General features: G+C 73.9%; 55 protein-coding genes (2 of these 55 running past the window's edge). 25 read left to right on the top strand and 30 right to left on the bottom strand.

Features of this window, described 5'->3' with window-relative positions; genetic code table 11:
• Positions 1 to 135 carry the 5' end (the start) of a DegT/DnrJ/EryC1/StrS family aminotransferase gene (locus AB0R04_RS24625; RefSeq protein ID WP_363374712.1) on the bottom strand. It extends 990 nt beyond the left edge of the window, so only the first 135 of its 1125 coding nucleotides appear in the window; it begins with the start codon at positions 133 to 135; the stop codon falls past the left edge of the window.
• 416 nt (positions 136 to 551) lie between these two features.
• On the opposite strand from AB0R04_RS24625, the gene AB0R04_RS24630 reads away from it, so the two are divergent.
• The 4 genes from AB0R04_RS24630 (at position 552) to AB0R04_RS24645 (ending at position 5820) form a co-directional block, all read left to right on the top strand.
• Entirely contained in the window at positions 552 to 2741 is a 2190-nt protein-coding gene (locus tag AB0R04_RS24630) for an MMPL family transporter (protein WP_363374715.1), read from the top strand.
• 223 nt (positions 2742 to 2964) lie between these two features.
• Positions 2965 to 4290, top strand: coding sequence for a histidine kinase (locus AB0R04_RS24635; protein ID WP_363374717.1), 1326 nt, complete (start codon positions 2965 to 2967; stop codon positions 4288 to 4290).
• Positions 4287 to 4961: a response regulator transcription factor gene (locus tag AB0R04_RS24640; protein ID WP_363374720.1), complete on the top strand. Its 675-nt coding sequence runs from the start codon at positions 4287 to 4289 to the stop codon at positions 4959 to 4961. The genes AB0R04_RS24635 and AB0R04_RS24640 overlap by 4 nt, the downstream gene beginning before the upstream one ends.
• 208 nt (positions 4962 to 5169) lie before the next feature.
• On the top strand, positions 5170 to 5820 hold the full coding sequence (locus AB0R04_RS24645; RefSeq protein ID WP_363374723.1) for a hypothetical protein: 651 nt from the start codon (positions 5170 to 5172) through the stop codon (positions 5818 to 5820).
• A gap of 104 nt (positions 5821 to 5924) precedes the next feature.
• Here AB0R04_RS24645 and AB0R04_RS24650 read toward each other — a convergent pair whose 3' ends face one another.
• Together AB0R04_RS24650 and AB0R04_RS24655 are read right to left on the bottom strand one after the other, a co-directional pair.
• Positions 5925 to 6650 (bottom strand): DUF4097 family beta strand repeat-containing protein, encoded by a 726-nt coding sequence (locus tag AB0R04_RS24650; RefSeq protein WP_363374726.1) that lies wholly within the window; start codon positions 6648 to 6650, stop codon positions 5925 to 5927.
• Positions 6651 to 7199: 549 nt separating this feature from the next.
• The gene (locus AB0R04_RS24655; RefSeq protein ID WP_363374729.1) at positions 7200 to 8030 is read right to left on the bottom strand and encodes an SAM-dependent methyltransferase; all 831 of its coding nucleotides are present in this window, start codon (positions 8028 to 8030) and stop codon (positions 7200 to 7202) included.
• Positions 8031 to 8265: 235 nt separating this feature from the next.
• Here AB0R04_RS24655 and AB0R04_RS24660 point away from each other — a divergent pair, with 235 nt between their 5' ends.
• The 6 genes from AB0R04_RS24660 to AB0R04_RS24685 all read left to right on the top strand — a co-directional run bounded on the left by AB0R04_RS24660 (position 8266) and on the right by AB0R04_RS24685 (position 13858).
• Positions 8266 to 8622, top strand: a complete 357-nt coding sequence (locus AB0R04_RS24660; RefSeq protein WP_208869133.1) for a PRC-barrel domain-containing protein — start codon at positions 8266 to 8268, stop codon at positions 8620 to 8622.
• A 145-nt stretch (positions 8623 to 8767) separates the two neighbouring features.
• Positions 8768 to 9034, top strand: coding sequence for a metal-sensitive transcriptional regulator (locus tag AB0R04_RS24665; RefSeq protein ID WP_063350689.1), 267 nt, complete (start codon positions 8768 to 8770; stop codon positions 9032 to 9034).
• Between the two features lie 359 nt (positions 9035 to 9393).
• The gene (locus AB0R04_RS24670; RefSeq protein ID WP_363374732.1) at positions 9394 to 10827 is read left to right on the top strand and encodes an endonuclease/exonuclease/phosphatase family protein; all 1434 of its coding nucleotides are present in this window, start codon (positions 9394 to 9396) and stop codon (positions 10825 to 10827) included.
• Between the two features lie 14 nt (positions 10828 to 10841).
• Positions 10842 to 12833: a phosphocholine-specific phospholipase C gene (locus AB0R04_RS24675; RefSeq protein WP_363374735.1), complete on the top strand. Its 1992-nt coding sequence runs from the start codon at positions 10842 to 10844 to the stop codon at positions 12831 to 12833.
• A gap of 97 nt (positions 12834 to 12930) precedes the next feature.
• Positions 12931 to 13404, top strand: a complete 474-nt coding sequence (locus tag AB0R04_RS24680; protein ID WP_363374737.1) for a VOC family protein — start codon at positions 12931 to 12933, stop codon at positions 13402 to 13404.
• A gap of 4 nt (positions 13405 to 13408) precedes the next feature.
• The gene (locus AB0R04_RS24685) at positions 13409 to 13858 is read left to right on the top strand and encodes an SRPBCC family protein (protein WP_363374740.1); all 450 of its coding nucleotides are present in this window, start codon (positions 13409 to 13411) and stop codon (positions 13856 to 13858) included.
• A gap of 49 nt (positions 13859 to 13907) precedes the next feature.
• Here AB0R04_RS24685 and AB0R04_RS24690 read toward each other — a convergent pair whose 3' ends face one another.
• The 3 genes from AB0R04_RS24690 to AB0R04_RS24700 all read right to left on the bottom strand — a co-directional run bounded on the left by AB0R04_RS24690 (position 13908) and on the right by AB0R04_RS24700 (position 17829).
• On the bottom strand, positions 13908 to 15143 hold the full coding sequence (locus AB0R04_RS24690) for an aromatic acid exporter family protein (RefSeq protein WP_363374742.1): 1236 nt from the start codon (positions 15141 to 15143) through the stop codon (positions 13908 to 13910).
• Between the two features lie 106 nt (positions 15144 to 15249).
• On the bottom strand, positions 15250 to 15990 hold the full coding sequence (locus AB0R04_RS24695; protein WP_063350695.1) for a polyprenol monophosphomannose synthase: 741 nt from the start codon (positions 15988 to 15990) through the stop codon (positions 15250 to 15252).
• Positions 15991 to 16251: 261 nt separating this feature from the next.
• Positions 16252 to 17829 carry a N,N-dimethylformamidase beta subunit family domain-containing protein gene (locus tag AB0R04_RS24700; RefSeq protein ID WP_363374745.1) on the bottom strand — a complete coding sequence of 526 codons (1578 nt, stop codon included), beginning with the start codon at positions 17827 to 17829 and terminating at the stop codon, positions 16252 to 16254.
• Positions 17830 to 18186: 357 nt separating this feature from the next.
• Between AB0R04_RS24700 and AB0R04_RS24705 the strand changes: the two genes are divergently transcribed.
• Positions 18187 to 20088 (top strand): amino acid transporter, encoded by a 1902-nt coding sequence (locus AB0R04_RS24705; RefSeq protein WP_363374746.1) that lies wholly within the window; start codon positions 18187 to 18189, stop codon positions 20086 to 20088.
• A 59-nt stretch (positions 20089 to 20147) separates the two neighbouring features.
• Here AB0R04_RS24705 and AB0R04_RS24710 read toward each other — a convergent pair whose 3' ends face one another.
• The 3 genes from AB0R04_RS24710 to AB0R04_RS24720 all read right to left on the bottom strand — a co-directional run bounded on the left by AB0R04_RS24710 (position 20148) and on the right by AB0R04_RS24720 (position 22196).
• Positions 20148 to 20417, bottom strand: a complete 270-nt coding sequence (locus tag AB0R04_RS24710) for a GlsB/YeaQ/YmgE family stress response membrane protein (protein ID WP_363374749.1) — start codon at positions 20415 to 20417, stop codon at positions 20148 to 20150.
• Positions 20418 to 20588: 171 nt separating this feature from the next.
• Positions 20589 to 21389 carry a HEAT repeat domain-containing protein gene (locus AB0R04_RS24715; RefSeq protein WP_363374751.1) on the bottom strand — a complete coding sequence of 267 codons (801 nt, stop codon included), beginning with the start codon at positions 21387 to 21389 and terminating at the stop codon, positions 20589 to 20591.
• Positions 21390 to 21485: 96 nt separating this feature from the next.
• Positions 21486 to 22196: a TetR/AcrR family transcriptional regulator C-terminal domain-containing protein gene (locus tag AB0R04_RS24720; protein WP_363374753.1), complete on the bottom strand. Its 711-nt coding sequence runs from the start codon at positions 22194 to 22196 to the stop codon at positions 21486 to 21488.
• A 115-nt stretch (positions 22197 to 22311) separates the two neighbouring features.
• Between AB0R04_RS24720 and AB0R04_RS24725 the strand changes: the two genes are divergently transcribed.
• Positions 22312 to 23583, top strand: coding sequence for an FAD-dependent monooxygenase (locus AB0R04_RS24725; protein ID WP_363374755.1), 1272 nt, complete (start codon positions 22312 to 22314; stop codon positions 23581 to 23583).
• On the opposite strand, the gene AB0R04_RS24730 is transcribed toward AB0R04_RS24725, so the two are convergent.
• Positions 23567 to 25417, bottom strand: a complete 1851-nt coding sequence (locus AB0R04_RS24730) for a hypothetical protein (protein ID WP_363374756.1) — start codon at positions 25415 to 25417, stop codon at positions 23567 to 23569. The two genes, AB0R04_RS24725 and AB0R04_RS24730, sit on opposite strands and share 17 nt — an antisense overlap.
• 342 nt (positions 25418 to 25759) lie before the next feature.
• Here AB0R04_RS24730 and AB0R04_RS24735 point away from each other — a divergent pair, with 342 nt between their 5' ends.
• Both AB0R04_RS24735 and AB0R04_RS24740 read left to right on the top strand, forming a co-directional pair.
• Complete coding sequence (locus tag AB0R04_RS24735) at positions 25760 to 26389, top strand: CBS domain-containing protein (protein WP_363374759.1); 630 nt, start codon at positions 25760 to 25762, stop codon at positions 26387 to 26389.
• A 142-nt stretch (positions 26390 to 26531) separates the two neighbouring features.
• Positions 26532 to 27182, top strand: coding sequence for a beta-glucanase (locus tag AB0R04_RS24740; RefSeq protein ID WP_363374761.1), 651 nt, complete (start codon positions 26532 to 26534; stop codon positions 27180 to 27182).
• Between the two features lie 10 nt (positions 27183 to 27192).
• On the opposite strand, the gene AB0R04_RS24745 is transcribed toward AB0R04_RS24740, so the two are convergent.
• Positions 27193 to 27564, bottom strand: a complete 372-nt coding sequence (locus AB0R04_RS24745) for a hypothetical protein (protein WP_363374764.1) — start codon at positions 27562 to 27564, stop codon at positions 27193 to 27195.
• Positions 27565 to 27720: 156 nt separating this feature from the next.
• Between AB0R04_RS24745 and AB0R04_RS24750 the strand changes: the two genes are divergently transcribed.
• On the top strand, positions 27721 to 28068 hold the full coding sequence (locus AB0R04_RS24750) for a hypothetical protein (protein WP_363374767.1): 348 nt from the start codon (positions 27721 to 27723) through the stop codon (positions 28066 to 28068).
• Positions 28069 to 28196: 128 nt separating this feature from the next.
• Here AB0R04_RS24750 and AB0R04_RS24755 read toward each other — a convergent pair whose 3' ends face one another.
• Complete coding sequence (locus tag AB0R04_RS24755; protein WP_063350702.1) at positions 28197 to 28607, bottom strand: organic hydroperoxide resistance protein; 411 nt, start codon at positions 28605 to 28607, stop codon at positions 28197 to 28199.
• A gap of 117 nt (positions 28608 to 28724) precedes the next feature.
• On the opposite strand from AB0R04_RS24755, the gene AB0R04_RS24760 reads away from it, so the two are divergent.
• From AB0R04_RS24760 to AB0R04_RS24770, 3 genes are all read left to right on the top strand, one after another.
• Positions 28725 to 29198, top strand: coding sequence for a MarR family transcriptional regulator (locus tag AB0R04_RS24760; RefSeq protein ID WP_363374770.1), 474 nt, complete (start codon positions 28725 to 28727; stop codon positions 29196 to 29198).
• A gap of 256 nt (positions 29199 to 29454) precedes the next feature.
• Complete coding sequence (locus AB0R04_RS24765; protein ID WP_063350704.1) at positions 29455 to 30027, top strand: sigma-70 family RNA polymerase sigma factor; 573 nt, start codon at positions 29455 to 29457, stop codon at positions 30025 to 30027.
• The gene (locus tag AB0R04_RS24770; RefSeq protein ID WP_363374772.1) at positions 30024 to 30713 is read left to right on the top strand and encodes a hypothetical protein; all 690 of its coding nucleotides are present in this window, start codon (positions 30024 to 30026) and stop codon (positions 30711 to 30713) included. Before AB0R04_RS24765 ends, AB0R04_RS24770 begins: the two co-directional genes overlap by 4 nt.
• 67 nt (positions 30714 to 30780) lie before the next feature.
• Here the strand turns inward: AB0R04_RS24770 and AB0R04_RS24775 are convergent, their stop codons facing one another.
• The 5 genes from AB0R04_RS24775 to AB0R04_RS24795 form a co-directional block, all read right to left on the bottom strand.
• Positions 30781 to 31449 (bottom strand): GAP family protein, encoded by a 669-nt coding sequence (locus AB0R04_RS24775; RefSeq protein WP_363374775.1) that lies wholly within the window; start codon positions 31447 to 31449, stop codon positions 30781 to 30783.
• Positions 31450 to 31744: 295 nt separating this feature from the next.
• Positions 31745 to 33169, bottom strand: coding sequence for an argininosuccinate synthase (argG, locus tag AB0R04_RS24780; protein ID WP_063350707.1), 1425 nt, complete (start codon positions 33167 to 33169; stop codon positions 31745 to 31747).
• Positions 33170 to 33406: 237 nt separating this feature from the next.
• Positions 33407 to 33937 carry a hypothetical protein gene (locus AB0R04_RS24785; RefSeq protein ID WP_363374777.1) on the bottom strand — a complete coding sequence of 177 codons (531 nt, stop codon included), beginning with the start codon at positions 33935 to 33937 and terminating at the stop codon, positions 33407 to 33409.
• An 86-nt stretch (positions 33938 to 34023) separates the two neighbouring features.
• Complete coding sequence (locus tag AB0R04_RS24790) at positions 34024 to 34713, bottom strand: rhomboid-like protein (protein WP_363374779.1); 690 nt, start codon at positions 34711 to 34713, stop codon at positions 34024 to 34026.
• Positions 34714 to 34784: 71 nt separating this feature from the next.
• Positions 34785 to 35108 carry a hypothetical protein gene (locus tag AB0R04_RS24795; protein WP_363374782.1) on the bottom strand — a complete coding sequence of 108 codons (324 nt, stop codon included), beginning with the start codon at positions 35106 to 35108 and terminating at the stop codon, positions 34785 to 34787.
• Here AB0R04_RS24795 and AB0R04_RS24800 point away from each other — a divergent pair.
• Entirely contained in the window at positions 35092 to 35799 is a 708-nt protein-coding gene (locus tag AB0R04_RS24800) for a rhomboid-like protein (RefSeq protein WP_363374784.1), read from the top strand. The genes AB0R04_RS24795 and AB0R04_RS24800 overlap by 17 nt on opposite strands.
• Positions 35800 to 35850: 51 nt before the next feature.
• Here AB0R04_RS24800 and AB0R04_RS24805 read toward each other — a convergent pair whose 3' ends face one another.
• Positions 35851 to 36741: a YhjD/YihY/BrkB family envelope integrity protein gene (locus AB0R04_RS24805; RefSeq protein WP_363374787.1), complete on the bottom strand. Its 891-nt coding sequence runs from the start codon at positions 36739 to 36741 to the stop codon at positions 35851 to 35853.
• 179 nt (positions 36742 to 36920) lie between these two features.
• The gene (locus AB0R04_RS24810; RefSeq protein WP_063350711.1) at positions 36921 to 37250 is read right to left on the bottom strand and encodes a hypothetical protein; all 330 of its coding nucleotides are present in this window, start codon (positions 37248 to 37250) and stop codon (positions 36921 to 36923) included.
• Between the two features lie 261 nt (positions 37251 to 37511).
• On the opposite strand from AB0R04_RS24810, the gene AB0R04_RS24815 reads away from it, so the two are divergent.
• On the top strand, positions 37512 to 39119 hold the full coding sequence (locus AB0R04_RS24815; RefSeq protein WP_363374790.1) for a YDG/SRA domain-containing protein: 1608 nt from the start codon (positions 37512 to 37514) through the stop codon (positions 39117 to 39119).
• Positions 39120 to 39215: 96 nt separating this feature from the next.
• Here AB0R04_RS24815 and AB0R04_RS24820 read toward each other — a convergent pair whose 3' ends face one another.
• The 7 genes from AB0R04_RS24820 to AB0R04_RS24850 form a co-directional block, all read right to left on the bottom strand.
• Entirely contained in the window at positions 39216 to 39596 is a 381-nt protein-coding gene (locus AB0R04_RS24820; RefSeq protein ID WP_063350712.1) for a VOC family protein, read from the bottom strand.
• Between the two features lie 230 nt (positions 39597 to 39826).
• The gene (locus AB0R04_RS24825; RefSeq protein WP_363374791.1) at positions 39827 to 40807 is read right to left on the bottom strand and encodes an STM4011 family radical SAM protein; all 981 of its coding nucleotides are present in this window, start codon (positions 40805 to 40807) and stop codon (positions 39827 to 39829) included.
• Complete coding sequence (locus AB0R04_RS24830; protein WP_363374794.1) at positions 40804 to 42135, bottom strand: STM4012 family radical SAM protein; 1332 nt, start codon at positions 42133 to 42135, stop codon at positions 40804 to 40806. The genes AB0R04_RS24825 and AB0R04_RS24830 overlap by 4 nt, the downstream gene beginning before the upstream one ends.
• Positions 42132 to 43028 (bottom strand): STM4013/SEN3800 family hydrolase, encoded by an 897-nt coding sequence (locus AB0R04_RS24835; protein ID WP_363374835.1) that lies wholly within the window; start codon positions 43026 to 43028, stop codon positions 42132 to 42134. Before AB0R04_RS24835 ends, AB0R04_RS24830 begins: the two co-directional genes overlap by 4 nt.
• Before the next feature lie 47 nt (positions 43029 to 43075).
• Positions 43076 to 44215 carry an STM4014 family protein gene (locus AB0R04_RS24840; protein ID WP_363374795.1) on the bottom strand — a complete coding sequence of 380 codons (1140 nt, stop codon included), beginning with the start codon at positions 44213 to 44215 and terminating at the stop codon, positions 43076 to 43078.
• A gap of 15 nt (positions 44216 to 44230) precedes the next feature.
• Positions 44231 to 45172 (bottom strand): STM4015 family protein, encoded by a 942-nt coding sequence (locus AB0R04_RS24845; RefSeq protein ID WP_363374797.1) that lies wholly within the window; start codon positions 45170 to 45172, stop codon positions 44231 to 44233.
• A gap of 77 nt (positions 45173 to 45249) precedes the next feature.
• Positions 45250 to 46206, bottom strand: a complete 957-nt coding sequence (locus AB0R04_RS24850) for an STM4015 family protein (protein ID WP_363374800.1) — start codon at positions 46204 to 46206, stop codon at positions 45250 to 45252.
• A 201-nt stretch (positions 46207 to 46407) separates the two neighbouring features.
• On the opposite strand from AB0R04_RS24850, the gene AB0R04_RS24855 reads away from it, so the two are divergent.
• The gene (locus AB0R04_RS24855; RefSeq protein ID WP_063350717.1) at positions 46408 to 46734 is read left to right on the top strand and encodes a hypothetical protein; all 327 of its coding nucleotides are present in this window, start codon (positions 46408 to 46410) and stop codon (positions 46732 to 46734) included.
• A 199-nt stretch (positions 46735 to 46933) separates the two neighbouring features.
• Positions 46934 to 48052 (top strand): DUF6745 domain-containing protein, encoded by a 1119-nt coding sequence (locus tag AB0R04_RS24860; RefSeq protein ID WP_363374802.1) that lies wholly within the window; start codon positions 46934 to 46936, stop codon positions 48050 to 48052.
• A gap of 86 nt (positions 48053 to 48138) precedes the next feature.
• Here AB0R04_RS24860 and AB0R04_RS24865 read toward each other — a convergent pair whose 3' ends face one another.
• A complete protein-coding gene (locus tag AB0R04_RS24865; protein ID WP_363374804.1) occupies positions 48139 to 48591 on the bottom strand; it encodes a hypothetical protein in 453 nt (150 codons plus the stop codon).
• A 53-nt stretch (positions 48592 to 48644) separates the two neighbouring features.
• On the bottom strand, positions 48645 to 49028 hold the full coding sequence (locus AB0R04_RS24870; protein ID WP_363374807.1) for a hypothetical protein: 384 nt from the start codon (positions 49026 to 49028) through the stop codon (positions 48645 to 48647).
• A gap of 15 nt (positions 49029 to 49043) precedes the next feature.
• Here AB0R04_RS24870 and AB0R04_RS24875 point away from each other — a divergent pair, with 15 nt between their 5' ends.
• Entirely contained in the window at positions 49044 to 49880 is an 837-nt protein-coding gene (locus AB0R04_RS24875; protein ID WP_363374810.1) for a methyltransferase domain-containing protein, read from the top strand.
• A gap of 97 nt (positions 49881 to 49977) precedes the next feature.
• On the opposite strand, the gene AB0R04_RS24880 is transcribed toward AB0R04_RS24875, so the two are convergent.
• Positions 49978 to 51579 carry an ABC-F family ATP-binding cassette domain-containing protein gene (locus tag AB0R04_RS24880; RefSeq protein WP_363374812.1) on the bottom strand — a complete coding sequence of 534 codons (1602 nt, stop codon included), beginning with the start codon at positions 51577 to 51579 and terminating at the stop codon, positions 49978 to 49980.
• A 256-nt stretch (positions 51580 to 51835) separates the two neighbouring features.
• Between AB0R04_RS24880 and AB0R04_RS24885 the strand changes: the two genes are divergently transcribed.
• Positions 51836 to 52735, top strand: coding sequence for an alpha-L-glutamate ligase (locus AB0R04_RS24885; protein ID WP_363374814.1), 900 nt, complete (start codon positions 51836 to 51838; stop codon positions 52733 to 52735).
• 97 nt (positions 52736 to 52832) lie between these two features.
• Here AB0R04_RS24885 and AB0R04_RS24890 read toward each other — a convergent pair whose 3' ends face one another.
• The gene (locus AB0R04_RS24890; RefSeq protein WP_363374817.1) at positions 52833 to 54170 is read right to left on the bottom strand and encodes an FAD-dependent monooxygenase; all 1338 of its coding nucleotides are present in this window, start codon (positions 54168 to 54170) and stop codon (positions 52833 to 52835) included.
• Positions 54171 to 54628: 458 nt separating this feature from the next.
• Between AB0R04_RS24890 and AB0R04_RS24895 the strand changes: the two genes are divergently transcribed.
• Positions 54629 to 55009, top strand: the 5' end (the start) of a protein-coding gene (locus tag AB0R04_RS24895) for a magnesium and cobalt transport protein CorA (protein WP_363374820.1). The gene runs 789 nt beyond the window's last position; the window shows 381 of its 1170 coding nt (coding positions 1-381); the start codon lies at positions 54629 to 54631; its stop codon lies off the right edge, out of view.

Below are 55009 nucleotides of genomic sequence, written 5' to 3' on the forward strand. Positions count from 1 at the left end.
GGCGAAGGCCTGCTCGAAGCGCTCGGTCCACGGGCCCAGGGTGAGGGCGCCGGTGGTGAGCATCTCCATCACCGCCTCGGCGACGGCCGCGCGGTCGGATTCGTCGAACACGATGCGGGCGGCTGGAACGCCCATGGGCACCTCCGGCGGCGGGCTGGGGTCAGCACCGATCGGGTCAGATGGGCCCGAACCACAGGAAAAGGGTCGGGCCTGGCACATCACGCTACTTCGCCCGCCGGGCCGCGGCCCGTCGTCGCCGCCCGCCCGGGTGACGGCGCCCGGCCCCGTCGCCGCGCTGCCGCTGCCCCCGTCGCCACCCCGTCGCCGCCGCCGGGAGTGCGCCCGACTGCTCCCGCCACAGCTGATGCGCTTCCGCCGTCCGGGGGAGGGGCCGTACTGCGTCCGCAGTACGCAAACGGCCTGCGCAGGGACGACGACGGAGGAGGGGTCGGCGATCAAGGATGGGTCATGCTGCGGGCGGTCCGCGCCGAAAGGCGCCGGGGCGGCCGCGGTGCGCACGCTGACCGAGATCCGAAGGAGTCCACTCTTCCGTGGCCACGTTCCTGTACCGCCTGGGCCGCTTGGCCTTCGTCCGACGCCGGCTGGTGACCCTGCTCTGGGTCGCCGTGCTGGCGGTCTGCGGAGTCCTGGCGGCCAAGGCGCCCGCCGCACCCGACGACGGCTTCGCGATGCCCGGTACGGAGGCGCAGAAGGCCTTCGACCTGATGAACGAGCGCTTCCCCGGCGGCCACGCCGACGGCGCCTCGGCCCGCCTGGTGTTCGTCGCCCCGTCCGGGCAGAAGATCACCGCCGAGCCCAACCAGCAGGCGGTGGAGCGGACGGTCGCCGAGCTCGCCCACGCCGACGAGGTCACCGGCGCGGTCAGCCCGTTCAAGGCCAACACCGTCTCCAAGGACGGCACCACCGCGTACGCGACCGTCAGCTACTCCGTCAAGGCGGGCGAGCTGTCCAAGGGCGCCACCGACGCCCTCGAACAGGCCGCCCAGCACGGGCGGGACGCCGGGCTCAAGGTCGAGGTCGGCGGCAACGCGCTGATGGCCAAGCCCGAGGCCGGCGGCAGCAGCGAGATGATCGGCATGGCGCTGTCCGCGGTCGTCCTGGTGATCACCTTCGGCTCACTCGTGGCCGCCGGCCTGCCGCTGCTCACCGCCGTGATCGGGGTCGGCCTCGGCATGGCCCTGATCACCGGGCTGGGCAGCACGCTCGGCCTGTCCTCCACCACCAGCACGCTCGCGATGATGCTGGGCCTCGCGGTCGGCATCGACTACGCCGTGTTCATCGTCTCCCGCTTCCGGGCCGAGCTCGCCGAGGGCCACACCCCGCAGGAGGCGGCCGGCCGGGCCGTCGGCACCGCCGGCTCCGCCGTGGTGTTCGCCGGACTCACCGTGGTGATCGCCCTGGCCGGGCTCTCGGTGGTCGGCATCCCGATGCTCGCCAAGATGGGCATGGCCGCGGCCGGCACGGTGGTCATCGCCGTCCTGGTCGCGCTCACCCTGGTCCCCGCGCTGCTCGGCTTCATCGGCCGCCGGGTGCTGCCCCGCAAGGCCCGCAAGGGCGCCGTCCAGCCGAAGAAGGAGAACGGCGGCTCCCGCTGGGCCAAGTTCGTGCTGCGGCGCCCGCTCGCGGTGCTGCTCGGCGGCGTGATCGGCCTCGGGGTGCTCGCCGCCCCGGCGCTCGACCTGCGGCTCGGCCTGCCCGGGGACGAGTCCAAGCCGACCTCCACCACCCAGCGCCGCGCCTACGACCTGCTGTCCGAGGGCTTCGGCCCCGGCTTCAACGGGCCGCTGACCGTCATGGTGGACGTCAAGGGCACGCCCGATCCGAAGGCCGCCGCGAGCGAGGTCGCCAAGACGGTCTCCGGGCTGCCCGGCGTGGTCTCCGTCACCCCGCCGATGTTCAACAAGGCGGGGGACACCGCCCTGCTGAGCGCCGTCCCGTCCACCGGTCCGAGCGCTGCGGAGACCAAGGACCTGGTCCAGGCGATCCGCGGCCACGCCGCCGGCCTCAAGACGACCACCGGGGCGACGGTCCTGGTCAGCGGCACGACGGCGATGAACATCGACGTCTCGCAGAAGCTCACCGACGCGCTGGTGCCCTACCTCGCGGTGGTCGTCGGCCTCGCCGTCGTCCTGCTGCTGGTGGTGTTCCGCTCGGTGCTCGTCCCGCTGAAGGCGGCGCTCGGCTTCCTGCTCTCGGTGGCCGCCGCGCTCGGCGCGGTCGTCGCGGTCTTCCAGTGGGGCTGGCTGGCCAACCTGATCGGCGTCGAACAGACCGGCCCGGTGATGAGCATGATGCCGATCTTCATGGTCGGCGTGGTCTTCGGCCTCGCCATGGACTACGAGGTGTTCCTGGTCACCCGGATCCGCGAGGGCTTCGTCCACGGCGAGCAGCCCGACGAGGCCATCGTCACCGGCTTCCGGCACAACGCCCGGGTGGTCACCGCCGCCGCGTTCATCATGATCGCCGTCTTCGCGGGCTTCATCGGCATGGGCGAACCGATGATCAAGATGATGGGCCTGGGCCTCGCCGCGGCCGTCGCCTTCGACGCCTTCGTGGTCCGGATGGCCATCGTCCCGGCCGTCCTGGCCCTGCTCGGCCGCCGCGCCTGGTGGCTGCCGCGCTGGCTGGACCGGCTGATACCGGACATCGACGTCGAGGGCAGCAAGCTGCAGACCGCCGCCCCCGAACCGGCCCCGGTCCGGGAGTCCGTCGGCGTCTAGGACCGACCCCCCTGCGGACCAGCCGGGGCCCGTCCCGATCCACGGGGCGGGCCCCGGCCCGGACAATGGTTCGATCCCTACCGTTACCGTTGCTGTCGGGGTCCGCCACGCACACGGCGGCCCCCGACCCGGCCCACCCCGCCCGGCAGGGCGCGGTTCGGCACGAACTGGCAGAACCCGGCGAGGGTGCCGCCAGGGCACCCCCGACCCGGAGAGCACCACGATGAGCGACACCTGGCAGCGGCTGCGCCGCGACCACCCCCGCCTGTTCGACGCCTTCGGCGGCGCCGTGCTGATCGCGATGACCGGCCTCGGCGTCACCGTCGACCAGACCGGCCACGTCATCTCCTTCAGGCCGCTCAGCGCCACCATCGCGCTGCTCTCCGCCGTCACCGTGTTCGCCCACCGACGGCACCCGCGGACCGTGGTCGTCATCACGCTGATCTGCACGATGGCTCTCATCCTCACCACCCCCCGCCTCACCCCCGGGCTGGCCACCCCGCTGCTGCTCGCCCTCTACTTCCTCGCCGTCCGCACCGACCGCGCCACCGCCCTGCGCGCCTCGATCGCCTCCGCCGTCCTGCTCACCGGCACCTCGCTGATCGGCGACGGCGGCGGCCCGATCGGCCAACGGCTCGGCGTCCTCGCCTGGGCCCTGCTGCCCGGCGCCCTCGGCGACTCCATCCGCAACCGCCGCGCCCACCTCGCCGCCATCGAGGAACGCGCCGAACGCGCCGAACGCACCCGCGAGGAGGAGGCCCGCCGCCGGGTCGCCGACGAGCGGATCCGGATTGCCCGCGACCTGCACGACGTCGTCGCCCACCACATCGCCCTCGCCAACGCCCAGGCCGGCATCGCCGTCTACCTCATGGACCGCCACCCCACCCAGGCCCGCGAGGTGCTCAGCCACATCACCGACGCCACCGGCTCCGCGCTCCAGGAACTGCGCGCCACCGTCGGCCTGCTGCGCCGCGCCGAGGAGCCCGCCCCGCTCGAACCGGCCCCCGGCCTCGACCGGCTCCCCGAGCTGATCAACGCCTTCGAACGCACCGGCCTGCCGGTGCGGCTCACCGTCGAGGGCGAAGCCCGCGCGCTCTCGCCCGGCGTGGACCTCACCGCCTACCGGATCGTCCAGGAGTCCCTGACCAACGTCGCCAAGCACGCCCAGGGCGCCGGCGCCGAGATCACCCTCGCCTACAGCGGCAGCCGGGTCGCCGTCAGCGTCGCCAACGGCCGCCCGCCGACCAGTGCACGCCCCCGGCAGGCCCTGCTGCCCCACCCGGCCCCCGGCGAGGGCGGCTTCGGACTGATCGGCATGCGCGAACGGGCCGGCGCGGTCGGCGGCCGCCTCACCGCCGACAGCCGGCCCGACGGCGGCTTCCTGGTCACCGCCGAACTTCCGCTGCGCACCGGCGCCCGGGACGACAGCGCCGGTCGCGGTGGCTGTGCCGGTCGCGGTGACAGCGCCGCACGGGCGGACCGTGCCGGCCGGGAAGACCGCGCCGTTCGAGTAGACCGTGCCGTTCGAGTAGACAAGGACCACGCATGACCATCCGGGTACTGCTCGCGGACGACCAGGCGCTGCTGCGCGGTGCGTTCCGGGTGCTGATCGACGCCGAGGACGACATGGAGGTGGTCGGCGAGGCCGCCGACGGCCACCAGGCCGTCGAACTCGCCCGCGCCACCCGCCCCGACATCGTCCTGATGGACATCCGCATGCCCGGCGCCGACGGCCTCGGTGCGACGGCCGCCATCTGCGGCGACGAGGAGCTGGCCGGCACCCGGGTGCTGATCCTCACCACCTTCGAGATCGACGAGTACGTGGCCCAGGCACTGCGGGCCGGCGCCGGCGGCTTCCTCGGCAAGGGCGCGGACCCGGCGGAACTGCTCGCGGCCGTCCGCACCGTCGCCGCCGGGGACGCCCTGCTCTCGCCCGCCGCCACCCGGGCCGTCATCGACCAGCTCCTCGCCCAGCCCGATCCGGCGGCCGGCGGCACCTCCGAGCGGCTGTCCGTGCTCACCGCGCGCGAGCGCGAGGTGATGTCGATGGCCGCCACCGGGCTCACCAACGAGGAGATCGCCGAGCGGATGTTCGTCAGCCCGTTCACCGTCCGCACCCACGTCCACCGCGCGATGGCCAAGCTGGACGCCCGGGACCGGGCCCAACTCGTCGCGATCGCCTACCAGTCCGGCCTGGTCCCGCCGGGCCGTCCGGCCTGACCGGCGAAGGCCCGCCCGTCGGCTCATCCGTCGGCCTGCCCGTCGGCCCGTCCGTCCAACTCGCCTGGTTTGCGCCGGTAGCAGGGCTGAGCGACCGTCAAACTCCGGCCATATGTCGGTGATCTGAATTCCAGCCTGCCCGAAAACGACCTCCGAACTGGTGTATCAGCGAGTAGTCTGCCGATGACTCAGGATGAGGAGGGTGTTCGTGGAAACGAAGGACACGGCAGGCGAGGTGCGGATTCTCCAGCCGTTGCCCGGGCGCACGGCGGACGGATCGCAGGAGTTCGACCTGCGGTTGACGCGTTTGCTCCGCCTGCTCGGGGCTGAGGCCGCGCACGGGGCGGACTTCCCGAGCGCGGCCCGGTGGGAGGTCCACAAGGCGCTTTCCGGGCGTACAGACCTGCCCGAGGAGTACTTCGAGGCACTGCTGGAAGCGGCGATCTACGACCCCAACCCGAGCTTCAACCGGCGCTTCGTCGAGCCGGCCCTGCTCGCTTTCGGCCAGCGCCGGGTCCGGCTGACCCTGCTCGGCTACCTGCACACCGGTACCGACACCGAGCGCGCCGGCGCCGCCCGGGCCTGGTACTGGACGTCCCTGTCGGTCGGGGACGGCCGCAGCACGGCCGCCGCCGACGAGGGGTCGACCGTGCGGGACGCCTGGTACGAGGCCGCGCTGCGGGAGTTCGTCGCCAACGAGGACCTGGACGTGCGGCGCTGCATCCTCCCCGGGCTGCCCCTCGTGCCGCGTGCCTACCCGTCGCGGCTGCACGCCCTGGTGGAGGCCGCGGTGGCCATCGCGAGGGCGCACCCCGACGAGTACATCCGGCACCGCGCCGAGGTCCAGGTCGGTCTCTGACCGCCCCCGGCCCCGCCAGGCCCACCGGCGGGGCCGGGCGACCGCGCGCCGGTTCGAACTAGCCCGTCACGGCGCCCCGTTGGCGGCCCTGTCGACCGGGTCGGTCAGCCCGTCTTGACGGTGATCTCGCCGATGTTCGTCCCGAGGTCCAGCTTGTACTGGCCGTTCGGGTCGTTCTGGACGCCGATGTGCTTCTCGCCCAGGTCGGTCGAGGCGGTGACGTGGTAGGAGGCGGTCGGCACGGTCACGTTGATCTCGCCGTTGGAGGTCTTCGCCGTGATGTTCTGGGCCTTGCCGGGGGTGAGCTTGATCCCGCCGTTGTCGGTCTTGGCGCTGACCCGGTCGCCCTTGAGCGAAGTGCCCTTGATCTCGCCGTTGTCGGTGCGCACGTCGACCGGCCCGGCCACGTCGTCGAGCGTGATGTCGCCGGAACTGGTGTGCACCGAGACGTCGCCGACCTGGGTGAGCTTGATCCCGCCCGCCGACGTCCCCCCGGTGATCGGCAGCCCCGGCGGCAGCTCGACGGTGTAGTCCACCGAGCAGTTGCGTCCGCAGCCGCCGAGCACCAGCACGCCGCCGTCCACCCGGGTGCTCGCGCCCGGCTTGCCGCTCCGGTACGTGATGTTGCGGTGGACGGCGGCCTGGGTGGCGCCGGCCTTGCCGCGCACGGTCACCTCCCCGGCGTCGGTGTCCAGCCGGATGCCGGTGATCTTGTCCGTGACGGTGGCGTCGTCGGTGAAGTTGGTCCCGATCGGGTTGCAGGCGCTGAGCACCCCGGCGGAGAGCCCGGCGACCACGAGAGCCCCCGCGAAACGGTGGTACCTGCCCATGTTCGTCCCCCCATGTGTCCTGCGCTGCTTGTTGCGCGATAGCCCCTGATGACCGCCCCCGTCCGGAGCCGTCCCGACGACAGTAACCGCACGTGGTGGCCCCGGTCGGTGGTATTAACCCCCCTAAAGCGACTCCAGCCAGCCCCCCGGCGCCGCTCCACCCACCCCCACCCACCCCCACCCGTGCCCACCTGGGCCCACCGGTGCCCACCCGTGCCCCTGTCGTCGCCCCGGGGAGAAATCTGTAGACCGGCCTACATATTTTCCGGGGGCGGCCGCGAATCCGTTCTCCGCATAGGAAGTCGGACCCGCCGACTTCCTATGCGGAAACGAGCCTGGCGTCCTCCCGAGCAGGAGAGAATCTGTAGACCGGTCGGTATATTTTCTCCCCATTGGGCGCCTCCGGCTCGCCGTCCGCGCAGGAAGTCGGCGGGTCCGACTTCCTGTGCGCAGGGCGGAATCGTCGGATCAGCGGTTGTTCAGGGAGGGCCGGGGTTCCGGGCGGGGGAGAATCTGTAGACCGGTCGGTATATTCCCCCCGGGCCGCCGTCAGGGCTTGCGACCCACCGCGCCGTAGATGCTGACGCGGTCGGCGCCGGGGGCGGGGGCGGTGTCGGGGCGCCAGAGGGGGACGGTGGTGATGCCGGGGTCGAGGAGGTCGAGGCCGTCGAAGAAGGTGCGGACCTCGTCGCGGGTGCGGCCGACGAGGGGGGCGGTGGCCTTGTCGTAGATGCCGGTGACGCGGTCGCGGACCTCGGCGGGGATGAAGTCGGCAGTGCCGTGCGAGAGGACGAGGTGGCTGCCGGAGGGGAGCGCGTCCATCAGCGTGTCGACCGCCTGGTACGGCTTGTCCTCGTCGCGCAGGAAGTGCAGGACGGCGGCCAGGACGAGGCCGACGGGTCGGGAGAGGTCGAGGAGCCCTGCGGCCTCGACGGCGGCGAGTACGGCGGACGGCTCGCGCAGGTCGGCCTGGAGGACGGCGGTCCGCCCCGGGCCCGTGCCGGACATCAGGGCGCGGGCGTGGCTGAGCACGATCGGGTCGTTGTCGACGTAGGCGACCTGCGTCCCGGGATTGGCGGCCTGGGCGATCTCGTGGGTGTTGCCGGCGGTGGGGATGCCGGTGCCGATGTCGAGGAACTGGTCGATGCCGAGGTCGGCGACGCAGCGCACCGCGCGGGTGAGGAAGCCCCGGTTGGCCCGCGCGGTGGAGCGGAACTCCGGATTGGCGGCGAGCGCCTTCTCGGCGGCGGCCCGGTCGGCGGGGAAGTTGTCCTTCCCGCCGAGGTAGTAGTCGTACATCCGGGCCGGGTGCGGGATGTCGGGCCGCAGGTCGGCCGGGGTTCCGGCCTCGCCGGGCTCCCACGGGTCGTCGTGTCCCACGGCCGCTGCCTCCGTCTGTTGACGATCGGATGATCTGCTTGCAACTCCGTCGGCGGACAGCCTAAAGCCCAGGTCACGGCCCTGGTGGCGGTTGGTCGGGTCACCCCTGTATGTCCGTTTTCGTCGCCCATCGCGCGCCCCCGGTCGTCCCGGCGCAGGATGGGAGGTCCCGGCGGCGAACCGTCGCCGGACGACGGAAGCGGAAAGGCCGGGGAACGGGAGGTCCGACGTCGTGGTGATCGCTATGGCAGACATCCGCGAATGGCGCGGCCACGTCGTGGTCGACGAGAAGAGCCACCGCATCGGCTCGCTGGAGTCCGTCTACGTGGAGACGGCCACTGACCAGCCGTTCTTCGCCACCGTCACGGTCGGCCTGGTGACCAAGCGCCGCCTGGTGTTCGTCCCGCTCGACGGGGCGGTCGTCGGGCCGGACTACGTCCGGGTGGCGTTCCCGAAGAACCAGGTCAAGCAGGCTCCGTCGATCGGCACCGACGACGTCCTGCCCGCCGAGGAGGAACCGGCCGTGTTCGCGCACTACGGGCTCCCGTACGAGACCGGCGCCGGAGGCGAGCGCCGCCTCGCCCGCCGCTGAACACCGCCGCTGAGCAAAGCCGCTGAACACCGCCGCTGAACCGCCGAAGGCCCCAGCGCCCCTCGCCCGCATCGCCCCGCCCGGGAATGGATACCCCGCCGGGTACAGTTGTCAGTCGACAGTCGATGCGAAAGGCGGCCCGGACATGCAGGTGGACGAGGAGTCGGTCGGCGCGGTCCTGAACCGGCTGCGCCGTGCCCAGGGCCAGTTGGCCGGGGTGATCGCGATGATCGAGGCGGGCCGTGACTGCAAGGACGTGGTCACCCAACTCGCGGCGGTCTCGCGCGCCCTGGACCGGGCCGGGTTCAAGATTGTGGCCAGCGGCATGCGCCAGTGCATGGCCGTCTCCGACGAGGACACCCCGCCGATGAGCGAGGCCGAGCTGGAGAAGCTGTTCCTCGCCCTGGCATAAGTCAGGAAGCCGAGGAGCGCAGAAGCCAAGAGGCGCAGAGGCGCAGCAGCGCAGGAGGGCCGCGACGGATCCCGTCGCGGCCCTCCCGGCGTTTCAGGCCCTCCCGGCGCTTCCGGCCCTCTCAGCGCTTCCGGCGTTTCCGCCGAGGATTCCCGCCGTCCGCCACGGAGTTCCCGAACCGCCCGATGGGCCGTCACGCGCCGTTCACGTCCCGGTCGCTGACTTTCGGATGAATGAGGGCCGCCCACAGTTGTACAGCCAACTGCCGGGCCCTCCCTCCCCAGCCTCCGTGACCAGCCGCGCGCGGACCCGGCGCCGACCCCCGGCGGACCGGGCCCCGGGCGGCGGACAGGACAACCGTGGCCGCAGGCAGCGCCCTGACCCTCACCTCCTCCGCCAACCCCACCGAAGGCGACCGGCTCACCTTCCACTGGACGACCGACGCCCCCGACGCCAAGAACTGGGTCGGCGTGTACGACGGCGGCCGCCAGCCCGGCAACGGCAGCTCCCTCGTCTGGAAGTACGTCCCGGGCACCTCCGGGGACCTCCAGCTCGACACCTCCGCGCTGACCGGCGGCCCGTACACCGCCTACCTGCTCGCCAAGGACGGCTACGGCGTCCTCGCCCAGACGGCCCCGTTCAGCTTCCGCGCCAAGCCGGCCGTCGTCCGCCCGCACAGCGCCGTGGACGCCCTCACCACCGCGCCCTTCGCCCCCGGCTCGGCGGTCTCCGTCAAGCTCGGCGGCCTCTGGTCCCGCCCGGCCGGCAACCCGGCGGGGAGCGCCGCCTTCCGCAAGGTCAGCGGGCCGTCCTGGCTGAACGTCACCGCCGACGGCACGCTCACCGGCACCGCGCCCGCGGCGGGCAAGAGCCCCGAGGTGGCCGTCGTCGGCGTCAAGGACAGCGCGGGTGCCGTCGACACCGTCACCGTCCTCATCCCCGTGGTCGACCCCGCCGCGCCGCCGCGCCTCAAGGCCGCCAGCTGGAACCTGCACGACGCCGGCGCCGGGTACACCGACGCCCTGGAGAAGCAGCTGCGCGTCGTCCTCACCCAGGGCCTGGACGTGCTCGCCCTCCAGGAGACCGCCGGTGAGCGGGCGAAGACCCTGGCCGACGCGCTCGGCTGGTACGCCTACCAGAGCCCCGGCAGCGTCGGCATCCTGAGCCGCTACCCGCTCGCCGACGTCACCCCGCCGACCGCCGACCTGCCCGCCGCCGGGGCCACCGTGCAGCTCCCCGGCGGCCGGGCCGTCCGGTTCTGGGCCGCGCACCTCGACGAGGCCGGCTACGGCCCGTACGCGCTCCAGGACGGTCGGACGGCCGCCCAGACGGAGGCGGCCGAGACCGCCTCGCTCCGCCTGAAGCAGGCCAAGGCCCTGGCCGCCGTGGTGCGCGCGGACATCGCCCGGCGGACCCCGGTGGTGCTCGCCGGCGCCCTCTCCTCGCCGTCCCACCTGGACTGGACGGCCGCCACCGCCGCCGCGCACGGCGGCGTCGGGGTGCTCAACTGGCCCGTCGGCGTGGCCCTTCAGGGCGCGGGGCTGACCGACACCTTCCGCGAGGAGCACCGCGACCCGGTCAAGTTCCCGGGCGCGACCTGGTCGCCCACCCGCAAGCAGCGCGGCGCCAAGCCCGAGCCGCAGGACCGCATCGACTACGTCCAGTACGCCGGCCCGCTGAAGCTGGTCGAGGCGCACACCCTGGTCGCCGACTGGCCGCAGCCCGAGCCGAACACCGCCGCCAACGAGTGGCCCTCCGACACCGCCGCCGCCGTCGCCACTTTCCAGCTCTGAGAGGCCAGTTCGTGATGTCCGAGCTCTCCCGCCGCACCTTCGTCGGCGCCACCGCGGCCGTCGGCGCCACCGCCCTGACCGGATTGGGCGCCGCCCCCGCCGAGGCCGCCCCCGCCGCCGCCCCTGCCGCCTCCGAGCGGCTGACGGGCACCATCAAGGACGTCAAGCACGTCGTCGTGCTGATGCAGGAGAACCGCAGCTTCGACCACTACTTCGGCACGCTCAGCGGCGTCCGCGGCTTCGGCGACAAGCAGGCGCTCCAATTCCCGGACGGCGCCGACGTGTTCCGCCAGCCGGACAGCCGCCGCAGCGACGGCGGCGCCATGCTGCCGTACCGGATGGACACCTCGAAGTACAACGCGCAGAACGCCGGCGGCCTGCCCCACGACTGGGCGACCGGCCACCAGGCGATCAACAACGGCGCGATGAACAAGTGGATCGCCGCCAAGGGCGAGCGCACCATGGGCTACTTCACCCGGGACGACATCCCCTACCAGTACGCCCTGGCCGACGCGTTCACCCTCTGCGACGCCTACTTCACCTCCCTCGCCGGCCCGACCGACCCCAACCGGCTCTACCTCTGGACGGGCACCTCCGGCCCCGGCCGCGACGGCACCACCGGGCCCTGGATCGACAACACCCCGGTCACCGACAACCCCGTCGCCGACTGGACCACCTACGCCGAGCGCCTGGAGCAGGCCGGCGTCAGCTGGCGGGTCTACCACAACCCCAGCAAGGACGACCGCACCGGCGACTACGACGACAACGCCCTCTCCTACTTCAAGCAGTTCCACAACTTCCCGCCCACCGACCCGCGTTACATCAACGCGATGACCAAGTTCGACCCGGCCGCCTTCGACCGCCACTGCAAGGACGGCACCCTGCCGACCATCTCCTGGCTGGTCGCCCCCTACCTCTTCTCCGAGCACCCGGAGGCCGGCCCGGCGTACGGGGCGCACTGGGTCAACCAGGCCCTCCAGTCGCTGATGTCCAACCCGGCGGTGTGGGAGCACACCGTCTTCCTGGTCATGTACGACGAGAACGACGGCTACTTCGACCACATGGTCCCGCCCACCCCCGAGCCCGGCACTCCCGAGGAGTTCACCCAGGGCCGCGCCATCGGCCTCGGCAACCGCGTCCCGCTGTGGGTCGTCTCGCCCTGGTCGCGCGGCGGTTGGGTCAACTCCCAGGTCTTCGACCACACTTCCGTGCTGCGCTTCATGGAGCTGGTCACGGGCGTCGCCGAGCCGAACATCTCGGCCTGGCGCCGGTCCGTCTGCGGCGACCTCACCAGCTGCTTCGACTTCGCCGCGCCGAACCGGTCCGTCCCGTCGCTGCCCGACACCACCGCCCTGATGGCCAGGGCCGACGCGGGCACCAAGCTGCCCGGCGTCGCCCTCCCGGCGGTCGGAGCCCAGTCGATGCCCGTCCAGGAGCGCGGCGAGCGCCCGCACCGCCCGCTGCCCTACCAGCCGTGGGCCGACGTGGAGGTGGACCGCAAGACCGGCAAGGTCACCTGCACGATGAGCAACGACGGTTCGGTGGCCTTCCCGTACACCGTCTACCCGAACATCGCGCTGCCCTTCGCGGGCACCCCGTACACCGTCGCCCCCGGCGCCACCGCCCGGTACGTCTGGGACGCCGCCACCACCAACGGCCGCTACGACTTCACCGTCCACGGCCCGGACGGCTTCGTCCGCCGCTTCGCCGGCACCGTGGTCCGGGACGGGCAGGACGGCCAGAACGACATCGGCGTGCCGATCGTCACCGCCGACCTGCACGGCAGCGTGCGGCTCACCTTGCAGGTGGCCAACGACGGCATGACCGACGTCTCCTTCACCGCCGCCCCCAACGACTTCGCCGACACCGCGCAGACCGTCCGGGTCAAGCCCGGGCAGCAGGTGAACCTGTCCTGGCCGCTGGACAAGCAGGGCCGCTACGACGTCGTCGTCACCGCCCACACCGGTCTGCGCTTCGTCCAGCGCTACGCGGGCTGGGTGCACTGACCCGGTAGCGGGCGGGCCGCGGGCCGGGGGCGCCGAACCGGTGACCCCCGGCCGTGGCTCGGCCGTCCGGGCGGGGCCCGGGGCTACCGTCGGGCGCATGCAGAAGATCACCACCTTCCTCTGGTTCGACGGCCAGGCCGAAGCGGCCGCCACCTTCTACACCTCGCTCTTCCCCAACTCCCGCATCACGCAGGTCACCCGCTACCCCGAGACCGGCCCCGGCGGAGCCGGCTCGGTCATGACCGTCGCCTTCGAACTCGCCGGGCGGGAGTACGCGGCCCTCAACGGCGGCCCCGAGTTCCACTTCACCGAGGCCATGTCGCTGCAGGTGGAATGCGAGGATCAGCAGGAGGTCGACGAGCTCTGGGCCAAGCTCACCGCCGACGGCGGCCAGGCGGGCCCGTGCGGCTGGCTCAAGGACCGCTTCGGCCTCTCCTGGCAGATCACCCCGCGCGTCCTGCTCGACCTGATCGCCGACGAGGACCGGGCCAAGGCCGGCCGGGTGATGGCGACGATGATGCGGATGCAGAAGATCGAGGTCCAGCCGCTGCTCGACGCGGCCAGGGGCTGACGCGATGGCCGCGCCCGCCCTCCGCAGCACCCTCTACCTGCGTGCCACCCCCGAGCGGGTCTGGCACGCCCTCACCAACGCCGACGAGTCCGGCCTCTACTGGGGCCACCGCAACGTCTCGACCTGGCTGCCCGGCGCGCCCTGGGAGCACCAGCGGGCCGACGGCTCCGGGACGGCCGACGTGATCGGCGTCGTCGAGGCCGTCGACCGCCCGCACCGGCTGGTCACCACCTGGGCGGGGCCCGGGGAACGACGCCCGGGCGGTCCCTCCCGGGTCACCTTCGAGCTCCGGGGCTGGCACGACCTCACCCGGCTCACCGTCACCCACGACCAGCTGGCCGACGAGGCCGAGCGGGCGGACGTCGAGCAGGGCTGGTCGGCGGTGCTGTCCAACCTGAAGACCTACCTGGAGACCGGCCACCCGCTCCCGCAGGAACCCTGGTCGATGCCCTGAGCCCCCTGAGCCCCCTGAGCCCCCGACCCCCCCGGAGTCCGACGCAGGGTCAGCGCCCGGCCCGCACCGCCGGGCGCGCCCGCTCGCCCCGGACGAACCGGCGCAGCCCGGCGAACCGCGAGAACCGCTCCCGGCTCGCCACCGAGGCCCGGTCCAGCTCCTCCATCAGCCGCCGGCTGCGGTGCTCCAGGTCCAGTTCGTCCAGGATCCGGTCCACCTCGGCCAGTATCGAACCGTGCAGCTGCCACGCCTCGGGGTGCTCCCGCACCTTCTGCAGCAGCACCTGGGCGACGTTCTCCCGGCAGGTCCAGGCCGCGGCCAGCTCGGCGGTCAGCCGCCGCTCCGCCTCCTCGGCGCTGCGGCTCACCTGGGTGGTGACCAGCACCGCGAAGCTGACCATGGCCCCGCCGACGTGCGCCAGCAGTTCCTCCAGGCCCACCGCGACGTCCGGCGGGAACAGCCGCTCGCCGGGCGCGCGCCGCTTGGCCAGGTCGGTCAGCGAGCGCGCCAGTACCCGGATCACCACCACGCAGATCTCCAGGGTGTCCAGCCCGGTGCGCAGCACCAGCCGGGACAGCAGCCCGTCGTTGATCCGCGGATTGAGCCGCAGGCTGTCCTCCGCCTGGCGCAGTGCCACGTCCACGTCGGCGATGGCGTGGTCGAGCCGGCGGGCCTCGTGCAGCTGCTCGGCGGCCCGGGCGACCGGGGTCGGACGGCCCAACTGCTCGGCGATGTCCAGCAGCAGCTGGCGGGCCCGCCGGGCGAGGTCCTCGATCGACTCCCCGGCGGTGTCCACCCAGACCGGCGGGGCGAACAGCAGGTTGAACAGCAGGCCGACGGCGGCGCCGATCAGCGTCTCCAGCACCCGGTCCCAGGCCTGCGAGGCGAGCCCGCTGACGCCGAGGATCAGCATGGCGCTGATCGCGACCTCCTGGACGAACTCCTCGACCCGGACGAACCGGCCGACGACCAGCGAGGCCAGGATGATCAGCCCGAGGCTCCACCAGGAGAGCCCCACCACGGCGCTGAAACCGGTCGCGATCAACACGCCGACGACCACCGAGTTGACCCGGCGGATGCTGGTCTTGAGCGTCGAGTAGACGGTGACCTGCACCACCAGCAGCGCGGTGAGCGGGGCGGTCAGCGGGGCCGGCTCGCTGCTGAGCCGGGTGGCCACCGCGAAGGCGAGGGTGGCGGCCACGGTGGCCCGCACGGTCTGGACGACGAAGGGTTCTCGGGCACCGCGGCGGATCAGGGCCGTGAGGGACTCCGGGAGAAGGGCCATGTCGCCCTTCTTTCCCTGTGGCAGCCCTTCACACCGCCGAGCCGCCCGACCGGCACCCGTATGCCCGGGCCCGGGTCACGGGACAGAACATCCGGCGGGCTACGCCCTATCGCGGGTCCTGGCGGTTCAGCCGCAGCTTCCAGGGCGCCAGCGCCGACTCGACCTGCACCCCGATGCTCATCTTCGACGCGCCCTCGATCCGCTCCTCGAAGCGGATCGGCACCTCGCGGATCGTCAGGCCGCGCTGGACGACCCGGTAGTTCATCTCGACCTGGAACGAGTACCCGCTGCTCTGCACGGTCGGCAGGTCGATCGCCCGCAGGGTGCTCGCCCGCCAGGCCTTGAAACCGGCGGTGGCGTCCCGGACGCCCAGGCCGAGGATGGTGTTGACGTAGAGGTTGGCCCAGGCGGACAGGGCCTTGCGGTGCCAGGGCCACTCCGCGGCGGTCGAACCGCCGGGCACGTAGCGGGAGCCGAGCACCACGGCGGTGTCGTCGGCCAGCAGGGCCTGGACCATCGCGGGTATCGCCGAGGCCGGGTGCGAGAGGTCGGCGTCCATCTGGACCACGACGTCGGCGTCCTCGTCCAGGGCCCGGGCCATGCCGGCCAGGTAGGCGCGGCCGAGGCCGTCCTTCTCGGTGCGGTGCAGCACGCCGACGGTGCCGCCGGACTCCGCGGCGAGCTTGTCGGCGATCTCGCCGGTGCCGTCCGGCGAGTTGTCGTCGACCACCAGCAGGTGCAGGCCCGGTACCGGGAGGTCCGCGAGAAGACCCGCGAGGACCGGAAGGTTCTCCCGCTCGTTGTACGTGGGGACGACGACAACGACCTTCGGGGAGGCCTCGACCATGTTCTGTTTCCCTCGTGCCCTTTCCGGCCGGCACCCGTGCCACGCCGGACGGTTGTCCTTGACGACCTGCGGTGGATGAGACCGTGCGAGTGTATCGGTGCGGCGGACGGTTCCTCGCCCCGGGTGACGGGCTGGGCACGGCCGGCCACGGCCCGGAAATCCGTTCGACCGCGATGCGTGCCCGGGGCGCCGCGTCACCGCCCCGATCCGTCGTCCCGGGAAATTTCTTCGACGGTCCCTCGCCCGGTGGGCCCCGGGTGCCTACGCCCCGCCGTAGACGGTCGCGAGGTTGTCCCGGGCCGGGTGGGTCAGGCCGGCCGGGCCGGCGGCGAAGGTGCGCAGGACGTTCTCGGTGACCCGGCGGACCAGGTCCCCGGCCCGGGCGTCGATCCCGTGGTCGGCGCTGCCGCCCCCGGGCCCGTGCGCGTCCAGGGCCTCCACCCAGCGCATCGTCCCGGAGGCGAACACCCCGGCGCCGCCCGGCATGGTGTAGTACGCGGTGTCGGAGTGCGAGCGGCGGCCCTCGCAGACCACGGGGGAGTGCGCGATCACCTCGATCGGACGCGGGGTGGGGAAGGCGGTGTCCACCCGGTCGTACTCGACGCCGACCAGGTGCGGGAACGACGCCCCGGCGGCGACGCCGGTGCCCTCGAACGCCCAGTGCTCCGGCGAGCCGACCACGTACGGGGCGTCCACCGGGTAGCCGTCGTAGATCACGCCGAGCATCGAACTCTCCGGGTCGGCGCCCGGGCCGGCCCGGAAGTCGGTGGTCGCCGGGGCGCCGGCCTGGTGTCCCGGGTCCTGCGCCCACGCGTCCTTGTAGCAGACCACCGTCCGGTCCGGGCCCAGCTCCGAGGGTTCGAAGCGGACCCGGCGGAAGCAGCAATTGGCGCCCAGGACCGCCAGGTTGGTGCCGGCGTCCCGGGCCGTGACCACCTGGGTGCGCTGCTCGGGGGACCAGTACTCGTCGTGGCCGAGCGAGAGGACGGCGCTCGCGCCGTGCAGCAGCCCGGGCTCGCGGGCCACGTCGATCCCGGTGGTGTAGGCGAGCGGCAGCCCGAGCCGCTCGGCGAGCGCGACCAGTGGCGCCTCGTACACCAGGAACAGCCCGGCGCCGTGGTCGTAGTTGTAGGGCCGGTCGAAGACCACCCGCAGCGAGCGGGTGGCCAGACCGCCGGTGGGGCCGTTGTAGAGGCTGTACCCGCCCCACTCGTTGTACGCCTGCCAGGTGGCGGGGGCGCTCATCACCACCGTCCGCCCGGCGGTGGCGGCGGAGCGGACGGTGAGCGGGACGTAGCGCTGGCCGGAGCCGTCCTCGGCGTCCAGGCGCAGCAGGTAGGCGCCCTCGGGCCAGCCGGTGGTGTCCACGGCGAGGGTGCGCTGCCAGCCGGTCAGCACGGTCCTGGTCGCGGGGTCCACGTGCGGGGCGGGCTGCCGGCCGCCCGGGACGTGCTCGCGGCGCCAGACCAGGCGGGCGCGGGCGCCGTCGTACCAGCCGGTGCGGTAGGCGGAGACGGTGAAGGCGGCGGCCGGGGTGGAGACGTGCAGGCCGAACTGCTCACCGGGCAGCACGCTGACCCGGTCGGCGAAGCCCTCGATGGCGTCGGCGGGGCCGGGGTCGGTGATCTCCCAGTCGGGCGCGCCGGGCAGGGACTGCTCCGGCGGGACGTCCACGTGCTGGGCGTCGGTGGTCGGGGCGGGGTCGTCGAGGGAGGGGCGCGGGGCAGGTCCGTCGGACGAGGAGTGCGGGGCGGGGTCCGGGCGGCGGGTGCCGCAGGAGGCGGTGGCCGCCGCCAGCAGGCCCAGGCCCAGAATCCCCCGCCGACTCGGTTCCGCCACCGCTGCCTCCCTGGTGTCCGTCCTCGGTAAACCTGCACACATCGGTCGATTGCGCGGACATCCTCGCCCGTTCCGGGCAGCAGGTGCGGCCCGCCGCGCCGGGACGACCAGCACGGCGGGGCGCCGCCCGCCACCGCTGAGGGCCGTCCGGGGCACCGCTGGCGTGTCCGGACGCGCTGCTCCCCGGCGGCACCGATCCGGTCCCCTAGCCTGACCAGGCCCGCCGTCCGGCGGCCTTTGGGGGGCCGGAGCCGAGCGCGGCCGGCCGACTCGTGGACAGGGGTGCACGTGGTGTCGTCGGATTCGGCCGATCCGGGGGTGACGCCCGCGACCCGCGGCGCGAGGTTCCGGGCATGGATGCTGGAAGGCCTGTCGGACATGGCCAAGCAGCACCCCGGCCCGCACGCCGAGGCGCCGCACGTCAAGGGCCAGCGCTGGTGGCGGGTGATGTGCCTGACCGGCCTGGACTACTTCTCCACGCTCGGCTACCAGCCCGGCATCGCCGCCCTCGCCGCCGGCCTGCTCTCGCCGCTGGCGACCATCGTGCTGGTGATCGTCACCCTGCTCGGCGCCCTGCCCGTCTACCGGCGGGTCGCCCAGGAGAGCCCGCACGGCCAGGGCTCGATCGCGATGCTGGAGCGGCTGCTGTCGTTCTGGCAGGGCAAGCTCTTCGTGCTCACGCTGCTCGGCTTCGCGGCCACCGACTTCATGATCACCATCACCCTGTCGGCCGCCGACGCGACCGCGCACCTGGTGGAGAACCCGCATCTGCACAGCGCGCTGACCGGCAAGCAGGTGACGATCACCCTCATCATGGTGGCCCTGCTCGGCGGGGTCTTCCTCAAGGGCTTCAGCGAGGCGATCGGCATCGCCGTCGTCCTGGTCGCGGTCTATCTCGCGCTGAACGTCGTGGTGGTGACCAACGGACTCTGGCACGTGCTGAAAGCCCCGCACGTCGTCGGCGACTGGACCGACGCGCTCACCGCCGAGCACGGCAACGTGATCGCGATGATCGGCGTCGCACTGATCGTCTTCCCGAAGCTCGCGCTCGGCCTGTCCGGCTTCGAGACCGGCGTCGCCGTGATGCCGCACATCGAGGGCGACCCGGACGACACCGAGGAGAAGCCCACCGGCCGGATCCGCGGCGCCCGCAAGCTGCTCACCACCGCGGCCGCGATCATGAGCTGCTTCCTGATCACCACCAGCCTCATCACCACCCTGCTGATCCCCGCGGACGCCTTCAAGGCCGGCGGCCAGGCCAACGGGCGGGCCCTCGCCTACCTCGCCCACCAGAACCTCGGCAACACCTTCGGCAGCGTCTACGACCTGTCCACGATCGCCATCCTCTGGTTCGCCGGCGCCTCCGCGATGGCCGGACTGCTCAACCTGATGCCGCGCTACCTGCCCCGCTACGGCATGGCCCCGCACTGGGCCCGCGCGGTGCGCCCCACCGTGATCGTCCTCACCCTGATCGCCTTCCTGGTCACCTGGCTGTTCGACGCCAACGTGGACGCCCAGGGCGGCGCGTACGCGACCGGCGTGCTGGTGCTGATCAGCTCGGCCGCCATCGCCGTCACCATCGCCGCCCACAAGTCCGGGCAGCGCCGCAGGACGGTCGGCTTCGCCGTGATCGCCGGGGTCTTCCTCTACACCACGGCCGTGAACATCGCCGAGCGGCCGGACGGCGTCAAGATCGGCGGCTGCTTCATCGCCGGCATCATGCTGGTCTCCTTCCTCTCCCGGCTCAAGCGGGCCTTCGAACTGCGCGTCACCGACGTGGTGCTCGATGTCGTCGCCGAACGCTTCGTCCGGGACTACATGCACCGCCCGCTACGGCTGATCGCCAACGAGCCGAACAACCGGGACCTCGCCGAGTACCGTGACAAGATCCGCCAGATCCGCGCCGACAACGACATCCCGGTCGAGGACGACCTGGTGTTCGTGGAGGTCACGGTGCTCGACCCGTCCGACTTCGAGGCCGAGCTGACCGTGCGCGGCGAGGTGCTGCACGACCGCTACCGGGTGCTGACGCTGCAGAGTTCCAGCGTGCCGAACGCGCTGGCCGCCCTGCTGCTGCGGGTCCGGGACCTCACCGGGCAGCAGCCGCACATCTACTTCGAGTGGACCGAGGGCAACCCCTTCGCCCAGTTCCTGCGGTTCTTCCTGTTCGGGCAGGGCGAGATCGCCCCCGTCACCCGCGAAGTCCTGCGCGAGGCCGAACCGGACCGCAGCCGCCGCCCGGCCGTCCACGTCGGCTGACGGCACCTCCCCGCCGAACGGGTCGGCCGTCTCCGTCTGCTGCTCAATGGCAGTCCAGGTCAGCGGCTCGGGTGGGACTTGCTCCAGGCCGGGGCGACGAAGGCCACCAGGGCGACGGCGAAAGCGAGTTGGAGAAGGTGCCGGATCCAGTCGATGCCCGAGGTGTGGCGGACACCGATCCATCCGGAGACGGCGTTGCCGAGCCAGGCCCCGGCGGCGCCGAGCAGCATCGTCAGCCACCAGGGGATCGACTGCGGCCCGCGCAGGATCAGCTTGGCCAGTACGCCCAGCACGAAGCCGATGAGCAGAATCCACAGGAGCTGGAACATCGCAGTCCACCTTCCGGGCGCCGCCGGACTGACACCGGCGCGCCGAATCGCCGAGACGCGGTTCGTCCCATGATCGCCCGGATCGGCCGAACGGGCACGTCGGGAGTTTCTACGGCTCCGGCTGCACCTGCTCGGTCCCGAGCTTCACCGAGGATTCCTGGCGGCCGGCCCTCAGCGCTCCAGTGCTGCCTCGACGGCCTCGCGGACGTCCGGGTGCGGGTCGTTCGCGAGGCCGTCGAGCAGGGCGGCGACACCCGGGGTGGACCAGCCGGCGACGGCCCACACCAGTTCCTCGCGCACGGCCGGGTCCGGGTGGGCGGCCAGCCGGGCGAGGCGGTCCAGTGGGCCGCGGCGGCGGCGCCCGAAGCTCTGCAGGGCGGCGAGCAGTTCGGCGGGGTCGCCCGGCTCGCCGGCGGCCTCGATCCGGGCGAGCAGGACGGGCACGGGCGGCGGCGGGGCGTCCAGCGGGTGCTGGTGGCGCTCGCGCAGTCGACGGCTGCCGTACCCGCCGACGGGCTGGCAGCCCATGCAGGGGCAAGGCCGGGTGCCGTGGGCGTTCGGCTGGTAGCGCCAGCCGGAGACCTGCGGCACGCCGCGGATCCGGTGAACCTCGCGGGCGCCCACCGCGCGCGGCACGAACACCTCCCAGCCGCGCGGGTCCGCCAGTTCGGCGATCCGCCGCACCGCCTCGGCGGCGGGCACCCACTGCTGGGCGTCCCTCGCGCGGTCCCGGTAGTGCCCGGCCAGCACCTGCTGCGTGTCGTCCAGCCGGAGGTGCACCGCGACCAGCGAGCCCCCGGTGCCGAACCGGGCCAGTTCGCGCAGCCACTGGTGGGTCAGCGGGTACGAGGGCAGTACCGGGAAGCAGTACAGCCCGCGCACGCCGCCCTGCCCCCGGCTGTCGGCCCGGATCCCGGCGCGGCGGATCCGCGGCGCGTTCGCCGCGGTGGTCAGGTGCACGAACATCGCCATGGCCCGGGATGCTAGCGGCTGGCCGACCGCGGGCCCATCGGATTTCCTCGGGAGGCGGGGCGGCGCGGGGCGGGTCGGGAGGCAGGGCAGGAGGCGTCAGGCGGTGCCCGTGCGGCGGGTGATCAGGGCGGTGAGGCCGTCCAGGATGCGGTCCAGGCCGAAGTCCAGGGCCTGGTCGCGCCCGTCCTCGCCGGTCATGGCGGCGGCCAGGGAGGGGTAGCGGTCGGCGTGCTGGTGCACCAGCGTGCCGAGGGCGGTGAGGAGTTCGGCTTCGGGGGAGCCGTCGGGCCCGGCGGCGCGGGACTGCTGGGCGATGCTGCGGACGTGTCCGGCGAGCAGGACGGCGGCGTCCATCCGCTCGGGGCCGGTCAGTCCGTGGCCGTCGAGGGCGGTCACTACCTGTTCCAGCCAGGTGAGTTCCTTCGGGCCCATCACCCGGGGGCCGACGGTGGCGTCGAGCAGCCATGGGTGGCGGCCGAACGACTCGGTCAAATGGTGCGCCCAGGCCGTGAGTTGGCCCCGCCAGTCGTGGGCGTGCCGGTCCTGCGGGGGCTCGCCGACGGCGGCCTCGACCATCAGGGCGACGAGTTCGGCCTTGCCGGGCACGTAGCGGTAGAGCGACATCTTGGTGAAGTCGAGCAGCCCGGCGACCTTCTGCATCGAGACCGCGCCCAGGCCTTCGGCGTCCGCGATCTCGACGCCCGCCGCCGCGATCCGCTCCAGGCTGAGGGCCGGTTTCGGCCCGCGGGTGGGCTTGGCCGGGGGGCCCCAGAGCAGCCGCACCATGTCGTTCGCCGCCTCGCTCACATTCCGCTCCCGTTCTGGGGGTTGCTCGTCCGACCTAACTGCGTCTACCGTACACAGCAGCAAACAGTATCCACCGGACACAGTTTCTCGATCCTCTCGGACGGAGTGGTTTCCCATGAGCACCAAGGTCCTGATCTCGGGCGCGAGCATCGCCGGCCCCGCCCTGGCCCACTGGCTCGGCCGGTACGGCTTCGAGGTCACCGTCGTCGAACTCGCCCCGGCGCTGCGCGGCGGCGGCCAGAACGTCGACTTCCGCGGCCGCACCCACCTGACGGTGCTGGAGCGGATGGGCGTCCTCGACGAACTGCGCGCGCTCGACACCGGCGGCAGCCCGATGACCTTCCTCGGCGCCGACGGCCGTCGACTCCTGCACCTGCCCGCCGAGTTCGCGGGCGGCGAGCTGGAGATCCCGCGCGGCGAACTCTCCCAGCTGCTGTACCGGCACAGCCGCGCCCGCGCCGAGTACGTCTTCGGCGACTCCATCACCGCCCTGGAGGAGACCCCGAGCGGCGTGCGGGCCGCCTTCCGGCACGGCGCGGCGCGCGAGTTCGACCTGGTGATCGGCGCCGACGGGCTGCACTCCAACGTCCGCCGGCTCGCCTTCGGCCCCGAGCAGCGCTACGTCCGCCACCTCGGCTACTACGCGGCCACCTGGCAGTTCCCCAACGACCTCGGCCTGCCGCCCGGTTCGGTCGGCCTCAACGTCCCCGGTCGGCTCGCCTCGATCGGCGCCGACCACCGCGACCCGACCCGCGCGGGCGCCTTCTGCCTCTTCGCCTCGCCCGAACTGCGCTACGACCGCCACGACCCGGAGCAGCAGAAGGCCCTGGTGCGGGACGCCTTCGCGGGCCTCGGCTGGGAGGTGCCGCGCCTGCTGGAGAGCCTGCGGCACACCCCCGAGCTCTACTTCGACTCGATCAGCCGCGCCGACGTCCCCACCTGGTCCAGCGGCCGGATCGCCCTGCTCGGCGACGCGGCCTGCGGCGCCACCATCGGCGGCATGGGCACCGGCACCGCTGTGGTGGCCGCGTACGTCCTGGCCGGCGAACTGGCCCGCGCCCGCGGCGACCACCGCACCGCCTTCGCCCGGTACGAGCAACTGCTGCGCGGCTACGCCCAGGGCTGCCAGAAGGGCGGGGACCGCACCGGCCCGTTCCTGGCGCCGCGCACCGCCACCGGCCTGCGCGTGCGCAACGGGCTGCTGAACCGGCGCTGGGTGCTGAACCGGATGCTGGAGCTCGGGAAGCAGGTCTCCAGCGTCGAGCTGCCGGACTACGAGCTGCCGAAGGGCGGGCTGCCGGACTGCGAGCCGCTGGAGAGCGAGCTGGAGAGCGGGCTGCTGGAGAGCGCGCGCGAGTCGGCCGGTCGGTTCAGTGCGGCGGACTGATCCGGGCGCCGCCGTCCAGGGCCGCCTCCACCTGGACGGCCGCCCGGGCCGGGCGCTCGACGGCCAGCGTGTGGTCCGGGGCGGGCCGGTCGGCGGACCAGTCCGGGCCCTTGACGGCGAGCCGGGTGACCCGCCGGCTGCCCGCCGCGAGCAGGAACTCCGCCCCCTGTGGGGAGCGCCACCAGGCCCAGCCGACGACGTCCTGCTCGAACCGGCTGCACGCCCGCCCCGGGCCGCCGCCGGTGCGTTGCGGGCCGCGGGCGGTCGGCAGCAGGACGGCGGTGGCGGCGCTGCCCTCGCCGGTCCAGCGGTCGGCGCGCAGGCAGACCCAGGACGCCGAGCCCGCGTTCTGCGGCAGCGGCTGCACCGCGAAGGCCCACAGGTTGAGCTGCTTGACGCCCGGCGTGCCGTCCGGGACGGCGCAGCCCGCGCGGGCCCAGGCCAGCAGCGCGTCCTGGCCGGTGGCCTCGCGCGGCTCGCGGGCCTGCTGGGCGCGGTCCGGTGGCGGGGAGTAGGTGAGGTGCGCGGGGACGAGCCCGCCGAGGTCGGTCAGCAGGAAGGCGTGCCTCTCGGCGATGGCGGGGGAGGAGTGCAGCTGGAGCACCGTGGCGCCGTGGCAGTCCGCGAGCCCGCCGCCCGGGACCGCCGCCGTGACCCCGCCAGGGTGGTCCAACGGCCGTGCGGGGGAGTCGGGTTGGTCGATCCGGCGGGTCTCGGCGGCGTCCACCCAGGGGGCCAGCAGATAGCGCACGGCGGTGCCCTGGCGGCGCAGCACCACCGCGCCCGCCGTGGTCACGTCCGAGTCGTCGGCCCGGGCGAGGTCCAGGCCGCCGTCGCGCCCGTCGGTGTAGCGGGCGAGCCGCCGACCGTCGAACAGCACCACCACGGCGGCGCCGTCGACCGTCCCGGCGAACAGGAGGGCCGGCGGGGCGACGGGAGGCGTGGCGTCCACGCCCGGCTCGGCGCGCGTCGGTGGGCCGGGCCGCTCCCAGGCGGCCAGGGCGCGGCCGAGCAACGCGCCGTCGTCGCGGCGGTCGCCGCGGGCGGGCCAGGCGGTGAAGTCGACCCGTGCGGTGTGCTGCCACCGGTCCGGCTCGACCCGGGTCAGGCGGGCCGGGTCGGCCGCGGTGCCGGACGGGGCGGGTGCGGGGCGGGCCGCAGGCGCGGCCGGGCCGGAGTCGGCCACCACGGCCGCCGTCGTGCTGAGTCCGAGCAGGCCGACCAGCAGCACGGCGCTCCACGTCCGGCGGCGGCGCAGCAGGTCGGTGGGCTGGACCCGCACCGCGCACGGGTCGAAGGCGGGCGGCTCCGGGTCCGCCCCGGCGGTCACACCGGCCGCCGCCGCGACGGCCTCCTGGGGGCGCTCGACCCCGGCCTGTCGCAACACCCCGGCCGCCTGCTCCGGCGTCAGCCCCTCCACCGCGCGCAGGGCGAAGGCCGCCCGGGCGGGGGCGTCGAGCGCCGCGAGCGCGCGGTCCAGCGCCGCGTCCTCCTCGCCGCCGTGCGGGGTGAACAGCCGCAGTCCCCAGATCCGGGGAGCGGGCAGCCGCCGCGCGGGGTGCCGCCGCAGCGCTGCGCGCAGCACCCGCAGGCGCAGTGCGGCGTACACCGGGTCCTCGTCCGCCGCCGGCGGACCGGCCGGGCGGGTCCAGCGGGAGGGCAGGGCGCGCTGGACGGTCGCGTGCGCGGCCAGCACCCGGCTGTGCCGGTCCCGGTCGGCGGGCAGCGCGAGGTACGCCAGCCGGGCCAGCCTGCGGTAGTGGCGCACCAACGCCGCCTCGGCCTGGGCCACCGGGCGCGCCGCGGCGCCCTGCGCCGGCGATGCCGCGCCCACCGTCCGTCCTGCCAACGGGCCCTCCCCGGATGCCGTGCGTGCTGTCGTGGTGGACGGTCCAACGAGTCGATCATGTGATGGTTGCGCCGTCCGGGTCGCCGGGTCGCCGGGTCGGTGCGTTGCTGGTTTCGGCGAGGCGGCGGGCGGGCGGCGGTTCGGCACGGTGTCGGATCCGCGTTCGGCAGGCGGGCCCAAGGTCCCGCCCGTTCAGCCCCTTGGCCCCTGGCGGCCCGTGCCGCCGGGCGCGATGCTGCCGGTACCGGCCGGGACGATCCGCGCCCGGCCGCAAGAGTGTCGTGGACGAGGTGAACCGGCGTGCGGCATGCCACCGTCGAATCAGTGATGACCAGCCCCGTGGTCCGGGTCGCGCCCGAGACCGGCTTCCGGGAGATCGTCGCGCTGCTGACCGAGTACGACATCACCGGGGTGCCGGTGGTGGACGCGGAGGGGCGGCCGCTCGGGATCGTCTCCGAGGCCGACCTGCTGCGCACGCTGGCCGCGCAGGAGGATCCGGGCGCGCTGCTGCCCGCCCCCGAGGCGGTGCCGGCCGGCCCGGGCGGTGCCGTGACCGCGGCCGACCTGATGACCGGGCAGCCGGTCTGCACGACCCCCGGGACCAGCGTGGTCGCGGCGGCCCGGCTGATGAGCCGGCACGGGCTGAAGCGGCTGCCGGTGCTGGACGAGGACGGACGGGTGATCGGCATGGTCAGCCGCGGGGACCTGCTGCGGGTGTTCCTGCGCGAGGACGTGGTGATCCGGCGGGAGATCGTCGAGGAGGTGCTCGGCCGGATCGACGGGGTGAGTCCGGCGGAGATCGGCGTCGAGGTCGATCAGGGCCGGGTGGTGCTCAGCGGTACGGTGCCCGAGCCGCACCTGGTCCCGATCGTGCTCAACCTGTGCCGATCGGTGGACGGCGTGGTCTCGGTCACCGACCGGCTCGGTGCGGGCGGGGCGGCCGCTCCGGTGAGCTGATCCGTCGATCCTGCGATCCGACCGCTGTGCGCCGCCCCGGCCCGGACGGGTCGCTTCGCATACTGCGGAGCGTATCGGGTAACTCACCCTGTGTGCCCGGCGGGTCGAACCGCCGGGGCGGCGGAGCACAGGGGAGGCGGCCGTGGCGGTCGTGTTCGACGCGGACTTCACTTCGACCAGACAGTGGACTGCCGGGCGCAGCAGTGCCTACCCCCGGATGGGGCCGACCAACCGGAGCGACCACAAGCTCGACTACCTCGGCCGCGGCTACTGCCCGGGTGGTGTGTTCAGCGCCACCCGGCGGCTCGTCGGCGGGCTCTGGACGTGCAACCTGCTCACCACCGAGGGCAGTCCGGACGGCTTCCAGGCCCGCACCGGCGACCAGCTGTCGGCACGCATCACGCTGCCCGTCGGGCTGGGGGCCTGGCCGGCCGTCTGGACCTGGCGGGACGGCGGCAACGAGGTCGACCTCTTCGAGTACCACCCCGACCACCCTGACCTGTTGGAGTTCTCCAACCACGTTCGGGGCGGGTACCGGTACTGGCACGGCGCCGGCTCGGGGATCGCGCCCGGGTCGACCTTCGACCTGCGGGTCGTGCTCGGCGCGAACTCGGTGGACTGGTACGTCGAGGACGAGCTGGTCTACGCGGACCTGCACGGGGTCGGTCCCGGCTGGCAGGCGTACCTGATCGTCAACCTGTCGGTCGCGGACGGCACGTACCACGACCGGCCGCCGCTGCAGGGGCCGGACCGGCTCAGCTGGGTCTGCCACAGCCTTCGGGTCGAGCGCTGAGCGTCCCGCCTCACGGGGCGAAGGTGGCGGTGACCGGGCCGCGCGGGCCGGAACGCTGGAACCAGATCGTCCGGCGGTGCGCGCCGATGTGCGCGGGGTGGGCCACGTACAGGTCGTCGCGCGGGGCGCGTTCGTTGCCGGGGGCCAGGGCCGCGTCCACGGCGCGCGCGGCGATGGCGTGCAGCAGGGCGGTGGCGGTCGCTTCGGCCGCGGGCGGTGCGATGGCGAGCGCGGTGAGTTCGGCCCAGAGCGCGGTGGAGACGTAGCTGATCGGGGAGTGGCCGAGCGCGCGGTGGGGGCGGTGGTCCCCGTGGCGCCGCAGCACCCCGGCCGCGACGAGCTGCTCGGGCGAGCGGTCGTCGGCCGGTGGGTGGTGGTTCATGGGCGGCAACGCTACCCCGGTGGGCCGGGCGCTGAGCGCCGGAACGTTTTCTCAGGCTTTCTTCAGGGCGCTTCGGCCCGGTGCGGGCGCACGATGGTGGTGAGGCGCTGGTCACCTCGGCGGGCCCCGGCTGCGGGGCCGGAGGAGGAGGTCCCCATGCGGTACTGGCACGGACACGGCCACGTCCTGGGTGGCTGGGGCATCGGTGTGATGGCGGTCTTGACGCTGCTGGTCCTGCTGGTGTTGGTGCTCGCCGCCATCGCCCTGTTCCGGTACGTGTCGCGGTCGCGTCGACCGCTGCCGTACGGCCCGGCGGGTCCGGGTTCGGGCTCAGCGGCTTCGGGTGCGGCGGGGCCGGGGTGGGGCGCACCGCACGGCGCGGTGGCCGGGCCGACGCCCGAGCAACTGCTCGCGGAGCGGTTCGCGCGTGGCGAGATCGACACCGAGGAGTACCGGCACAGGCTCGACACGCTGCGCTCGGTGAACGGGCCGGGTGACGGCTGAGCCGGGGCGCACGCGGGCCCGCCACACGGTGGTGCGTGTGGCGGGCCCGTCTGCGGTGGCGGCCTGGCCGGCGTTTGCGCAGCCCGTTCGGCCTGCGCGGTCTACTCGGCGTGCGTGGCCTGCTGGGTCTATTCGACGACCAGCTCGACCGGGATGTTGCCGCGGGTGGCGCGCGAGTACGGGCAGACCTCGTGCGCCTGCTTGACCAGCTGCTCGCCGGTCCCGTCCGCGAGTGCCTCGGGCAGTTCGACGCGCAGCACGACGGCCAGGCCGAAGCCGGCGCCGTCCTTGCCGATGGACACCTCGGCGGTGACCGAGACCTCGCTGGTGTCGACCCGCGCCTGGCGGCCGACCAGGCCGAGGGCGCTGGCGAAGCAGGCCGCGTAGCCGGCCGCGAACAGCTGCTCGGGGTTGGTGCCCTGGCCGCTGCCGCCGAGCGCGGGCGGCATCGCGAGCGCGAGGTCCAGCTGCCCGTCGGAGCTGACGGCGCGGCCCTCCCGGCCGTTGGCGGTGGCGGCTGCGGTGTAGAGCGCGTCCATGGTCGGTTCCCTTCGTGTGTTCCGGCGGCCGCCCGGGCCGCCCTCTGGAGATAAGTAGAGCACGCAATTCAATTGCGCACAACTGAATGGCGTGAGGGTGATCGGTACCATGGAGCCATGACCACGCTCCCCGGCATGGCGGACGAGGAACTGCTCCGCCTCGACCAGCAGATCTGCTTCTCGCTGAACGCGGCCTCCCGCGCCTTCGGCGGCGTCTACCGGGTGCTGCTCCGCGACCTCGGGCTCACCTACCCCCAGTACCTCGTCCTGCTCGTGCTCTGGGAGGACGGCGACCTGCCCGTCAAGCGGATCGGCGAGCGCCTGCGGCTCGACTCCGGCACGCTCTCCCCGCTGCTCAAGCGGCTGGAGGCGGCCGGGCTGGTGCGGCGCGAGCGCAGTCCGGAGGACGAGCGGTCGGTCACCGTCAGCCTCACCACCGAGGGCTCCGCCCTGCGCGAGCGGGCCGGCCAGGTGCCGCGCCGGCTGTTCGACGCGACCGGGCTGCCGGTCGAGGACCTGGCCGCGCTACGCGTACTGCTGGAGCGGGTGACCGCCGCGCTGGACTCGGCGGTGGTGGAGCCGGCGCCGTAGTCGCGGCATCCGCCCTGTCAAGTCGGGCGGTCCGCGGCCTGTGACGTGGGTCACGTGCGTCTGGGTCCCGGGCTCCTGTCGGGGCCGAATCGGCAGGTCAGCGCCGGTTTTCGAAAGTGAACGGAAACGGTCGCCAATTGTCCGCCCGATCCGGTCAACAACCCGGGCCGCCCGGACGGTTACACCACGAGCCCCCAGGGGCCGTCGGCGTGCCACCCGGTGGGCCGGCCAGCTGACCCACGAAAGGGGGGCGCGTGTGCTGAACACCCCCGGGCCGGGCGAGAAGCGGGACCTGCGGGCGGACCCGCTCGGCGCGCTGCCGGCCGACTTCGAGGCCTTCTTCACCCGCGAGCACCCGGGCTACCTCCGGTACGCCCAGCAGCGCCTGCGACATCGCGAGGACGCGCAGGACGCCGTCCAGAACGCGGGCGCCACGCTCTACAAGAACTGGCGCCGCGCCCTGGCCAGCGCCGACCCGCAGGCCTTCGCCTTCAAGATCGTCAAGGATGCGGTGGTGGACCTCCTGCGCGAGCGCCGCCGTGCCGAACGCAAACGGCTGCGCGTCATCGCGCAGCGCCGGCCCGACACCAGCCAGGACGAACTGGACCAGCTCGCCGAACTCGACGCGCTGGACTGGGCGATGGAGGAGCTCGCGCGCGCCGCCCCGGTCCAGGCCGACGTCGTCCGGCTGCGCCAGGCGGGCCTGTCCTACCCGGACATCGGCCGCAGCCTCGGCATCGCGCACACCACCGCTCGCACCTACTACAGCCTCGGGCGGCGCCACCTGGAGTACCTGCTGGAGCAGCCGGACGACGGGCAGGCGCCGTGAAGGTCACCGAACTGCTGCGGGCGGACGCCGCCCTGCTGGAACGCGAGTTCCGCGACCACGACCCGGCCGCCTTCACCCGTCGGCTGGCCGAGCGGCTCGCCGCCGCCCGCCGGCCCGCGCCGCCCGCCCGCGAACGCCCGGCCCGCCCGCCCGCGAACGCCCGGCCACCGCACGCCTTCGGCGAGCCCCCGTGGGCCGGCGGCCGGACCGAGCTCCGACGCGACCTGCGGCACCTGTGCGCCACCGTGGCGGGCGCGGTGGACCCGGCCGAACTGGCGCTGGACCTCGAACTCGCCGAGAAGACGGCCTTCCGCACCCTCGGCTGCCTGCTCTACGGGATGGGCCGCACCGCGGACGGCGTCTTCTGGTGGCGGATCGCGACGCAGTACGGCGACCGGCTGGCCGTGCACTGCCTGGCCGTCCACTACGCGGCCGAGGGCGAGACCCGGGACGCGGCCCGCTGGGCCGCCCAGGCCGAGGACCTCAGCGCCCCCGGTCACCTGCCCGCCCTGGCCCCGGACGCCGGGCCGGGCGGCGCCGCGCAACTGGCGCGGGAACTGGCCGAGCGCTACGACGGCGAGATCCTGCTGACGCTCAGGGACGTGCTGGCGGTGCGCCCGGGGGCGGATGGCGGACGGCTGGGCCTGCGGTCGGTGCGGGGGAGAGGGGTGGTGCGCATCCGGTGAGCCTGGCGGTGGGGCAGTGGGGCGCTGGTGGGTGGTGGTGGCAGCGGGGCGGCCGCCGCCCGCGGGCTCACGCGAGCCCCGTGATGGCGTCGCCGACGTACTCGGCCCCGATCACGGCCAGCACGGTGGTCGTGATCGCTGTGCTGTGGGTGGCCAGCCAGGCCTTCCACTCCCCGAGGGTCCGCGCCGAGCGGTCCCCGCGGAGCAGGTGGACCCCGAGCGGAAGCAGCGTGCACAGCGAGCCGATCAGCACCATCAGCGCGGCGGCCACCACCGTGCCCCCGACCCCGGCCGTACTGGCGGCGATCGAGGCCGCGCCGCCGACGGCCAGTGCCAGGTTCTTCGGGCCGGTCGTGACCAGGGCCACCGCGAGACCGGCCGACCGGCCCGCGCTGAAGCGGCCCACCTCCCGCATCCACCTCGGCGGCGCGGTGACGTGCCCCGCGCGGGGCCGGTCGCGCCACTGCTTCCCGGTCATCAGGACGAACAGGACGCCCAGCGCGAGCTCCAGCCAGTACAGCCAGGCCGGCCGGCCGCCACCCGAACCCAGTGCGCTGCCCGCCGCCACCACGACCGCCACCACCGCCGCCAGGCCGACCGCCCAGCCGGCCGCGAAGGCGAGCCCGATGGTCCGCCCGCGCGGTGCGGCCAGCATCAGGACCACCGCGACCAGCGCCGGCGGGCTGATCGCGAGGCCCACCGCCGACGCCAGCATCGAACCGACCGCCTCGCCCATCCCGCTCCCGCCTCCTCGCCGTCGCCCGGTCTCGCCCGGCGGGGCCGCCGCCCGGGTTTGCGTCCGGTGGAGTCGCTGCCCGGGGCGTCCGGTGAAGCCGTCGCCCGGGCCTGCTCCGCCGGGCACACGTCTGCCCCATTCAGCTACGCCCGGGGCCGCCATGCACGGCCGGGGCCGCTGTGCGGGTGGGGGTCCGGAGGGCTCAGGCGCGGAACGGCCGTCGTTCGCCCGGAACCGCCGAGGGCCGCCGCACCGGTGCGGTGCGGCGGCCCTCGGACGTGGTCACGGCAGCGGATCAGTCGTTGCCCGACTCGATCGCAGCGCTGTCGAGCGCGGTGGACTTGGCCGCCAGCGCCTCGGCGTCGGGGCCGGCGGCGGCGATCGGCGCCGCCCCGCCGGGCGCCAGCTCGCCGATCAGGCCGCTCCACGGCGCCAGCTGGCCGTGCACCGCGTACTGCTCCAGCTTGCTGCGCGAGTCGGCGATGTCGAGGTTGCGCATGGTCAGCTGGCCGATGCGGTCGTCCGGGACGAACGCGGCGTCGACGCTGCGCTCCATGGACAGCTTCTCGGGGTGGTAGCTGAGGTTCGGGCCCTGGGTGTCGAGCACCGAGTAGTCCTGGCCGCGGCGCAGTCGCAGCGTGACGCTGCCGGTGACCGGCTGGCCGACCCAGCGCTGCAGGCTGTCGCGGAGCATCAGCGACTGCGGGTCGAACCAGCGGCCCTCGTACAGCAGCCGCCCGAGCCGGCGGCCCTGGGTGTGGTAGGTGGCGACAGTGTCCTCGTTGTGGATCGCGTTGAGCAGCCGCTCGTAGGCGGTGTGCAGCAGCGCCATGCCGGGGGCCTCGTAGATGCCGCGGCTCTTGGCCTCGATGATGCGGTTCTCGATCTGGTCCGACATGCCCAGGCCGTGGCGCCCGCCGATCCGGTTGGCCTCGTGCACCAGCTCGACGGCATCGGCGAACGCCCGGCCGTTGATGCGGACCGGACGGCCGAACTCGAACTCGATCGTCACGTCCTCGGTCTGGATCTCGACCGCCGGGTCCCAGAAGGCCACGCCCATGATCGGGCTGACGATCTCCATCGAGGTGTCCAGGTACTCCAGCCGCTTGGCCTCGTGGGTGGCGCCCCAGATGTTGGCGTCGGTGGAGTAGGCCTTCTCGGCGGAGTCGCGGTACGGCAGGTCGCGCTCGGAGAGCCAGGCGGACATCTCCTTGCGGCCGCCGAGCTCGGTGACGAACCGCTGGTCCAGCCACGGCTTGTAGATCCGCAGGCTGGGGTTGGCGAGCAGGCCGTAGCGGTAGAACCGCTCGATGTCGTTGCCCTTGTAGGTGGAGCCGTCGCCCCAGATGGAGACCTCGTCCTCGCGCATCGCGCGGACCAGCAGGGTGCCGGTCACGGCGCGGCCGAGCGGGGTGGTGTTGAAGTACGTCTGCCCGGCGGAGCGGATGTGGAAGGCGCCGCAGGCGAGGGCGGCCAGGCCCTCCTCGACCAGCGCCGCCCGGCAGTCGACCAGCCGGGCCTGCTCGGCGCCGTAGGCGCGGCCGCGGGCCGGGACGTCGGCGAGGTTCGGCTCGTCGTACTGGCCGATGTCGGCCGTGTAGGCGTAGGGGACGGCGCCGTGCTCGCGCATCCACGCGACGGCGACGGAGGTGTCCAATCCACCGGAGAATGCGATGCCGATCCGTTCACCGACCGGCAGCTTGCTCAAGACCTTCGACATGCATGCACCCTTGACCCGCGAGGCGCGGGCTCCTGACTTAGCGACGTGTGAGGGGATTCGGCGTATCCGATGCCCGCACTCTGGCATAGGTTTGCAGAGTACCGCAAGAGCATACGATCGGCTCGGCGAGGGGCGGCCGCTCCTGTTGCCGCCCCCGGCCGTGGCCGATCGGTGGTCGCCGTACCTCAACCCGGCTTTCTCCCAGGCGCGTTGGGAGGTCGGATGTCGGGGCGGGGGTCAGGAGGCGCTGTCGGCGTCCGGTCCCTGGGCGCGCAGGCGGCGGACGTTCTCCAGCGACTCGCGCAGTTCGGTGAGCCAGGTGTCGGAGTGGCGCTGCACCAGGCGGACACACCAGGCGAGCGCCTCGCTGCGGCTGCGGGCGACGCCCGCCTCCACCAGGGTGTCGAGCACCTGCCGTTCGGGCTGGCGCAGCCGGGTCATGACGGGGGCGGAGACGGTGGTGAACATGCCCCTCAGGTCGCCGCACTCGGCGCCCCAGGAGACCTTGCGGCCGTAACGGCGCTCGGCCTCCCGGGCGACGGCGATCCGGGCGTCCCTGGTCCGGTCGCGGAACTCGGCGATCCGGCCCTCGAGCGCCGCTTCGCGCTCGGCGTCCGATGCTGCTTGGTCGAGGACGGGTTCGGTGATGCGGCCGACGACGGTGATCTCTTCGCGGTCCGCGGTGATCTCGACGAGATCGGTGAACAGGTCGGCGGGGAGGCGGCCGGTGAACCACCCCCGGAGCTCTTCGGGCGAGGTTGTAATCATGTAATCAGCATTACTCGGGGTGGGGGTGATCGCAAGACCCCGGGGAGGAACGTCGGGAGGAACGCCGGAGGAACGGCGGAGGGCCGTCAGCGCGTGGCGGAGACCGGCACCCGGGCCCGGGCCCGCGCCCGGCTGCGCAGCCAGGGCGTCCGGGCGGCCAGCGCGCCGAGGCCGAGCGCCACCAGGTGCCCGGCGTCGGCCAGTTGCTGGTCCAGTGCCCAGGTCACGGCCAGCCCCAGCCCGAGCGCGGGCAGCCCGAACCGGCGCAGCGGAGCCGGGCCCAGGGCCAGCAGGCAGCCGGCGGTGCCGACCAGCCCATAGCTGATCCCGACGTCACGCGCCCGGGACAGCGCCCCCGGGATTCGGGCGGTGAGCATCACCCACATGGCGCCCTCGGTGAGCAGGGTGGCGCCCAGGTGCCCGAAGACGAAGACCGCGCCGGCCCGGGCCGGGCCCCAGCGCCACTCGGCCAGGCCCAGCACCACGGCCACCGCCGCGATGCCCGCCCAGGCGGGCACCCCGTCGACCACCAGCCCGCTGGTGAACATCGTCCACCACTTGCCGACCTCCATGTGGTGGACGTTGCTGCTGTTGTGCCGGACGAACCGGGCCCGGGCGCCGTGGCTCTGGCCGGCCAGCCAGCAGGCCGTCGCGGTCAGCAGCAGCACGTACACCGTGGTCAGCCGCAGTCGGTCCGCCACGTGCAGCGCCGGGTGCCGCGCGCCGGGGCCGGCGTCGATACCTGCAGGTGCGGTCGTCGTGCCGCGCTCGCTCATCGTGCCCGTCGCCCTCGCTGTGCGGTCCCGGTGGTGCCGCCCGGCGGCCCCCGGCGGCCCGTTCCGGGCGGTCAGAGCGCCAGCGTACGCCAGCCCCGGGTGATCTCCTCGCCGACCGAACTCGCGTTCGGCGCCGGGCCGCCCGGGACCGGAGCGGCCGTCAGCAGCTCCAGCAGCGCCGCGCCGTCCACCGGGCGCCCGGCCGGGTCGGCGTTCAGCGCGCGGACCACCACGGCGGCCAGCGCCGGGTCCAGGGCGTGGGGGACGTGGGGGACGTGGGATCGCGTCCGCGAGACCCGGTCACCCGAAGGGCGCACCGCGTCGACGCGCCCGGAGGCGCCCCGGGTGAGGGTGAAGGGAACCGTCGAGGAGGCGCCGATGACCGGTGGCACCACCAATGCGCCCGGACACCGGCGCCCCTGGTGGGCACGCCTCGCGCACGCGGTCTGGACCTACGTCCGCGGGGCCCCGGGCACCTACGTGTGGCTGGCGATCCTGCTCGCCACCACGCAGGTGATCCGCCACGTCGACACCGCGACCGCCGACCGGATCCTGGAACGGCGCTCGACCAACCTGCACCACCTCCAGGTCTCACCGGTGCGCGTGCTGATCACCAGCGCGCTGTGGATCGCGGGCGGCGGGTGGCTGAGCTACTTCCTGCTCTACAACCTCTTCCACGTGCCCGCCGAACGCTGGCTCGGTACCCTGCGCTGGATCTCGGTGGCGATGATCGCGCACGTCGGCGCGACCTACCTCAGCGAGGGCCTGCTCGGGTGGGCGATCCACCGCGGCATCGCCCCGCCGAGGGCCGTCTACACCCTCGACTACGGCGTCAGCTACGCGCTCGCCGGGGTGGTCGCGGTGCTCACCTATCTGATCGTGCGGCCCTGGCGGTACCTGTACGTGGCCGGTGTGCTGGTCTTCTACGGCCTGGGCGTCGCGCAGAGCCGGGACTACACCAGCATCGGCCACTTCAGTGCCGTGCTGATCGGCCTGGCCTGCTACCCGCTGACCCGGGACCGCCCGGGCTCCTGGGACCCGGTTGCCACGGGCCGGCTCGTCCGAGGGCGGCTGCGGCTGCGGTGATGGTGGCGGGGACGGTGGTGGCTGCGCCGTGGTGGTGGCGGCGCCGACGGATCAGCGGGTGCGCGGGGGGCCCGGGGCGGGCGCGCCCAGGTAGATGTTCAGCGGGGGCTCCTGGGCCAGCACCGCCCCCGCCGTGACGGAGAAGGTGACGGCGGCGCAGAGCGCGATCAGCCAGGACAGCAGTATCAGCACCAGCCCCAGCGAACCGTACTGGGCCAGACTGCGGTTCAGCGCGCCCGGCATGTAGACCGGGGCGGTCAGCGACATCGCGGTGGCCGCGGCGGCCGTCAGCAGCGCGCCGGGCAGCAGCGGCAGCCAGCCGACTCGGGCGCTCAACAACAGGTGGGTGGTCCACCACCAGACCACGAAGGACGTTGCGAAGGTGAGCGGCAGGCCCAGCCAGAAGCCGACGCCGAAGCCGTCCCGCAGCGAGCCCTGGAAGACCAGCACCGTCAGCCAGGCCACGATCCACAGCAGCCACCGCCAGGCCGCCGCCCGGGTCCCGGCCTTCGGCAGCCGCCAGGCATGCTCGCAGACCCGGGCCACCGCGCGGCTGCAACTGGTCCCCGACAGCAGTGCCATCAGCACGCCGATGATTCCGGTGGTGCCCCGCAGGTCCCCGTTGCCGTACAGCGCCTGGCGCAGCTCCTGATCCGAGGCGCCGGAGACGCCGAACAGCGCGCGGAGCGAGGCCACCAGCTGGTCCCGCACATCGGCCGGGGCGAACGCGGCCACTGCGAACAGCAGCGGTACGGAGGTCAGGAAGATCTGGGAGGCCATCCGGGTGGCGGCGTCCAGCAGTCCGGGGGAGAGCAGCCGGGCCGTCAGCTCGGTGATCACGGGGAAGCGCCGCTCGGCCTCGGCCCGCGCTCGCTCCCACCGCCCGCGCCCCCTGGCCAGCCGCTCCCCCCAACGGCCGGCGGCCTCCCTCACCGACCTCATCTCTCGGTCCTCCCGCAGCAGGGCAACGATCCGCCCCAGTCAAGGCCAGCCCGGCCCGCCCCGCCACCGGAGGTGTCCGTCCGCAGGCTGGCGGGTGGGCGGCGTCGGGCGTCTGGGGTGGGGGTCGGGGCCCGGCGCGGGGATCGGGGCCGGGTAGCGGGTGTGGTGTGGTCGTGGGTCTACCGTCGGGGCGGCGGGCTCGTGAGGCTCGTGGGGTTCCGTCCGATGAGGGTGTTGAGTACGTTGAGGGCCGCCTTCTTGCGCTGGGCCTTGCGCGACCAGACCGCCGGGCAGACGACCCCGAAGAAGAACAGCAGCACCACGACGAGGCTCGGGGCCGCCGAGATGATCGCGATGGTGTTGTTGCTCTGGAACCCGGCCGCGACCGGGCCGGCGCCGGTCGCGGCGACTCCGGCCGGAGCGAGCCAGCGGGGGCCCGGTGCGGGCGGTGCGGTGCCCGTGGCCTGGGCGCTTCCGCCCGACGCGGGAATCCCCGTACCCTCGTGCATGTAGTTCTCCGGGTGTTGATGGGGCTACGAGTGATGACGGCTTCCTGTTGACGCAGGGAGCCGTCGCTCCGTTGTGGGGCGTACGGCTCGTACCGACAGTGGATACGATGACAGAGCCGTGGAAGGCCGAAAAACCGCAGAAAACATCGCGGGACTTGAGAAAGTTGATGTTGGTCCAGGTCGGAGGCATGCCGACGTCGGCGATGTGACCCACATCACAGGAAATGGGAGAGGAACTGTGAGGAATCTCACGGTGGGGATATGGCGCGCAGGCTCCCGCTGAGTGGAACGGGCCCGCTGGTCTCCTTCGCCCGCGAGCTCCGCGAACTCAAGGAACGGTCCCGGGGCACGGTCGAGACGGTCGTCGCGCTAGGCGCCTCGCGGACGGCGGTCTACGCCGCCCTGAACGGATCCCGCCTGCCGAGCGCCAAGAACCTGGACGCCATGGTCGAGGTGTGGGGCAGCGGCAGCGAGCTCGAACGGCGGCAGTGGCACGACCGGCGACGAGCCGCCGAGGAAGGCCTCGCGGAGGAGGCCCGGCGGCAGGGCACGGCGACAGCAGGCCGCACGCCCGAGGAGGAGGACTTCACCCGCGCACTGCGCGGACTGTGGAACAAGGTCGGCGACCCGTCGACCGAACGGGTGGCGCGCCACTGCGACCTGAGCGCGCGAACCCTCGACTCCTACCTGGACGGACGGACCATTCCGACGGAGTCGCGGCTTCGCGAACTCTTCGACGGGCTGTCCACGCTGCGCGCCGATGACAGCGCCTGGCTGGCGGCCACCCGGGACACCTTCATCGGGGAAGTGCTCTTCCGCGCCCAGACGGCGCGGCAGGAGGAGCGGGCGAGGGTCAGGGAACTGGCCACGGCCCTCCCGAAAGGGCAGGCGCCCGTCGAGTTCGGCCCGTTCCCCGACGGCATCGGGCCGGTGCCGGGCGTACGACTGGGCCAGGAGTTCGACAACCGGCGGGCGCTCTCGCTCGCCGGCGTGCACCGGCCGCTCCAGGCCGGTATCTGCGGTCTGCGAGAACTCGGCGCGGAATCGATCGTGGTCTCCGGTGGGTACGAGGAGGACGAGGATCTCGGTGACGTGATCCTCTACACCGGGGAGGGCGGGCGGAGCCCGCAGGCGGGGCAGCCGGCCCGGAACCAGCAGCTGACGCGCGGCAACGCGGCCCTGGCGACGAGCGCGGCGACCGGGGCCCCGGTTCGCGTGGTCAGGGGGGTCGCCACCGCGACCCGCTCCTTCTACCGCTACGACGGGCTCTTCCGGGTCGAGGACCTCTGGTCCGAGACCTCCTCCGGCGGCTTCCTCGTGTGGCGGTTCCGCCTGGTCGCCCTTCCCCCGGCCGAACAGGCTGCGGCAGTCGCCCGGGTATCGGATCGGGTGACGGCTCCGGTAGCGGCATCGGTGACGGACCGCGTGGCGGATCGGGTGACGGCTCCGACGGGTGAGGACGGTCGGGAGGCGGGGCCGGTCCGATCCGCGACATCGATCGAGCGAGTCGTCCGGAACACCGCGATCGCCACCCACGTGAAACGTGCGCACGACTACACCTGTCAGGTGTGCGGCGTCCGCATGGCGGTCCCGGGCGGCGCCTACGCCGAGGCCGCACACATCACGCCCCTGGGGAGCCCGCACAACGGATCGGACACCGTCGACAACGTTCTCTGCCTGTGTGCCAACCACCACGTGCTGTTCGACTTCGGCATGCTGATCGTCAATGACGACCTCACGGTGGTGAGCCGCGACGACAGCTCCGTGCTGGGCCGGCTGCGGGAGACGCCGGATCACGTCGTCGACCGGAAGCGCCTCGCGGAGCATCGGCTGCGGCACGGGGTTCCCCGGCACGAGGGCATGCGCTGAGCCTCCCGTCCGGTCATCTCGGCCGCCGCCCCGTCTGCTCGTGGTGAACGGGCGGGGCCGCGGGTTGAGCCGAGGGCGGGGCCGGGGGGGATCGTGCTACTGGCTGACGGACTGGGCCAGGCAGAGGATGTTGCCCTCGCTGTCCTTGAACCAGGCGGCGCGCAGGTTGTCGCGTTCGGCGATGCCGTTGACGGTCTTCAGCCCGGGGAAGTCGTACTCCTCGAACGTGATGCCGCGCTCACGCAGGGCGGACATCGCGCCGTCGAGGTCGGCGACCTTGAAGCTGGCGAGGGTGTGGGCGGCCTGTCCGCCGCTGGGGGTGTGGTAGATCGTGAACTGGGTGCCGCCGCAGTCGCAGACCAGTTCCTCGTCGGTCTCCTCGGCGAGCTTGAGGCCGAGGGTGTCGGTGTAGAAACTCCTCGCGCGGGCGAGGTCGGCGGCGGGAATGACGGCCTGCAGTGGTGCGTCTCCAAGCATGGTGCTTCGCCTCCTCCTGCTTCCAGGCTAGGGACGTTGGCGGGCGGGTGCCTACGGGGGCGGTGGGCGGCGGCGGGGCGTGTGCGGGAGATTGCCGGGTGTTGCCGCGCTCGGAGAGGTGCGGTCGAGCGGGACGAGCGGGGCGCGGAGGGTCCGGCACGGTCGTTCGTGTGCTTTCACGGGTGGCGGCCCCGTCCGGCAATAGGGTTGCCGCGTCCCGCCGCCCGGTCTCACCCGCGCTGCGGCCAGCCGTGTGGCACCCGCTCCAGCACGCCGGCGCCGAACAGCTCGTACAGCGGCAGGGTCTCCAGGTGGACGTAGCCGATGTGGCAGTCGCAGACCGGCAACGGGCAGCCGCGCGCCCGCAGTTGGGTGCGGTAGGAGCCGTCGTACAGGTTGCCGAGAACGTCCCGGACGAAGTGGCAGCGGCGGACGGTGCCGTCGCCGTCCACGGAGAGCACGGACTCGCCGGTGCGGCAGGGGTGGTCGGCGCTGGGGTGGGCGTGCCGGCTGTAGCCGAAGTGCGGGTCGACGGCCGCCCAGTCTGCGGCCTCGGCGTCGGTATAGGTGCGGCCCTCGGCGGCGTTGACCCAGAGGTAGACGCCTGCGGCGAGCTCGGCGCGCAGTCGGCGGGCCTCGGCCAGGTGCTCGGGCTGGCCGACCACGCCGACGCTGTAGCGCACGCCCAGGGCGTCCAGCTCCCGGCACTTGGCGAGGAAGCGCTCCCGGGTGACCTGGCCGGGGTGGTACGTCACCCAGAGCGCGAGGGTGTCGGGATCGGCCTCGGCGAGCCAGTCGGTCCGGCAGCTGAGGTTGGTCTGGATCGCCACCCGGCGTACGTGCGGGAGCTGGCTCAGCTCGACCAGCGCCCGCCGGTACCAGGACCGCACCAGGCCCTCGCCCCAGGGCGTGAACAGCAGGGCGAGGGTGTCGCCGCTGCCCGCCCGGCCGGCCGCCCAGTCGGTGAACCGCTCCAAGGCCGCGCGGTCGGCGCGCAGTTGGTCGGGTGTGTCGCGGCGCTTGGCGAACGGGCAGTAGGGGCAGTCGTAGTCGCAGGAGGCGAGTGGGCCACGGTAGAGCAGGGTGAGGTCGCGCCCACGGTCGGTCGCGGCGGTCGCGGCGGTCGCGGCGGTCGCGCCGGTCGGTGCGCTCTCGGCGGTCGGTGTGCGCGGGGCGGGCGGGGTGGTGGACGGCAGGCCGAGGAAGGTCATTTCGCCTCGTACGCCGTCATCAGGGACCGGACCTCGGGCGAGAACAGCATCGGCCCGGCCGCGTCCGAGTGCGCGAGGCCCTCCGGGCTGAGCACCAGGCGGTCCTGGTCATCGGCGAGCCAGCCGCGCGCGGTGAACTCGGCCAGCTCCGTCGGGAAGTCGGCGGCCGGTGTGCTGCCGAAGCGGGCCCGGTAGTCGGCCAGCGGCATGCCCTCGGCCTGGAGCAGCGACTGCACCAGGTGCCGCCGGCGCGGCTCCCAGCCGCTCATCCGGTGCCCCACCTCGGCGTGGTGGAAGTCCTCGGTGGCGACGAAGCCGTCGATGATTCCGCGCACCTCGGTGGCGTTCACCGCGTAGTCGAAGGAGTAGTGCAGCCGCGAGGTGTAGGAGCGGGCGCCGCAGCCCAGGCCGACCATGCCGTCCGTCTGGCAGGCGTACTCGCTCGCCCCGGCCTGCGGGGAAGCGGCGCGGCGGAACATCCGCATCGACACCTGCTGGTAGCCGTGGGCCAGCAGGTGGTCGCGGCCGGTGCGGTAGAGCGCGAGCCGGCGGGTGTCCCAGGCGGACTGGCTCTCCTGCTCGCCGCGCCGGGCGAGGCCGGTGAGCGGGCGCACGTAGAGCGGGTAGAGGTACAGCTCCTCGGGCTGCCAGGCGAGCGCGGCGTCCAGCGAGTGCAGCCAACTGGCCTCGGACTGGCCGTCGATGCCGTAGATGAGGTCGATGTTGAGCACCGGGAACCCGGCGGCACGGATCCGGTCGAGGGCGGCCTCCACCTCGGCCCGCTTCTGCGGGCGCACGGCGGAGCGGGCCTCGGCGTCGACGAAGGACTGCACGCCCAGGCTCAGCCGGGTGGCGCCCCGGGCGGCCAGGACCTCCAGCCGGTCGGCGGTCGCGGTGGCGGGGGAGGCCTCCACCGAGAGCGGTATCGCCCGCAGGTCGGCGCCCATCCGCCGCTCGGCGATGTCGCACAGCCGCTCCAGCTCGCCGGCCGTCAGATAGGTGGGCGTGCCGCCGCCGAAGGCGGCCAGTGCGAAGCGCGCGCCCTCGTCCAGCGCGGCGCGGACGGCCACCGCCTGGCGCTCCAGGGCGTCCAGGTACGCGGTGGTCAGGCCCTCGGGGCTGCCGATCCTGGTGAACAGGTTGCAGAAGCCGCAGCGGACCTCGCAGAACGGGATGTGCAGGTAGAGCGAGAGCGCGTCCTGTGCCTCGCCGGCCCACAGCTCGCGCAGCCCCGGGCGCTCGGGCAGCGGGCGGTAGGCGGTCTTGTGCGGGTAGGCGTAGACGTAGGACTGGTAGGGCGAGTCGGGGCGCGGGGGTGTGGTGGTCATGCGCGCTCCTCGGTGGTGGCGGCGATGGCTGTGACGGTGGCGGGGACGGCAGCGGCGGCAGGGCTGGCTGCGGGGGCGGCATCGGGGACGGCCGCAGGGATGGTGAAGTGGGCGTACGGGACGGTCCAGACCACCTCGTGGCCGATCCGGTGACCGGTGTAGCCGTCCTCGCCGTACGCCGTGCCGTGGTCGGAGCAGACGATCGCGAAGCAGGGGCGGCGGGCGCTCATCGCCGCGAAGAGCCGGCCGATGTGGGCGTCCACGTACTCCAGGGCGGCGGCGTGGCTGGCCCGGGAGTCGCCGTGCTCACGGGTGGCGCCGGGCAGGTGGAACCAGTTGGGCTGGTGCAGTGCCGAGACGTTCAGGAACAGGAACAGCGGTTGCCCGGCGGGCTGTTCGGCGGCGACCCGCTCCGCCCGGGCGACCTGCTCCTCGAAGGACGTCGGGGACGGCACGCCCATCCCGGGCTCCCAGTGGCTCTCCTGGAACAGGCCGGGCAGCACCGAGCCGAGCGGGCCCTGCTTGTTGAAGAAGCCCACGCCGCCGATGCAGACCGTCCGGTACCCGGCGGCGGCGAGGGCGGTCGGCAGATCCGGTGCGTCGAACACCCAGGTGCGCGGGGCGGTGCTCTCGGAGCCGGCGAAGCGGGCCGCGAACAGGCGCGGGTGGGGGCCGTCGGGGGAGGCCGGGGTGGGCAGGAAACCGGCCAGGATCGCCTGGTGGGAGGCGTAGGTGAAACTGCCGGGGGCGTGCCGGCGCTCCCAGCGGCCGCCGGGGAGGAAGGCGGCGAGGTGCGGGATCCGGCCGGCGGCGGCCAGCTCCTCGGCGACGTCGAAGCGGAGCGTGTCGAGTGTGACGAGCAGCAGGTCGTGCGTGCCGACGACCGCGTTCATGTCGGGGGCCGGAGCGGGAGCCTGGGTGCGGGGGGAGGTCTGGTGGTTCATCGGGAGGGTTCCGTGATCTGGTGGTCCGTCGGGGTGGGGAGGGGCGTTCCGGTGGTGCGGCCGGTGGCCCCGGTGAGGGCGGCGAGCTGGGCGCCGTAGGTGTCGAGGCCCTCGGCGGGGCCGCCGGGCAGGCCGGTGAGGTTGGGGAGCAGGTCGCCGAAGGCGTTGACCTCGCCGACCAGGGCGCGCCGCCAGCCGGCCGTGGGCAGAACGTCGACCCCGACCATCAACGAGCCGGGGAAGCAGGCCGCCGCGCGCTCGGCCGTCTCCAGCAGGGCCGGCCATGCGGGCCCGGCGGCCTCCCGGGCCAGGTCGAGGCTGCCCCGGGCGCCGCCGAGGTGCAGGTTGGTCATCGGCTGCGCGCTCGTGCGCACCACCGCGTGGGTGGCCCGGCCGGCGACCACCACCACGCGCAGGTCCGCCGAGCGGCCGGACTGCGCGGCTTTCGGGATCCACTGCTCGACGTGCAGCCCGTCCGGTGCCAGCCGGTCGATGATCTCGGCCACCTCCCGCTCGCTGCGGTAGTGGCGGACCCGCAGCGAGTTGTGCAGCAGCCCGTCGGCCAGCTCGACCGACGTGGTGGCCAGGACCTGCCCGCGCGGCCCGAACTGCAGGGCCGTCACCCCGGAGGCGGAGGAGCCGTGCGCGGGCTTGACGAAGACCCGGCGCAGGCCGGCCGCGGCCAGCCGCCCGCGCAACTGCTCCCAGCCGGTGACCTCGCCGCCCAGCGCCCGGGGTACCGGCACCCCGGCGGCGGCGAGGAGCGCGTGCGCCCGCCGCTTGTCGAACATCACGGCGATCTCCTCCGGATCGCCCAGCAGCCGTACGCCGGGGCGCCCGGCCAGCTCGCGCAGCGCGGCCGTCACCCCCGCGTACCAGGCGGCCGTGCCCTCGACCCGGGTCGGCGCGTAGGACGGGCCGAGCGCCGGGCCGCGCAGCAGTTCGTCGACCAGGGCCTCCTCACCGGGCGACTCGATCCGCAGCAGGCCGTCCTCGGGCAGCCGGTAGTCGCCGCGCAGCACGTCCAGCCAGGGCAGGACGGCGGGCTCGGGCAGCCCGGCGGCCCGGGCGGCGGCGGCGAACAGCGTCACCCGTCGGTGCCCGGGATTGCCGAGGACGGTCAGCTGCGGTGTCATCGTGCCGTCACCCGCCTACTCGGCGACCGCGACGTAGCGGTCCCCGTCGTCCTCGTCCTCGTCGGGGTCCTCGGCCTCGGAGAGGTCGAGCGCGACCCCGGGCAGGGCCTCGGTGAGGCGCTGCTGCAGCTCCTCGCTGAGGTAGTGGTGGTGCAGGTCGAGGGCGCGCAGGTGGGTGAGGGGCTGGCCCTCCAGCAGGGCGGCGGCGCCCTCGTCGGAGAGCACGCCCATGGACAGGTCGAGCGACTCCAGCCGGGCCACCACGGGCGCGTGCGCGACGGCCGAGGCGATCTCGTCCTGGAACTCACTGTTGGCCAGCCCGAGGTGGCGCAGGCTCGGGAGGCGGGCGCCGTCCAGGAAGGGCCCGAGGTCGTCGATCGTGGCATCACCGCCGTACTCGTCCACGCCGAGCCAGAGCGTCAGGCGCTTCAGCGCCGGCAGCTCGGAACCCGCCACCGCCCGCACCACCTGGGCCGGCAGGCCGCCGGCCTCGAAGCGCAGCGCGGTCAGCCGGTCGTGCCGCACCGGCTGGAGGCTCAGGTCCGTGCCGCCGCGGACGGTCAGCTCGGTCAGCCCGGGGAAGGCCGTCAGCAGCGGGGTGACGTCGCCCATCTCCATCCAGGAGATCTCGCACTCGTCGTAGGTCACGTCCCCGAGGAAGAGCGCCTCCAGGGCGGGCAGGCGCTCCGCGTCCGCGGCGATGGCGGCGACGGTGGCAGCCACGGGGACGTAGCCGCCGTGCCACCAGGGGCCGATCACCAGGGCGCGGATTCCGCCAGGGTCGACGGTGTCGAGGAAGGTCTGCCAGAGCTGCGCGAAGTCGTGCTTCGCGTCGTAGTCCAGGGCGAGCCGCCAGGCGACCGAGCCGGCGGCGGGCGGCGTGCGGGTGCCGTCGTCGGGGGTGAAGTCGCGGATCGGCAGGTCGTGGAAGCGGTCGGGGTGGAGGGAGACGGTCATGTCGGCTCCAGACGGATGGGCGTGGTGGGCTGGTCGGTGTGGTGGTGCGGCGGCGTCGGGCGCGCGGTCGGTGACGGTTACTCGGCCACGGCGACGTAGCGCCACCGGTCGTCGGGCTTTCCGGCCTCGGAGAGGTCGATCTCGACGCCCGGCAGGGCCTCGGTGAGGCGCTGCTGCACCTCCCCGGTGAGGAAGTGGTGGTGCAGGTCGAGGGCGCGCAGGTGGGTGAGGGGCTGGCCCTCCAGCAGGGCGGTGGCGCCCTGGTCGGTCAGTACGCCCATGGCGAGGCTGAGCGACTCCAACCGGGCCACCACGGGCGCGTGCGCCACGGCGGCCGCGATGTCGTCCTCGAACTCGCTGTTCTGCAGGCCCAGATGGCGCACCGCGGGGAAGCGTGTGCCGTCCAGGAAGGGGGCGAGGTCGTCCAGCGTGGCGTCGCCGCCGTAGTTGTCGACGCCGAGCCAGAGTTCGAGCCGCTCCAGGGCGGGGAAGTCGCAGCCGGCCACCGCCCGCACCACCGGGGCCGGCAGGCCGCCGGCCTCGAAGCGCAGCGCTCGCAGCGCCTCGTGGCGCACGGGTGTCAGCTCCAGGTTGCTGCCGCCGCGCACCACCAGCTCGGTCAGTTCGGGGTAGGTCGTCAGCAGCGGGGTGACATCGCACATCTCCAACCAGGAGATCTCGCTCTCCTCGTAGGTGACGTCGCCGACGAAGAGCCCCCGCAGCGCGGGCAGCCGGTCCGCCGCCTCGACGATCGCGGCCAGGGCGGCGTCGAGTTGCTCCGGCTCGTCGGAGAACCACGGGCCGATCACCACGGCCGTCACGCGCTCGGTGTCGACCCTGTCGAGGAACTGCCGCCAGCGCTCGGTGAAGGCCTCCTCGGACTCGTAGTGCAGGCCGATCCGCCAGGCTGCCGACGCCGGCTCCGGCAGGGTCACGGCTGCCGCGTCGCCGGCGTCGGCGGCCTCGTCCAGGGCCTGGACGAAGTCGAAGACCGGGAGACCGTGGAACTGCTCGATGTGGTGGTTGACGGTCATGCGCTGCTCCTCAGGGGTCGGGGCCGAACACGTGTCTACCAGCCGGGTCCGACAATCCGGTGGCCGGGTGGCCGGCCGGGCGCGTTGTCAGACCCTTGCTCTACGTTCTGGTCGTGGCTCCGGAACGTGATCGCGAACAGCGCGGTGGAGCCCGGGATTCCGGCAGTCGCCGGGGTCCGGCCGTACGGCGAGGGAGGACTGATGTACCGCCAGGGCGATGTATTGATCGTGCCGGTCGAGGAGGGTGCCGTGCCGCCCCGGGTGGCCGCGCTGGCCGTCCAGCCCCGGGACGGCCGGGGCCGGATGGTGCTGGCCCTCGGGGAGGTCACCGGCCACGCGCACGCCGTGGTCGGTCCCGGGGAACTGCGCCGGGAGGCCGGTCCGTTCGGCGCGGGCTGGCTGCACCTGCCCGAGGGCGGCCGGGTGGTGCACGAGGAGCATGCGGCGATACCGCTGCCGAAGAGCTGGTACCGGGTGGTGCGCCAGCGCGAGTACACCCCGGGCGCAGTGCGGGTGGTCGCGGACTGACGCAGGGCCCGACGAACGGGCCGACGGCTGACGGACTGGCCGACGGGCGGGTGGCCGGGTGCCGGGCGATGGCAGGCAGCCGGTGGACGGGTGGGCGGGCGTGGCGTGCCACGCGGAACGTGCAGCGTGGAACGCGCAGTGCCGAACGGAACGGAAGCAGGCGGCCGGGCGGGGAGCCCGGCCGGGAACGGAGCAGACGATGGAGACGACGATCCCTGACCGCCCGGCGGGCGCGGTGACGGCCGGGCCCGCCGAGGTGACGGCCCGCTGGCGGGCCGCTGCGGCGGCCACCGGCCCGGCCGACCGGTCGGCGGCCGAGCACGCGGTCCGGGCCGCCTACCGGGCGGCCGGGCTGCCCGAGCCCACGGCCGTCCACTGGTTCGGCTCGCCGTTCGCCGCCGCCGAGGCGGCGCTGCAGCTGCGGGCCGCCGGCGCGGTGAGCGTACGCGAGGCCGTGCGCACCGGGCCCTGGGAACAGGCCCGGCGGCGGGCCGTCGAGGAGGTCGGTGCGGCCGGGTGGGCGGCGCACTGGGCACTCACCGGCGGCGAGCTCGGCCCGGTCACCACCCCGCTCGCCGACCGCATCCGCACGGCGGTCCTCGACCGGCTCGCCCCCGAGGCCGACCGCGAGGAGGCCTCGGACGACGCGGCCGCCGCCGCCCGCGCCCGGCGCACCACCGTCCGGCTCGCCCTGCTCGACGCCGTGCGCGGCCAGCACGACGCTCCCTGGTTCGCCGCCTTCGAGGCCGCCCCCGGCGCGGCCGGGGGCAGCGCCGAGGCCGTCGCGCCGCTCGCCGGGGTGGCCCGCGAGGCCGGCTGGTGGTGGCCGTACCAGGACGTCGCGCTGGTCAGCGAGCGCCCCGTCGCGCTGCACCGTGACGAGGCCGGGCGGCTCGACCGGGCGGACGGCCCCGCCCTGGAGTACGCCGACGGCTTCGCCCTGCACGCCTGGCGCGGCATGCCCGTGCCCGCCGAGTTCCTGGCCGGGCTGGCCGACGTCACCGTCGAGCGGATCCGCACCGAGGAGAACGCCGAACTGCGCCGTGTCCTGCTGGAGCACTACGGCTACGAGCGCTACCTGGCCGACTCCGGTGCCGAGCCCATCCACCGCGACGAGACCGGGGTGCTCTGGCGGATCACCCTGCCCGACGACGAACCGGTGGTCATGGTCGAGGTCGTCAACTCGACCGCCGAGCCCGACGGCACCTTCCGCACCTACTGGCTGCGCGTCCCGCCGAGCACCCGCACCGCCCGCGCCGGGGTCGCCTGGACCTTCGGCATACCCGAGTCCGAGTACCACCCGCAGCGCGAGACCTGACCGGCCCGGACTCCCGGCGCAGGCCGCTGAGCTGCGAATCGCGGCCAGCCGATCTCGGGGGTGCCCTCGGCGGGGTGCGGGACAGGTCAGCGTGAGGTCGGTCCGACGTTGCGGACCCAGACGGGGAAGGGGGTCATGGCGTTGGGCGCGGTCTGGTCCGACGGGTTGGTCCCGGCTGGCCGTCGGTCGCTCAGGAAGCCCTCGACGACCGGAACGAGGTCGTCGGAGGGCAGGTAGGTGCCGCCGAACGGCAGTTCGTCGACGGCCACCGATCCGGTGGAGCAGCGGAGTTGATCGACCTGCACGTCGTGCCACACGTAGAAGGTCGCCACCCCGGCGAAGCCCAGCGCGTGGATACGGTGCCGGATGGCCTGAGCGGTTCGTTCGAAGGCGGCGACCACCTCGGTCACGGACAAGGACTGCTTGTCCTCATCCTCCGCACTCAGGTACCAGGTGTTGGTCCGCCACTCGACCCGCCGGTCGCTCGGCTCCAGCACCAGTGGTTCGTCCGCTATTTCGGCGATCCATGTCAATAGCACCCCGGAATTGTCCCGGCCGGTGTGGATCGTGCAGTCGTCGGGGTCGGCCAGGGTCAGGGGGCGCGGGCGATGAGCAGGGGTTGGAAGAAGCCCATTCGGGCGGGCAGTTGCCAGTGGGAGGTGGTGAAGCCGGCCTCGGAGGCGAGGGCGGTGAGCTGGGACTGGGTGAGGGCCCAGTAGGTGGAGCGACGGATGTCGGTCTGCCAGTGGCCGGTGGCATCGGGGGTGAGGTGGAAGAGCTCCAGGTCGTAGCGCTCGCCGTCCTCGTGCCAGTGCCAGAGCTGGAAGATGACGGACCGCAGGCCGTCGCGGCCGGCGGTTCGGGACCGGTGAACGGGCTGATCGTGGCAGGCGGTCCGCGCGTGGTCCGGGGAACCGGGCTGCGGTGCGAGGGGATGACCCGGAGGGTGAAACGGCTCGCCGGGTGGGCGGGCCACCGGGATGATGCCGGTATGCGCACCTTCGAAGAGCTGATCGCCGAGGCCGAGGCGGTGTCCGTGGACGGCTGGGACTTCTCCTGGCTCGCCGGCCGCGCCACCGAGGAACGGCCGTCCTGGGGCTACCAGCGGCTGCTGGCCGAGCGGCTGGGCCGGGCCTCGGCAGCCTTGGACATTCAGACCGGCGGCGGCGAGGTGCTGGCCGGCGCGGCCCGGCTCGCCGCTGCGAAGCCCGTCGCAGGACAGCCCACCACAGGACAGCCCGCCCCCGGGACGTCCGCCCCCGCGCAGCGCGGAGCGCTTCCGGCCACCATGGCGGCCACCGAGTCCTGGCCGCCGAACGTCGCGCGCGCCACCGGCCTGTTGCACCCGCTGGGCGTGGTGGTGGTCGCGGACCCGGACGAGCCGCCGCTGCCGTTCGGCGACGGGGCCTTCGACCTGGTCACCAGCCGTCATCCGGTGAAGGCCTGGTGGTCGGAGATCGCCCGGGTGCTGCGGCCCGGCGGCGCCTACTGCGCCCAGCACGTGGGGCCGGCGTCCGGGTTCGAACTGGTCGAGTACTTCCTCGGCCCGCAGCCCGAGGCACGCCGGGCGCGCCGCCCGGAGGACGAGAGCGCCGCCGCGCGGGACGCCGGGCTGGAGGTGGTGGACCTGCGCTCCGAGCGGCTCCGGATGGAGTTCCTCGACATCGGCGCGGTGGTGTACTTCCTGCGGAAGGTGATCTGGATGGTCCCGGGCTTCACCGTGGCGGCCTACCGGGACCGGCTGCGTGAACTGGACGCCCTGATCCGGACGGAGGGGCCGTTCGTCGCCCACTCCGCGCGCTTCCTGATCGAGGCGCGCAAGCCGTAGGACGGCTCGGGCCCGGCCGCGCCCCGCCGGGGAGGGTGGCGGGGCGCGGCCGGGCTGGCGGGTGGCGCTGTCACGCGGCGGCGTCAGGCGGCGCCGCTCACGCCAGGGCGACCAGCTCCAGGTAGGAGTCGTGCCACAGGTCCTCGCCGCCGTCCGGGAGGAGCAGGACGCGGTCGGGCCGCAGGGCCTCGATGGCACCCGGGTCGTGGGTGACCATCACGATCGCGCCCGGGTAGGTGCCGACCGCCGCCAGCACCTCCGCCCGGGAGGCCGGGTCGAGGTTGTTGGTGGGCTCGTCGAGCAGCAGGACGTTGGCGCCGGAGTGGACCAGGCCGGCCAGCGCCAGCCGGGTCTTCTCACCGCCCGAGAGGACCCCGGCCGACTTGTCGGCGTCGTCTCCGCGGAACAGGAACGCGCCGAGGACGTGCCGCAGTTCGCCGTCGCTCAGGTGCGGCGCGGCCTGGGCGAGGTTGTCGCGGACGCTGCGCGCCGGGTCGAGGGTGTCGTGCTCCTGCGCGAAGTAGCCGAGCCGCAGGCCCGGGCCGGGCACCACCCGGCCGGTGTCGGGGTTCTCGTGGCCGGCCAGGATGCGCAGCAGGGTGGTCTTGCCGGCGCCGTTCAGGCCGAGCACGACCAGCCGGCTGCCTCGGTCGACGGCCAGGTCGAGGCCGGTGAGCACCGGGCGACCGGCGTAGGCCTTGGCGAGGCTGATCGCGCCGAGCGGCATCCGGCCGCAGGGGGCGGGTTCGGGCAGCCGGATCCGGGCCGTCCGTTCGGCCTGCCGGGCGGGTTCGAGCTCGGCGAGCATCCGGTCGGCGCGGCGGGCCATGCTGCGGGCGCTGGTGGCGGTGGCGACGTTGGCCCGCATCCGGTCGGCCTGGGCGTGCAGGGTGGCGGCCTTGCGTTCGGCGTTGGCCCGTTCCCGGGTGCGGCGGCGTTCGTCGGCGGCGCGCTGGTCGAGGTAGGCCCGCCAGCCGGTGTTGTGGACGTCGATCGCGGCGCGCTGCGGGTCGAGGTGGAAGACCCGGTTGACGGTGTCGGCGAGCAGGCCGAGGTCGTGGCTGATCAGGACCAGCCCGCCCTGGTGGGCCGCGAGGAAGCCGCGCAGCCAGGCGACGGAGTCGGCGTCGAGGTGGTTGGTGGGTTCGTCGAGCAGCAGGGTGCCGTGGTCGGCGAAGAGGATCCGGGCCAGCTCGACCCGGCGGCGCTGGCCGCCGGAGAGGGTGCCGACCGGGGTGTCCATGACCCGGGCGGGCAGTCCGAGGCCGGCCGCGACCCGGGCGGCCTCGGCCTCGGCCGCGTAGCCGCCCCGGGACTGGAACTCGGCCTCGGCGCGGGTGTAGGCGTCCATCGCCCGGCGCTGGTCGTGTGGTCCGTCGGCCTGCGCCATCGCCTCTTCGGCGGCGCGCAGCGCGTGGACGGCGGTGGCCAGGCCGCGGGCGGACAGGATGCGGTCGGTGACGGTGGCGGACGGGTCGGCGGCGCGGGAGTCCTGCGGGAGGTAGCCGACGGGGCCGGTGCGGGTGACCGTCCCGGCGGCGGGCGGCAGTTGTCCGGCGAGGGTGGCGAGCAGGGTGGTCTTGCCGGCGCCGTTGCGGCCGACCAGGCCGATCCGGTCGCCGGGGGCGATGTGGACGGTGATGTCGGACAGCAGGAGGCGGGCGCCGACGCGCAGGTCGACACCACGGGTGGTGATCATGGGATAACGCTCCGAAACAGCGAACGGACACACGGGTGGTGTGGAGGCGGGTCCGTCGGCTAGGAAATTCGGGGCGTGGACATGCGGCCCAGGGTAGCGGGGCGGGGGGAGCGTCCGCATCCGAATTGCCGGCGGGAGCGCACCGCGTCCGCGCGGGTTTCGGCCAGTGGGGCGGGTGTTGGCTCGTGGGGCCCCCTTGCCGGGGCGCGGGCCCCGCGCTTCCATGACCCGCATGGGTCGACGTGAGCTCGTTCTCTTGACTGATCACAGTTCGACCGAAGGAAGCCGGGACGTCCTCGCCGCCGCGGCCCGGGCCCTCACCGGCCGGGCGCCCGTGCTGCTCGACGCCCGGCACTTCATGACCGGCGGGGGCGGCCGGATCCGCCCCGACGATGGGGGCGGGCTGCGCCTGGAGGCGGACGGCCGCAGCGTGGCGGCCGACGCCGTCGTGGTCTACGAGATCCCGCCGCACCGGCGGCGCGACTTCGAGCCCTTCCAACGGCTGCTGGGCGCGCACGGCGCACGCTCGCTCGGCACCGATGTGCAGGCCTGGCGGGCGGCCACCGAGAAGGACCTCACGGTGGCCCGCTTCACCCGCGACGGCGTCGCGCACATGCCGACCGTCTCGCTGTCCCGGCCGAGCCCGCGGGCCGCCGCCGAGGCCTTCGACCGGCTCGGCGGCGACGTCTGGGCCCGGCCCTGCGTCGGGATGGGTGGCGACGACGTCTTCCACGTCACCACCCACGCCCAACTCGCCTCCGCCGCACGGCACTACGAGCACGGCGGGGCTGACTGGCTGATCGCCCGGGATGCCCGCAACTTCACCCCGGACGGCCGCCGCCACCAGTACCGGGTGGTGGTGCTCGACGGCCGGGTGGTCCGGGTGGTCGAACACGTGCAGGCGGATCCGGACGCCCCCTGCAACGAGAGCCGCGGCGCCGTCTCCGCCCCGCTCGCCGCCGCCGAACTGCCCCGGGGCCTCGCGGACCTGGCGATCCGCGCGGTCGCCTGCCTCGGCCTGCCGCTGGCCGGTGTCGACCTCGCCGCCGAGAGCGGCGGTGTGGTCTTCGAGGTCAACGTCCACCCGGCGTTCGGCCGCGGCGCCCTGGAGCAGGTCGCCGTGCCGTACGTGGCCGCGCACCTGGAGCCCGTCTGACGGTTCCGGCCGGGCGCGCGGCGTCCGGGCGCGCCCCGGGTCGGCAGGCGCCGAGCAGGCCGGCTCTCTCCGCACCCGATGGCGCGCCCCCGGCCGGTCAGCTCCGCAGGATGGCGGCGAGGAGCGACGGGCGGAACAGCAGCGTCGGCGGGGCGACCAGTGACATCACCTCGTGGAAGGCGGCGGTGACCGCCGGGTTGTGGGCGGCGCCGGCCAGCACCTTGTCGAGGAAGCGGTGCTGGAGCGCGAGCAGGGCGCCGGAGGGTCCGCCGGTGGTGGCGGCGAAGCGGACGTCCTCGGTGCAGGACATCACCCACGGGTTCTTGGAGACGGCCGCGATCGCGCGCCGGGCGTCCCGGGCCGTGGCGTGGCCGATGCCGCCGTGGCGCAGGGCGGTGCGGCGCAGCTCCCGGGCGCAGAACAGGGCGACGGTGACGCCCTGCCCGTACACCGGGTTGAAGGTGCTGGCGGCGTCGCCGACCACCACCAGGCCGTCCGGGGCGCTGCGTTCGTAGTGCCGCCGGATGCCGGGGCCGGGGACGAAGCCGCGCACCTCGCCGGCCGGCTCGGCCTGCTGGAGCGCCTCGCGGATGCTCGGGTCGCGCAGTCGGGCCAGTTGCTTGGTGAACCCGGCTTCGCCGGGCTCGGGTTCGGCGCCGCGCATGCCGGCGACGCTGACGATCCAGCGGTCGCCCTCGACCGGCAGCAGCACACCCAGGTGGGGCGCGTCCGGGGCCTTGGTCTGCACGTAGATCGCCTTGTAGCCGATGTCGACGCCGGCCGGGCGGTGGAACAGCCGGGAGGAGTACGCGACGCCCGCGTCCACCCGCTCCTCGGGCACCGGCGGGTGGCCCAGCTCCGCCAGCCAGTCCGGCACCGAGGTCGTGCGGCCGGCCGCGTCCACCACCAACTCGGCAGGTATCTCCCGGACTTCGCCGCGTTCGGGCCCGCGGTCGCGGACCTTGACGCCGGTCACCGTGCGGGCCGACCCGAGCAGGCCGACCACGTCGGCGCCTTCCAGGAACTCGATCGTGGGCTCGGCGCGGACCCGGTCCAGCACCGCCTTGTCCAGCACCGGCCGGGTGCAGGAGAGGAAGGCGAGCTGTGCCGGGTACTGCGCCATCCACCCCGCCGAGCTGAGCCACTTCAGATCGCCCGAGACGGCGACCTTCATCGCGCCCGCCTCCGTGAGCTCTTTCTTGATGCCGGGCATCATCTCCTCCAGCGCCCGGTGCCCGGCCTCCAGCACCAGGTGCGCGTGCCGGCCCTGCGGCACCCCGGCCCGGAACGTGGGCTCCGCCGGGTAGCGGTCCCGCTCCACCACCACGATCCGTTCGGCGAACCCGCGCAGGGCCCAGGCCGCCACCGTGCCGGCCAGCCCGCCGCCGATCACCACCGCCGTGCCCCGCCCGGGGGCCGTTTCCGAAGAAGTCATGACACGTAGCGTAGTCGGGCGGTGGCGGCCCCGTAGTTGCATCGGCGGGACGAACGGGCAGGACACGGGCGGCCGTTGGTGCCCGAACGCGCCGGGCGCACGACCGGTCCGGAACACTGTCGCGCGGCGCCCCCGGGGGCGGGCGGTGGGAGGCACCCGGGAGCGGGTACTACACTCGGCGGGAGTTGTGCAGGCCCCCCTTCCGGTGCGCGGGCGCGCGGAGCCGAGGAGGTGAGAGCCGTGGAGTGCAGTAGTCCGGGTCGAAGTCGGCCCCGCCCCCGGTTGTCCCGCACCATTCGCGGCACCCGGCGTTCCTCCTCCCGTACGGCTCCCGCGCGGCGCTGACCTCGTCCTCGACGGGGTGCCGCCGGTCGCGCCGTGCGCGTGGTGGCCGGCCGGGCGCCTCCGGCCCGCCGTCCCCGGACGGCGACCGGGCACCCACCGTGGAGGTACCCGCCATGTCCGACTGGCGTGTGCGCGCCGTGCGCGCGAGCAAGCGTCCGTTCTCCCGCCCCGCCGGGGGCTCCGGACCCGTCGACGCGCAGCCGGCGCCGGAGCACTCGATGGATCCGCGGCCCGACCAGCCCGTCGAGCCGGTCACCCTGGAGCGTTCCGTGGTGGACGCGGCGGTCTACCGGGACGGGCGGCGGATCGACACACCGGCGAACCTCGCCGACATCTACCGCGAACTGCCCGACCGGCCCGGCGCGATGGCCTGGATCGGCCTGTACCGCCCCGCCGAGGCGCAGCTGCTGGAGGCGGCGGACCGGTTCAACCTGCACGAACTGGCCGTCGAGGACGCCATCGTCGCCCACCAGCGGCCGAAGCTGGAGCGCTAC

Origin of the sequence: Kitasatospora sp. NPDC056731, assembly GCF_040687675.1 — a bacterium.
Lineage (GTDB): Bacteria > Actinomycetota > Actinomycetes > Streptomycetales > Streptomycetaceae > Kitasatospora.

Coding starts and splice junctions, on each gene's coding strand:
- AB0R04_RS24635 (WP_363374717.1), top strand. CDS start 2,965: ATGAGCGACACCTGGCAGCGGCTGCGCCGCGACCACCCCCGCCTGTTC.
- AB0R04_RS24640 (WP_363374720.1), top strand. CDS start 4,287: ATGACCATCCGGGTACTGCTCGCGGACGACCAGGCGCTGCTGCGCGGT.
- AB0R04_RS24650 (WP_363374726.1), bottom strand. CDS start 6,650: ATGGGCAGGTACCACCGTTTCGCGGGGGCTCTCGTGGTCGCCGGGCTC.
- AB0R04_RS24665 (WP_063350689.1), top strand. CDS start 8,768: ATGCAGGTGGACGAGGAGTCGGTCGGCGCGGTCCTGAACCGGCTGCGC.
- AB0R04_RS24675 (WP_363374735.1), top strand. CDS start 10,842: ATGTCCGAGCTCTCCCGCCGCACCTTCGTCGGCGCCACCGCGGCCGTC.
- AB0R04_RS24680 (WP_363374737.1), top strand. CDS start 12,931: ATGCAGAAGATCACCACCTTCCTCTGGTTCGACGGCCAGGCCGAAGCG.
- AB0R04_RS24685 (WP_363374740.1), top strand. CDS start 13,409: ATGGCCGCGCCCGCCCTCCGCAGCACCCTCTACCTGCGTGCCACCCCC.
- AB0R04_RS24690 (WP_363374742.1), bottom strand. CDS start 15,143: ATGGCCCTTCTCCCGGAGTCCCTCACGGCCCTGATCCGCCGCGGTGCC.
- AB0R04_RS24695 (WP_063350695.1), bottom strand. CDS start 15,990: ATGGTCGAGGCCTCCCCGAAGGTCGTTGTCGTCGTCCCCACGTACAAC.
- AB0R04_RS24705 (WP_363374746.1), top strand. CDS start 18,187: ATGCTGGAAGGCCTGTCGGACATGGCCAAGCAGCACCCCGGCCCGCAC.
- AB0R04_RS24710 (WP_363374749.1), bottom strand. CDS start 20,417: ATGTTCCAGCTCCTGTGGATTCTGCTCATCGGCTTCGTGCTGGGCGTA.
- AB0R04_RS24715 (WP_363374751.1), bottom strand. CDS start 21,389: ATGGCGATGTTCGTGCACCTGACCACCGCGGCGAACGCGCCGCGGATC.
- AB0R04_RS24725 (WP_363374755.1), top strand. CDS start 22,312: ATGAGCACCAAGGTCCTGATCTCGGGCGCGAGCATCGCCGGCCCCGCC.
- AB0R04_RS24735 (WP_363374759.1), top strand. CDS start 25,760: ATGACCAGCCCCGTGGTCCGGGTCGCGCCCGAGACCGGCTTCCGGGAG.
- AB0R04_RS24745 (WP_363374764.1), bottom strand. CDS start 27,564: ATGAACCACCACCCACCGGCCGACGACCGCTCGCCCGAGCAGCTCGTC.
- AB0R04_RS24750 (WP_363374767.1), top strand. CDS start 27,721: ATGCGGTACTGGCACGGACACGGCCACGTCCTGGGTGGCTGGGGCATC.
- AB0R04_RS24755 (WP_063350702.1), bottom strand. CDS start 28,607: ATGGACGCGCTCTACACCGCAGCCGCCACCGCCAACGGCCGGGAGGGC.
- AB0R04_RS24760 (WP_363374770.1), top strand. CDS start 28,725: ATGACCACGCTCCCCGGCATGGCGGACGAGGAACTGCTCCGCCTCGAC.
- AB0R04_RS24775 (WP_363374775.1), bottom strand. CDS start 31,449: ATGGGCGAGGCGGTCGGTTCGATGCTGGCGTCGGCGGTGGGCCTCGCG.
- argG (WP_063350707.1), bottom strand. CDS start 33,169: ATGTCGAAGGTCTTGAGCAAGCTGCCGGTCGGTGAACGGATCGGCATC.
- AB0R04_RS24785 (WP_363374777.1), bottom strand. CDS start 33,937: ATGATTACAACCTCGCCCGAAGAGCTCCGGGGGTGGTTCACCGGCCGC.
- AB0R04_RS24790 (WP_363374779.1), bottom strand. CDS start 34,713: ATGAGCGAGCGCGGCACGACGACCGCACCTGCAGGTATCGACGCCGGC.
- AB0R04_RS24800 (WP_363374784.1), top strand. CDS start 35,092: ATGACCGGTGGCACCACCAATGCGCCCGGACACCGGCGCCCCTGGTGG.
- AB0R04_RS24805 (WP_363374787.1), bottom strand. CDS start 36,741: ATGAGGTCGGTGAGGGAGGCCGCCGGCCGTTGGGGGGAGCGGCTGGCC.
- AB0R04_RS24810 (WP_063350711.1), bottom strand. CDS start 37,250: ATGCACGAGGGTACGGGGATTCCCGCGTCGGGCGGAAGCGCCCAGGCC.
- AB0R04_RS24815 (WP_363374790.1), top strand. CDS start 37,512: ATGGCGCGCAGGCTCCCGCTGAGTGGAACGGGCCCGCTGGTCTCCTTC.
- AB0R04_RS24820 (WP_063350712.1), bottom strand. CDS start 39,596: ATGCTTGGAGACGCACCACTGCAGGCCGTCATTCCCGCCGCCGACCTC.
- AB0R04_RS24825 (WP_363374791.1), bottom strand. CDS start 40,807: ATGACCTTCCTCGGCCTGCCGTCCACCACCCCGCCCGCCCCGCGCACA.
- AB0R04_RS24830 (WP_363374794.1), bottom strand. CDS start 42,135: ATGACCACCACACCCCCGCGCCCCGACTCGCCCTACCAGTCCTACGTC.
- AB0R04_RS24835 (WP_363374835.1), bottom strand. CDS start 43,028: ATGAACGCGGTCGTCGGCACGCACGACCTGCTGCTCGTCACACTCGAC.
- AB0R04_RS24840 (WP_363374795.1), bottom strand. CDS start 44,215: ATGACACCGCAGCTGACCGTCCTCGGCAATCCCGGGCACCGACGGGTG.
- AB0R04_RS24845 (WP_363374797.1), bottom strand. CDS start 45,172: ATGACCGTCTCCCTCCACCCCGACCGCTTCCACGACCTGCCGATCCGC.
- AB0R04_RS24850 (WP_363374800.1), bottom strand. CDS start 46,206: ATGACCGTCAACCACCACATCGAGCAGTTCCACGGTCTCCCGGTCTTC.
- AB0R04_RS24855 (WP_063350717.1), top strand. CDS start 46,408: ATGTACCGCCAGGGCGATGTATTGATCGTGCCGGTCGAGGAGGGTGCC.
- AB0R04_RS24860 (WP_363374802.1), top strand. CDS start 46,934: ATGGAGACGACGATCCCTGACCGCCCGGCGGGCGCGGTGACGGCCGGG.
- AB0R04_RS24875 (WP_363374810.1), top strand. CDS start 49,044: ATGCGCACCTTCGAAGAGCTGATCGCCGAGGCCGAGGCGGTGTCCGTG.
- AB0R04_RS24880 (WP_363374812.1), bottom strand. CDS start 51,579: ATGATCACCACCCGTGGTGTCGACCTGCGCGTCGGCGCCCGCCTCCTG.
- AB0R04_RS24890 (WP_363374817.1), bottom strand. CDS start 54,170: ATGACTTCTTCGGAAACGGCCCCCGGGCGGGGCACGGCGGTGGTGATC.